The sequence below is a fragment of the Streptomyces sp. NPDC058620 genome (assembly GCF_042717135.1).
Taxonomy (GTDB): Bacteria; Actinomycetota; Actinomycetes; order Streptomycetales; family Streptomycetaceae; genus Streptomyces.
Genome location: NZ_JBHXQO010000001.1, coordinates 123,979 through 178,939, shown reverse-complemented (window position 1 = coordinate 178,939; position 54,961 = coordinate 123,979). Strand labels below are relative to the sequence as shown.

The 54,961-nt window shown below is 72.1% G+C and carries 53 protein-coding genes (1 of these 53 cut by a window edge); 22 read left to right on the top strand and 31 right to left on the bottom strand.

Annotated elements, in window-relative coordinates; all coding sequences use genetic code 11:
• A protein-coding gene (locus tag ACFWSK_RS00820; RefSeq protein ID WP_383780068.1) for an ABC-F family ATP-binding cassette domain-containing protein crosses the window boundary here: on the bottom strand, positions 1 to 1,781 show its 5' portion. 85 nt of this gene lie to the left of the window's left edge; 1,781 of the gene's 1,866 nt are visible here — the first part of the coding sequence; the start codon lies at positions 1,779 to 1,781; its stop codon lies off the left edge, out of view.
• 370 nt (positions 1,782 to 2,151) lie between these two features.
• Between ACFWSK_RS00820 and ACFWSK_RS00815 the strand changes: the two genes are divergently transcribed.
• Entirely contained in the window at positions 2,152 to 2,979 is an 828-nt protein-coding gene (locus tag ACFWSK_RS00815) for an SAM-dependent methyltransferase (RefSeq protein WP_383780065.1), read from the top strand.
• 34 nt (positions 2,980 to 3,013) lie between these two features.
• Here the strand turns inward: ACFWSK_RS00815 and ACFWSK_RS00810 are convergent, their stop codons facing one another.
• From ACFWSK_RS00810 to ACFWSK_RS00780, 7 genes are all read right to left on the bottom strand, one after another.
• Positions 3,014 to 3,247, bottom strand: coding sequence for a hypothetical protein (locus tag ACFWSK_RS00810; RefSeq protein ID WP_383780810.1), 234 nt, complete (start codon positions 3,245 to 3,247; stop codon positions 3,014 to 3,016).
• A gap of 80 nt (positions 3,248 to 3,327) precedes the next feature.
• Positions 3,328 to 4,368 (bottom strand): NAD(P)-dependent alcohol dehydrogenase, encoded by a 1,041-nt coding sequence (locus tag ACFWSK_RS00805; RefSeq protein WP_383780062.1) that lies wholly within the window; start codon positions 4,366 to 4,368, stop codon positions 3,328 to 3,330.
• Between the two features lie 64 nt (positions 4,369 to 4,432).
• A complete protein-coding gene (locus ACFWSK_RS00800) occupies positions 4,433 to 5,215 on the bottom strand; it encodes an SDR family NAD(P)-dependent oxidoreductase (RefSeq protein ID WP_383780059.1) in 783 nt (260 codons plus the stop codon).
• Entirely contained in the window at positions 5,212 to 5,883 is a 672-nt protein-coding gene (locus ACFWSK_RS00795; protein ID WP_383780057.1) for a TetR family transcriptional regulator, read from the bottom strand. The genes ACFWSK_RS00800 and ACFWSK_RS00795 overlap by 4 nt, the downstream gene beginning before the upstream one ends.
• 79 nt (positions 5,884 to 5,962) lie before the next feature.
• Complete coding sequence (locus ACFWSK_RS00790; RefSeq protein ID WP_383780055.1) at positions 5,963 to 7,174, bottom strand: PP2C family protein-serine/threonine phosphatase; 1,212 nt, start codon at positions 7,172 to 7,174, stop codon at positions 5,963 to 5,965.
• A gap of 192 nt (positions 7,175 to 7,366) precedes the next feature.
• The gene (locus ACFWSK_RS00785) at positions 7,367 to 8,146 is read right to left on the bottom strand and encodes a GNAT family N-acetyltransferase (RefSeq protein WP_383780052.1); all 780 of its coding nucleotides are present in this window, start codon (positions 8,144 to 8,146) and stop codon (positions 7,367 to 7,369) included.
• On the bottom strand, positions 8,143 to 9,063 hold the full coding sequence (locus tag ACFWSK_RS00780) for an NADP-dependent oxidoreductase (RefSeq protein ID WP_383780050.1): 921 nt from the start codon (positions 9,061 to 9,063) through the stop codon (positions 8,143 to 8,145). The genes ACFWSK_RS00785 and ACFWSK_RS00780 overlap by 4 nt, the downstream gene beginning before the upstream one ends.
• A 417-nt stretch (positions 9,064 to 9,480) precedes the next feature.
• On the opposite strand from ACFWSK_RS00780, the gene ACFWSK_RS00775 reads away from it, so the two are divergent.
• Complete coding sequence (locus tag ACFWSK_RS00775; protein WP_383780046.1) at positions 9,481 to 10,353, top strand: RNA polymerase sigma factor SigF; 873 nt, start codon at positions 9,481 to 9,483, stop codon at positions 10,351 to 10,353.
• A gap of 156 nt (positions 10,354 to 10,509) precedes the next feature.
• Entirely contained in the window at positions 10,510 to 11,766 is a 1,257-nt protein-coding gene (locus ACFWSK_RS00770; RefSeq protein WP_383780043.1) for a sulfite oxidase, read from the top strand.
• Positions 11,767 to 11,820: 54 nt separating this feature from the next.
• Here the strand turns inward: ACFWSK_RS00770 and ACFWSK_RS00765 are convergent, their stop codons facing one another.
• Both ACFWSK_RS00765 and ACFWSK_RS00760 read right to left on the bottom strand, forming a co-directional pair.
• Positions 11,821 to 12,723, bottom strand: coding sequence for an NAD(P)-dependent oxidoreductase (locus ACFWSK_RS00765; protein ID WP_383780041.1), 903 nt, complete (start codon positions 12,721 to 12,723; stop codon positions 11,821 to 11,823).
• A 55-nt stretch (positions 12,724 to 12,778) separates the two neighbouring features.
• On the bottom strand, positions 12,779 to 13,504 hold the full coding sequence (locus tag ACFWSK_RS00760; protein WP_383780038.1) for an adenosylcobinamide amidohydrolase: 726 nt from the start codon (positions 13,502 to 13,504) through the stop codon (positions 12,779 to 12,781).
• A 382-nt stretch (positions 13,505 to 13,886) separates the two neighbouring features.
• On the opposite strand from ACFWSK_RS00760, the gene ACFWSK_RS00755 reads away from it, so the two are divergent.
• Positions 13,887 to 14,891 carry a PRC and DUF2382 domain-containing protein gene (locus ACFWSK_RS00755; RefSeq protein WP_383780035.1) on the top strand — a complete coding sequence of 335 codons (1,005 nt, stop codon included), beginning with the start codon at positions 13,887 to 13,889 and terminating at the stop codon, positions 14,889 to 14,891.
• A gap of 145 nt (positions 14,892 to 15,036) precedes the next feature.
• On the opposite strand, the gene ACFWSK_RS00750 is transcribed toward ACFWSK_RS00755, so the two are convergent.
• The 6 genes from ACFWSK_RS00750 to ACFWSK_RS00725 all read right to left on the bottom strand — a co-directional run bounded on the left by ACFWSK_RS00750 (position 15,037) and on the right by ACFWSK_RS00725 (position 19,950).
• A complete protein-coding gene (locus tag ACFWSK_RS00750; protein ID WP_383780032.1) occupies positions 15,037 to 15,990 on the bottom strand; it encodes a carbohydrate kinase in 954 nt (317 codons plus the stop codon).
• Positions 15,956 to 16,264 (bottom strand): GH32 C-terminal domain-containing protein, encoded by a 309-nt coding sequence (locus ACFWSK_RS00745; protein WP_383780029.1) that lies wholly within the window; start codon positions 16,262 to 16,264, stop codon positions 15,956 to 15,958. The genes ACFWSK_RS00750 and ACFWSK_RS00745 overlap by 35 nt, the downstream gene beginning before the upstream one ends.
• Before the next feature lie 303 nt (positions 16,265 to 16,567).
• Positions 16,568 to 16,831 (bottom strand): type B 50S ribosomal protein L31, encoded by a 264-nt coding sequence (locus ACFWSK_RS00740; RefSeq protein WP_383780027.1) that lies wholly within the window; start codon positions 16,829 to 16,831, stop codon positions 16,568 to 16,570.
• Positions 16,832 to 16,973: 142 nt separating this feature from the next.
• Entirely contained in the window at positions 16,974 to 18,347 is a 1,374-nt protein-coding gene (locus tag ACFWSK_RS00735; protein WP_383780024.1) for an MFS transporter, read from the bottom strand.
• Positions 18,344 to 18,979, bottom strand: coding sequence for a helix-turn-helix domain-containing protein (locus tag ACFWSK_RS00730; RefSeq protein WP_383780021.1), 636 nt, complete (start codon positions 18,977 to 18,979; stop codon positions 18,344 to 18,346). The genes ACFWSK_RS00735 and ACFWSK_RS00730 overlap by 4 nt, the downstream gene beginning before the upstream one ends.
• Before the next feature lie 86 nt (positions 18,980 to 19,065).
• Positions 19,066 to 19,950, bottom strand: coding sequence for an ABC transporter substrate-binding protein (locus ACFWSK_RS00725; protein ID WP_383780018.1), 885 nt, complete (start codon positions 19,948 to 19,950; stop codon positions 19,066 to 19,068).
• 511 nt (positions 19,951 to 20,461) lie between these two features.
• Here ACFWSK_RS00725 and ACFWSK_RS00720 point away from each other — a divergent pair.
• Positions 20,462 to 21,328 (top strand): M12 family metallo-peptidase, encoded by an 867-nt coding sequence (locus ACFWSK_RS00720; RefSeq protein WP_383780016.1) that lies wholly within the window; start codon positions 20,462 to 20,464, stop codon positions 21,326 to 21,328.
• A gap of 61 nt (positions 21,329 to 21,389) precedes the next feature.
• Here the strand turns inward: ACFWSK_RS00720 and ACFWSK_RS00715 are convergent, their stop codons facing one another.
• On the bottom strand, positions 21,390 to 21,707 hold the full coding sequence (locus ACFWSK_RS00715; RefSeq protein WP_383780013.1) for a cupin: 318 nt from the start codon (positions 21,705 to 21,707) through the stop codon (positions 21,390 to 21,392).
• 75 nt (positions 21,708 to 21,782) lie between these two features.
• Entirely contained in the window at positions 21,783 to 22,979 is a 1,197-nt protein-coding gene (locus tag ACFWSK_RS00710; protein WP_383780011.1) for a S8 family peptidase, read from the bottom strand.
• 462 nt (positions 22,980 to 23,441) lie between these two features.
• On the opposite strand from ACFWSK_RS00710, the gene ACFWSK_RS00705 reads away from it, so the two are divergent.
• Entirely contained in the window at positions 23,442 to 24,032 is a 591-nt protein-coding gene (locus tag ACFWSK_RS00705; RefSeq protein ID WP_383780007.1) for a YdeI family protein, read from the top strand.
• Between the two features lie 44 nt (positions 24,033 to 24,076).
• On the opposite strand, the gene ACFWSK_RS00700 is transcribed toward ACFWSK_RS00705, so the two are convergent.
• Positions 24,077 to 24,493, bottom strand: coding sequence for an acyl-CoA thioesterase (locus ACFWSK_RS00700; RefSeq protein ID WP_383780774.1), 417 nt, complete (start codon positions 24,491 to 24,493; stop codon positions 24,077 to 24,079).
• Entirely contained in the window at positions 24,490 to 26,640 is a 2,151-nt protein-coding gene (locus tag ACFWSK_RS00695) for a GTP-binding protein (protein WP_383780004.1), read from the bottom strand. The genes ACFWSK_RS00700 and ACFWSK_RS00695 overlap by 4 nt, the downstream gene beginning before the upstream one ends.
• A gap of 340 nt (positions 26,641 to 26,980) precedes the next feature.
• Between ACFWSK_RS00695 and ACFWSK_RS00690 the strand changes: the two genes are divergently transcribed.
• Together ACFWSK_RS00690 and ACFWSK_RS00685 are read left to right on the top strand one after the other, a co-directional pair.
• Positions 26,981 to 27,388 (top strand): YciI family protein, encoded by a 408-nt coding sequence (locus ACFWSK_RS00690; RefSeq protein ID WP_383780001.1) that lies wholly within the window; start codon positions 26,981 to 26,983, stop codon positions 27,386 to 27,388.
• A gap of 8 nt (positions 27,389 to 27,396) precedes the next feature.
• The gene (locus ACFWSK_RS00685) at positions 27,397 to 28,542 is read left to right on the top strand and encodes an RNA polymerase sigma factor (protein WP_383780771.1); all 1,146 of its coding nucleotides are present in this window, start codon (positions 27,397 to 27,399) and stop codon (positions 28,540 to 28,542) included.
• A gap of 209 nt (positions 28,543 to 28,751) precedes the next feature.
• Here ACFWSK_RS00685 and ACFWSK_RS00680 read toward each other — a convergent pair whose 3' ends face one another.
• Positions 28,752 to 29,345, bottom strand: a complete 594-nt coding sequence (locus tag ACFWSK_RS00680) for a GNAT family N-acetyltransferase (RefSeq protein ID WP_383779999.1) — start codon at positions 29,343 to 29,345, stop codon at positions 28,752 to 28,754.
• A gap of 106 nt (positions 29,346 to 29,451) precedes the next feature.
• On the opposite strand from ACFWSK_RS00680, the gene ACFWSK_RS00675 reads away from it, so the two are divergent.
• Genes ACFWSK_RS00675 through ACFWSK_RS00665 form a run of 3 tightly spaced genes read left to right on the top strand, consistent with a single transcriptional unit; the run spans position 29,452 to position 33,543 of the window.
• The gene (locus ACFWSK_RS00675; RefSeq protein WP_383779997.1) at positions 29,452 to 31,809 is read left to right on the top strand and encodes an FHA domain-containing protein; all 2,358 of its coding nucleotides are present in this window, start codon (positions 29,452 to 29,454) and stop codon (positions 31,807 to 31,809) included.
• Positions 31,810 to 31,818: 9 nt separating this feature from the next.
• Positions 31,819 to 32,529, top strand: coding sequence for a hypothetical protein (locus ACFWSK_RS00670; protein WP_383779994.1), 711 nt, complete (start codon positions 31,819 to 31,821; stop codon positions 32,527 to 32,529).
• Positions 32,530 to 32,535: 6 nt separating this feature from the next.
• The gene (locus ACFWSK_RS00665) at positions 32,536 to 33,543 is read left to right on the top strand and encodes a serine/threonine-protein kinase (RefSeq protein ID WP_383779991.1); all 1,008 of its coding nucleotides are present in this window, start codon (positions 32,536 to 32,538) and stop codon (positions 33,541 to 33,543) included.
• On the opposite strand, the gene ACFWSK_RS00660 is transcribed toward ACFWSK_RS00665, so the two are convergent.
• Positions 33,540 to 34,817, bottom strand: a complete 1,278-nt coding sequence (locus ACFWSK_RS00660; RefSeq protein ID WP_383779988.1) for a streptophobe family protein — start codon at positions 34,815 to 34,817, stop codon at positions 33,540 to 33,542. The two genes, ACFWSK_RS00665 and ACFWSK_RS00660, sit on opposite strands and share 4 nt — an antisense overlap.
• A gap of 146 nt (positions 34,818 to 34,963) precedes the next feature.
• On the opposite strand from ACFWSK_RS00660, the gene ACFWSK_RS00655 reads away from it, so the two are divergent.
• Positions 34,964 to 36,235 (top strand): DUF6777 domain-containing protein, encoded by a 1,272-nt coding sequence (locus tag ACFWSK_RS00655; protein WP_383779986.1) that lies wholly within the window; start codon positions 34,964 to 34,966, stop codon positions 36,233 to 36,235.
• A gap of 21 nt (positions 36,236 to 36,256) precedes the next feature.
• Here ACFWSK_RS00655 and ACFWSK_RS00650 read toward each other — a convergent pair whose 3' ends face one another.
• From ACFWSK_RS00650 to ACFWSK_RS00635, 4 genes are all read right to left on the bottom strand, one after another.
• Complete coding sequence (locus ACFWSK_RS00650) at positions 36,257 to 38,137, bottom strand: rhamnogalacturonan lyase (protein WP_383779984.1); 1,881 nt, start codon at positions 38,135 to 38,137, stop codon at positions 36,257 to 36,259.
• Positions 38,138 to 38,182: 45 nt separating this feature from the next.
• On the bottom strand, positions 38,183 to 38,524 hold the full coding sequence (locus tag ACFWSK_RS00645; protein ID WP_383779982.1) for a YkvA family protein: 342 nt from the start codon (positions 38,522 to 38,524) through the stop codon (positions 38,183 to 38,185).
• Between the two features lie 82 nt (positions 38,525 to 38,606).
• Entirely contained in the window at positions 38,607 to 38,753 is a 147-nt protein-coding gene (locus ACFWSK_RS00640) for a hypothetical protein (protein ID WP_383779979.1), read from the bottom strand.
• A 78-nt stretch (positions 38,754 to 38,831) separates the two neighbouring features.
• On the bottom strand, positions 38,832 to 39,668 hold the full coding sequence (locus tag ACFWSK_RS00635; protein ID WP_383779977.1) for a helix-turn-helix transcriptional regulator: 837 nt from the start codon (positions 39,666 to 39,668) through the stop codon (positions 38,832 to 38,834).
• Between the two features lie 178 nt (positions 39,669 to 39,846).
• Between ACFWSK_RS00635 and ACFWSK_RS00630 the strand changes: the two genes are divergently transcribed.
• Complete coding sequence (locus ACFWSK_RS00630; protein WP_383780768.1) at positions 39,847 to 40,218, top strand: ATP-binding protein; 372 nt, start codon at positions 39,847 to 39,849, stop codon at positions 40,216 to 40,218.
• A 66-nt stretch (positions 40,219 to 40,284) separates the two neighbouring features.
• On the opposite strand, the gene ACFWSK_RS00625 is transcribed toward ACFWSK_RS00630, so the two are convergent.
• From ACFWSK_RS00625 to ACFWSK_RS00615, 3 genes are all read right to left on the bottom strand, one after another.
• Positions 40,285 to 40,968 carry a ribonuclease H gene (locus ACFWSK_RS00625; RefSeq protein WP_383779974.1) on the bottom strand — a complete coding sequence of 228 codons (684 nt, stop codon included), beginning with the start codon at positions 40,966 to 40,968 and terminating at the stop codon, positions 40,285 to 40,287.
• 121 nt (positions 40,969 to 41,089) lie between these two features.
• Positions 41,090 to 41,737, bottom strand: a complete 648-nt coding sequence (locus ACFWSK_RS00620) for a DUF6629 family protein (RefSeq protein WP_383779972.1) — start codon at positions 41,735 to 41,737, stop codon at positions 41,090 to 41,092.
• A gap of 183 nt (positions 41,738 to 41,920) precedes the next feature.
• Positions 41,921 to 42,418, bottom strand: a complete 498-nt coding sequence (locus ACFWSK_RS00615; protein WP_383779970.1) for a peptidylprolyl isomerase — start codon at positions 42,416 to 42,418, stop codon at positions 41,921 to 41,923.
• Between the two features lie 257 nt (positions 42,419 to 42,675).
• Here ACFWSK_RS00615 and ACFWSK_RS00610 point away from each other — a divergent pair, with 257 nt between their 5' ends.
• Positions 42,676 to 44,595, top strand: coding sequence for an ABC transporter ATP-binding protein (locus ACFWSK_RS00610; protein WP_383779968.1), 1,920 nt, complete (start codon positions 42,676 to 42,678; stop codon positions 44,593 to 44,595).
• A gap of 103 nt (positions 44,596 to 44,698) precedes the next feature.
• Entirely contained in the window at positions 44,699 to 45,709 is a 1,011-nt protein-coding gene (locus ACFWSK_RS00605; RefSeq protein WP_383779964.1) for a PHP domain-containing protein, read from the top strand.
• 33 nt (positions 45,710 to 45,742) lie between these two features.
• Here ACFWSK_RS00605 and ACFWSK_RS00600 read toward each other — a convergent pair whose 3' ends face one another.
• The gene (locus ACFWSK_RS00600) at positions 45,743 to 46,153 is read right to left on the bottom strand and encodes an organic hydroperoxide resistance protein (protein ID WP_383779962.1); all 411 of its coding nucleotides are present in this window, start codon (positions 46,151 to 46,153) and stop codon (positions 45,743 to 45,745) included.
• Between the two features lie 113 nt (positions 46,154 to 46,266).
• Here ACFWSK_RS00600 and ACFWSK_RS00595 point away from each other — a divergent pair, with 113 nt between their 5' ends.
• Positions 46,267 to 46,779, top strand: coding sequence for a MarR family winged helix-turn-helix transcriptional regulator (locus tag ACFWSK_RS00595; protein ID WP_383779960.1), 513 nt, complete (start codon positions 46,267 to 46,269; stop codon positions 46,777 to 46,779).
• A gap of 168 nt (positions 46,780 to 46,947) precedes the next feature.
• Here ACFWSK_RS00595 and ACFWSK_RS00590 read toward each other — a convergent pair whose 3' ends face one another.
• On the bottom strand, positions 46,948 to 47,643 hold the full coding sequence (locus tag ACFWSK_RS00590; RefSeq protein WP_383779958.1) for a type 1 glutamine amidotransferase domain-containing protein: 696 nt from the start codon (positions 47,641 to 47,643) through the stop codon (positions 46,948 to 46,950).
• A 466-nt stretch (positions 47,644 to 48,109) separates the two neighbouring features.
• Between ACFWSK_RS00590 and ACFWSK_RS00585 the strand changes: the two genes are divergently transcribed.
• The 6 genes from ACFWSK_RS00585 (at position 48,110) to ACFWSK_RS00560 (ending at position 54,834) form a co-directional block, all read left to right on the top strand.
• Positions 48,110 to 49,612, top strand: coding sequence for an ABC transporter substrate-binding protein (locus tag ACFWSK_RS00585; protein WP_383780766.1), 1,503 nt, complete (start codon positions 48,110 to 48,112; stop codon positions 49,610 to 49,612).
• Positions 49,609 to 51,339, top strand: coding sequence for an ABC transporter permease subunit (locus ACFWSK_RS00580; RefSeq protein WP_383779955.1), 1,731 nt, complete (start codon positions 49,609 to 49,611; stop codon positions 51,337 to 51,339). Before ACFWSK_RS00585 ends, ACFWSK_RS00580 begins: the two co-directional genes overlap by 4 nt.
• Positions 51,329 to 52,267, top strand: coding sequence for an ABC transporter ATP-binding protein (locus ACFWSK_RS00575; RefSeq protein ID WP_383779953.1), 939 nt, complete (start codon positions 51,329 to 51,331; stop codon positions 52,265 to 52,267). Before ACFWSK_RS00580 ends, ACFWSK_RS00575 begins: the two co-directional genes overlap by 11 nt.
• Entirely contained in the window at positions 52,264 to 52,941 is a 678-nt protein-coding gene (locus tag ACFWSK_RS00570) for an ATP-binding cassette domain-containing protein (RefSeq protein ID WP_383779951.1), read from the top strand. The genes ACFWSK_RS00575 and ACFWSK_RS00570 overlap by 4 nt, the downstream gene beginning before the upstream one ends.
• Positions 52,942 to 53,044: 103 nt before the next feature.
• Positions 53,045 to 53,956: an ATP-binding cassette domain-containing protein gene (locus ACFWSK_RS00565; RefSeq protein WP_383779949.1), complete on the top strand. Its 912-nt coding sequence runs from the start codon at positions 53,045 to 53,047 to the stop codon at positions 53,954 to 53,956.
• Positions 53,953 to 54,834, top strand: a complete 882-nt coding sequence (locus ACFWSK_RS00560) for an ABC transporter permease (protein ID WP_383779946.1) — start codon at positions 53,953 to 53,955, stop codon at positions 54,832 to 54,834. Before ACFWSK_RS00565 ends, ACFWSK_RS00560 begins: the two co-directional genes overlap by 4 nt.
• Positions 54,835 to 54,961: the final 127 nt, after the last annotated feature.

The window sequence follows — 54,961 nt, the reverse complement described above, 5'->3', positions numbered from 1 at the left end:
TCGCCGGTGAAGCGGCCGCGGAAGCTGCGGTCGTGCGAGACCACGACGACGGCTCCCCGGTACGCGGCGAGGGCGGCCTCCAGCTCCTCGACGAGTGTCAGCGCGATGTGGTTCGTCGGCTCGTCCAGGACCAGCAGGTCGGCGGGCCTGGTCACGAGACGGGCGAGCGCGAGCCTGCGCTGCTGCCCGACGGAGAGGTCCGCGACAGGGACGTACAGGTCCTCCGGACGGAACAGCCCGAGGGCGAGCAGGTCCTCCTCGTACTCCTCGGGCAGTCCCGGCCGGCCTGCGGCGAACGTCGAGAGAAGGGACCGGCGGGTCAGCCTGGCGGGGAGTTCCTGCGGCAGGTACCCGATCCTCGCCCTGCGCCGGACCGTACCCGCGTCCGGCGCCAGGTCCCCGGCGAGCACGCGCAGAAGCGTGGTCTTGCCGGCGCCGTTGGGGCCGGTGACCAGCAGCCGCTGCCCTGCGGCGATGTGCAGCGAGGGCAGGTGCAGGCGGTCGCCGACGGAGACGGATTCGAGCTCGGCCACCGGCTCCGGCGCGCTCCGGGTCCTGACGCTGCGGTCCGCACCCGCGTGCGTGACGGCGTGCCCGTCCGCACCCGCGTGCCCGTCCGCACCCGCGTGCCCGTCCGCACCCGCGTACGTGGCCGCGTCCGCCTCGGAACCCGTGCCCGGGTCGGTCGCGAGGGCCGGTTCGCCCGTGAAGACCAGTGGCCTCGGCGGTGCGGGCACCGGGGCGGCGAGGAGCGCGTCGAGCCTGGCCCTGGCCGCTCTGACCTGCCCGGACAGTTTGGCCTCGTGGGACCTGCGGTGCTTGCCGAAGCCCTCCCCCGGGTCCCGGCCCGATCCGGTGAGCCGCCGTCCCGCCGCGCCGACCAGTTCCTCGGTACGGGCGACCTCGGCCAGCCACTCCTGGTGTTCCTGTACCCGGCGACGACGGTCGGCGGCCTTCGCGGTGCGGTAGGCGGCCCACCCGTCCCCGTACCGGGTGACGCCGCGCAGGTCCCGGTCGACCTCCAGGATCACCGTGGTGATCCGCTCCAGGAACGCCCGGTCGTGGGTGATGACGACGAGGGTGCCCCGATGGGCGCCGAGGTGGCTTTCGAGCCAGTCGACGGCCCTGCTGTCCAGATGGTTGGTGGGCTCGTCGAGCAGGAGCAGCTCGGGGGCGGCGGCCAGAACGCACGCCAGCGCCAGCCGGGACTGCTCGCCTCCGGACAGGGTGCCGAGGGTGCGGTCGCGGCCGAGGTGGGCGAGTCCGAGTCCGTGCAGCGCCGCGTCCACCCGGGCGTCCGCCCGGTATCCGTCGCGCTGCTCGTACGCCGTCAGCAGGTCCCCGTACGCTTCGAGTTCCGCTTCCGAGGGTTCCCGGGCGGCCAGTGCGGCTTCCGTCTCACTGATCCGGCGCTCCAGCTCGCGCAGTTCGGCGAGCGCCGCATCCACGGCGTCCCGCACGGTGGCTCGAGGGCCGACCCCGAGGGTCTGGGTCAGGGTCTGGGCGAGATAGCCGACGGAGCCGGGGAACCGCACGGTGAGCGCCCCGCTGTCCGGGGTCTCCGTTCCGGCGATCAGCCTGAGCAGGGTGGATTTCCCGGAGCCGTTCTCACCGATGACACCGGCCTTCTCACCGGGGCGGACGGTGAGCGACACACGATCCAGGACGGGCCGTTCCCCGTATGTCTTGGAGACGTCCTTCAAGGTCAGCTGGGTCCGGTCACGCGTGGAGTGCTCGGCGGAAGCGGGGCGTCCGGACGCGGTGGGGTGCTTGGGTGACATGGGTTCTTTCCCTGGGGTGACAAGGCCGGAGCGGCGCATGGGGCGCGCTGCGGGCGGAGGTACCGGACGGCGGGAAGGACGTGGCACGCCTGATGAGCCAGTGGCTCATGCGGCGACGCCGGGCGTCGCGCGGCGGTGTCCTGGCCGGGAATCAGAGAAAGAAGTAGTACGAACCCATGGGGCCCATCGTATCCGCATACGGATGCGCCTACGTGTCCGCGTCCGTATCCGCGCGTTCGCGGGCCGGGTGCGCGGGGTTCTGTACGCACAGTGAACACCTCGGGCGTGCAAGGGAGTTCATCGATGGCGCGCACGCTGTGGGATTAGGTTGTGGGGAGTCACATCGCGACCGCACCGGGGAGAACAATCAGTGAGCAGCGAAGTACCGAGCGGCGGGACCGCCGAGCAGATCACGCAGCGCATCGACACCACCCGGCCGCATACGGCCAGGATCTGGAACTACTGGACGGGCGGCAAGGACAACTATCCCGTCGACCGTGAGGCCGGAGACCAGATCCGCAAGCTGCATCCCGGCATCGGCGACTACGCGCAGGCCGACCGGCTCTTCCTCGGGCGCGCGGTGCGCCACCTGACGGCCGAGGTGGGAATCCGGCAGTTCCTGGACATAGGAACGGGCCTGCCGAGCGCGGACAACACGCACGAGGTCGCTCAGCGGGTGGCGCCCGAGTCCAGGGTCGTGTACGTGGACAACGACCCTCTCGTACTCGCCCACGCCAGGGCGCTGCTGACCAGCAGCGCCGAGGGGGCGACCGACTATCTGGAAGCGGACTTGCGCGATGTCGACGCGATCCTCGACCGGGCCTCGCGGACGCTGGACCTCACCCGGCCGGTGGCGCTCATGCTCCTCGGGGTGGTGATCTTCATCGAGGACGACGAGGAGTCGTACGCGGTGGTCCGCCGCCTTCTGGACGCCCTGCCCCCCGGGAGCCACCTGGTGCTGTCGCACACCGTGACGAGCCCCTCGATGCCCGATGTGGACGCGGCGGTCGCGTTCTGGAACGAGCACGGGACGCCCAGGCTGACCCAGCGGACGCCGGAGGCCGTCGGCCGCTACTTCGACGGGCTGGAACTCCTGGAGCCGGGTGTCGTCTCGTGCTCGCGGTGGCGCCCGGACGAGGAGGCCGGGCCCGCGCCCGAGGAGGTCGCGATGTTCTGCGCGGTGGGTCGCAAGGCGTGACTCCGGTCGCTGCGGCAGCTGTGGTCCGGCGCCCTCACCGGCCACGGACCACACCTGCCGCACACCTCACTGCCGGGCGAACCGGACCAGGGCCCTGGCGGGCGCTGTTGCGCCACGGGAGCACACCGGCCCGGCCCGCACGGAGCAGGATCTGGTCGACGAAGGCGAGCACGGTCAGCCCGATCACCAGTCCGGGCATCGTCATCAGCGCGGCGAACTCCGTCGCACCATCGTCACCGGTGCCCTGACGCGGGGGAAGGACGGTCACCCACCGGCTCCGGCATCCACGCAACGGGCCGTCGCTCGGCGGCGACGGCCCGTACGGTGCGGGAGTGGGTTCCCCGGAGATCAGCCGTTGGGGAGGATGACGGCGCGGCCGTTGATCCTGCCGGCGTGCAGTCGTTCGTAGGCCAGGGGGGCCTCGTCGATGGAGTACGTCTCGACGTGCACGTCCACCGCCCCGGCGTGGGCGAGGTCGAGGACTTCGGCGAGTTCCCTGCGCGAGCCCCAGTACGGCGCCGTGACCGTCGTTCCGTACGGCAGCACGCCGAAGCCGACCGGAAGCATGCCGCCTCCGATGCCGACGATGGTGACGTCACCGTCGACCTGGGCGACCGCGCCGGCCGTCTTCACGGTGGGCGGTGCGCCGACGAAGTCGAGCACGACCTGCGCACCCGCACCGCCGGTGAGTTCGAGCACCTTGGCCGCGGCGTGCTGGTCGGACAGGACCGCTTCGTGGGCTCCGACCGTCCTGGCCAGGGCGAGCTTCTCGTCACTGACGTCGAGGGCGATGACGCGCACGGCCGTCATGGCGCGGAGCAGCTGGATCGCGACGTGGCCGAGGCCGCCGGCGCCGATGACGACGGCCGTGGCACCGGGCACCAGCTTCGCCATCGAGCGCTTGATCGCGTGGTACGGGGTCAGACCGGCATCGGTGAGCGGCACCGTCTTCACCGGGTCGAGGTCACCGATCGGCACCAGGTGGCGCGGATTGTCGACGATCATGTACTCGGCCATGGCGCCGGGAGCGCCGAGGCCGGGCGGGACGATACCGAGTTCCTTGGCCCGCAGGCAGTAGTTCTCCTTGCCCTGGGCGCAGTTCACGCACGTGCCGCAGCCCCAGGGACCGTAGACGGCGACCGGATCGCCGGCCGAGAAGCCTTCGGCTCCTTCGCCGAGGGCGGCGATGGTGCCGACTCCCTCGTGGCCCAGGGTGAGGGGCAGGGGGAAGGGGAGCTCGTCGGCGGTCCAGCTCATCACGGCGATGTCGGAGTGACAGACACCGGCCGCTGTGACCTTCAGCAGGATCTGCCCCGGGCCCGGCTCGGGGTCGGGCACGGTGACGACCTCGGGAGCGGCACCGACGGTGCGGTACTGAACGGCTTTCATGGGGTTCTCCTCAGTCTTTCCTTCATTTACTCGCCCCCCGGCCCCCGTTCGCCACCCGGAGCGGTCATGCGGCGGAGTAGCCGCCGTCCACGAGGTGGTAGCTGCCCTGGATGAAGGAGGCGCGGTCGGACAGGAGGAAGGCTGCGAGCTCGGCGACCTCCTCGGACGTGCCGAGCCGTCCGGCCGGGTGCAGCGAGATGAGGTGGTCGCGGGCCGGGCCGTCGGTGTCGCGGAGCAGCGGGGTGTCGATGAAGCCGGGGCCCACCGCGTTGACGCGGACGTTCTTGGCGGCGTATTCGAGGGCCGCCGACTTGGTGAGGCCGACGACGCCGTGCTTGGCGGCGACGTAGGCGGGCGATCCGGCGAAGCCGTTGGTGCCGAGGATCGAGGACATGTTGACGACGGCGCCGCCGCCCGCGGCGACGATGGCGGGGAGCTCGTAGCGCAGCGAGTGGAAGACGCCGTTGAGGTTGGTCGCGATGACCCGGTTCCAGTCCTCGACCGCGTACTCGCCGGTGGGTGCGGACGGGCCGCCGATGCCCGCGTTGTTCACGGCGAGGTGCAGGGCGCCGAACGTCTCGACGGCGAAGCGCACGCCGGCTTCGACGGAGGCGGGGTCGGTCACGTCCATGGCCACGGCCGCCGCCCTGGCCCCGGCGCTCTCCAGTTCCGCCACGGCCTTGCGGGCGCTGTCCTCGTCGTAGTCGGCGACGACGACGGCCGCGCCGCTCGATGCCAGCCGCCTGGCCAGCGCGAGGCCGATGCCGGAGGCGCCACCGGTGATGAGGGCCGTCCGGCCGGCGAACTCCTCGGAAGCGGCGGGGGCGTTGGGGGTGCTGGTGCTCATGATGTTTCGTTTCCTTCCGTGGTGCTGTGCGGCTCCGGCCCGGCCGGCTGCCTCGTGAGCAGTTCACCGGCGAGGGCGTCGAATGCCTGGTCGACCAGCTCGGGCAGGGCGGCCGGGCAGCCGCCCCGTACCCAGGCTGCCTGGGCCGCGAGGAGCGCTCCGGCGCCTGCGGCGACCGTGACGGCGGGGCGGATGTCCTGCCGGGAGTCGACGCCCAAGCGGTCCGCGATGATGGCGACCGACTCCTCCTGGGCGTCCACCCGGATGTGGTGGAAGGCCGCGTACAGGGTCGGTTCCTCCTCGGCGACGACCAGCAGGTCGAAGATCCGGGGGCGGCGGTGCCAGGGCTCGGCCGTGGGGTCGCCCAGCCAGTCGAGGACCGCGCGCCGGTAGGCGGTGAGCGGGGGTTCCTCGGCGGGGCGGGCGCGCAGGGCGTCGTTGATCAGGTCCCCGTCGCCTCGAAGTGAGTCGAGGACGGCGGCTTCCTTGCTCGCGAAGTACCGGCTGAAGGTGCGCCGGTCGACGTCCGCGCGGTTCGCGATCTCCTCGACCGTGACGTTCTTCAGGCCCCGGTCGAGTACGAGCTCGAACGCGGCCCGCGCCAGGGTGTCCCGGGTCCGGCGCGCCTTACGGCCGCGTCTCTCCGGTGCCTTCCGTTCCGAGTTCATAGATGCACCGTACACCCAAAAATGTCCCGACGCGACAAAAGTCTCGTCGGGACATCCGAGGCGTGCCGGGGGCGGGCGCTCAGGGGTGCGGGAAGGCCAGGGCCTGACTTTCGGATGCGCCGCTCCCCGGCAGTCCGGGCCGCTGCCCGCGACGCACGGGCACACCCCGCAGGGCGAGCACCGCTATGTCGTCGCGGCGCACGCCGCCGGTGAACGCTTCGAGATCGGTACTGAGCGCGTCCAGGACCTCGCGCGGGCCCCGGCTCGCCCATCGGGCCAGCCGGTCGTCCAGGGGATAGAAGGCGCCCGACGCGTCGCGCGCCTCGGTGACGCCGTCCGTGCACACGAGGAGCGTGGCGCCGGAGGGGACGTCGAACCACTCGGCGGCCCGCGCCTCGGAGCTGAGGTCCGCCATGCCGAGCGGTACGGAGGTCCGTCGCAGCCGGACGACCCAGGTCTCGCCGTGGTGCAGCAGCCGGGGCGCGATATGGCCGCAGTTGACGGCCTCCACCCGGCCGTCGGCATCGAAGCCGAGCACCAGGGCGGTCACGAACCGCTCGGTCTCACCGGTCTGGGCGGAGGAGGCGTTGTGCCGGACGACCGCGTCCTCCAGCGCTCCGGCGACTCCGGTGAGCGTGGGTTCGCGGATGGCCGCTTCGCGGAAGGCGCCGAGTACGGCGATGCCGGTCCCCATGGCGGCCAGACCCTTGCCCTGGACGTCACCGATGATCACGCGTGTTCCGTGCGGGGACTCGACGACCTCGTAGATGTCTCCGCCGACGAGACGGTCCTCCTCGATGGGTTCGTACAGCCCGTGGGCGAAGACCTGGTCCGTCAGGACGGGCAGGGGGCGCAGGATCTGCCGCTGAAGCGCGCCGGCCGCGGTCCGCAGCCGGGCGATCTCGACGGCGTGCCGGATGCGCGCGACACAGGAGGCCACACCGAGGCCGCAGGCCAGCACCGTGAATCCGATGCTGAGCGCGAGTCCCCAGAACGTGCCTCCCATGAGGACCCGGGAGACGACGACGACGGCCGTGATCCAGACCGCGACGGACACGGTCTGGCGGACCGAGCAGAAGACCGAGGCGAGCGCGGGCGCGACCACGAGGAGCGGGATGACCTGGAGGTCCGCACCGGTCAGGTAGTCGAGGACCACGACGAGGAAGGTGAACGCGGCCACGACGCCCGCCAGGGCACCGTTGCCGATGCGGGACGCGCCTGCGGCCGCCTCCCCGGCGTCGAGGTCCGGCAGCCGGGGTGCGTCTGGTGTCCTGTTGCGCCTGCTTCCCACGGTTGCTCCACGCCTCCCGTCGCCCACTCGGTTTCTGTGCTTCCTGTCCAGTGGACCTGGGGGCGGCACGCCCTGGCATGGGGCTTACGGCCCTCGCACCGGGGCAAAGGTCCCGGCCCGGGACGCGGAAGGACCTCCGGCCCTGGTGTTTCTGGGCCGAAGGTCCTGGGTGTGACCGATTGCTCCCGCGCTTCAGAGCCGGGCGGCCGTGCGGGTCCCTTCCTCGCGCCGGACAGGGGGCAAGGGGTGCCGCGGTACGAGCGCCGAGAGGAACGCCGTCCGGCGCCGGAGTCCGAAGCCGAGCGATTCGTAGAGCCGGACCGCGTTGGTGTTGGACGCGGCCGCGTGCAGGAACGGGATGTCGCCGCGTTCCCTGATGCCGTGGGCGACCGCCAGGACGAGACGGCCCGCGAGCCCCTGTCCCCGTACGGACTCGTCGGTGCACACACCGCTGATCTCGGTCCAGCCCGGTGGGTTCAGCCGCTCCCCCGCCATCGCCACCAGAACTCCGGACCGGCGGATGCCGAGGTAGGTGCCGAGCTCGATGGTGCGCTTGGTGAACGGGCCGGGCCGGGTGCGCTCGACCAGTTCGAGCATCTCCGGAATGTCGGCGGGGCCGAGCAGCACGGCCTCGGGGTCGGGGGCCGCGTCCACGCTCTCGTCGACGAGCTGGACGCCCTCCGCATGGAACACGATCTTCCAGTCGTCGGGCGGCGGCTCGCGGAAGGCGGCGATGGTGAGGGAGTTGCCGGGTCCTGCGAGCGCGGCGACGTCGGCCCAGTCCCCGTCCTCCGGATCGTCCGGCAGGGCCAGCCACGGGGTGATGTCGGGCGGGTAGCGCAGGATGCGGCCACGGTGTTCGGCGAAGCGGGCGTGGGGTCCGGTCAGCGACGAGCGGACCGGGTTGTCGAGCGGATGCCCGGCCGCTTCCTCGGGCCGGGCACCCGCCGCGGGGGCGTCGGCGGAGCTCATGCAGCCACCTCGATCACGATCTTGCCGCGTGCGTGTCCGCTCTCCACGGTACGCAGGGCCTGTGCGGCTTCGGCCAGGGGGAAGGTCTGCGTCACCTGGGCGCGCAGGACTCCCTCGACGGCGAGACGCGCCACCTCGTCGAGTACGGCCGCGTTGCGGGCCCGCCGCACCGCCGCTCCGCCGAGCTCGACCACCAGTTGTTTGCCGCCTGCACTGATCAGCTGTGCGCGGTCCCGGACCAGCCCTGCCGCGATCGTCAGGTCGTCACCGCCGACCAGGTCGTAGACCGCGTCGATCCCTTCGGGGGCGGCGGCCCGGACGCGGTCCGCGAGACCGGGGCCGTACGGGACGTGGATGGCGCCGAGCGATTCGACGAGGTCCTTCTTGGCGCCGCTCGCGGTGCCGATGACCCGGACGCCCAGGTGGCGGGCGAGCTGCACGGCGGCGACCCCCACACCTCCCCCGGCGCCGGTGATCAGCAGGGTCGAACCGGGGGCCGGGTCCAGCTGGTGCACCCCGTCGTACGCGGTGGCCGCGGCCACCGACAGGGCCGCCGCGTCCGTGAACGACAGTGCGTCCGGCTTGTGGGCGGTGACGGCTACGGGCATCAGGGTGTACTCGGCGTATCCGCCGGTGAGCGGGCAGCCGAAGACCGCCTGCCCTGGTGCGAATCCTTCGACGCCCGGCCCGGTCGCCACCACGGTCCCTGACGCCTCGCTGCCGAGCACGGCGGGCAGGGCCGCGGGGGCGCTGCCCGGCCGTGTGTACCCGTTTCGCAGCTTCCAGTCGACGGGATTGACCCCGGCCGCCCTGACCGCGACGAGCAGTTCGCCGGGTCCGGGTTCCGGCACAGGCAGGTCGGCGAAGGCTTCCGCCTCGGGTCCGCCGTGCCGGGTGAATACGTACGCCTTGGGCATGAGTTCCCTCGCTCCGGTTCGTCTCGTCGGCTGCCCGGTGAGCGGCCGGCGGTCCGGCAGCCGCGGGGCGACACCTGCGGTAAGTCCGTTCGCTCTGCACGTATTCCCGCGCACGCCTCGTGTGTCCGGCCTTCGGCGTACATCGAAATCAACTCAAAGAGCGTGGAATACCGGCCGGTCGGGCTCCAACCCCCTTCTGTCTGTGGCACTCTGGAGCCGATCGCCCCACCGGGCTCCCCCGTACCGGTGGGGCGGTTCTGTGATCTCCCGGGGTGTGTACGGCCCCCGTTGAGGACTCCGCGACCGGGCACAGCGATTACCGGCCAACCCCGGATCGATTCCCTCCGTTACGCATGACCGCCCGGACCGGGGGCAGGCGGATAGACCTCATGGCCAACAGCAGGGGAGTGTGACGGGATGACGGCGCACACTGCGCGAACCACCGATGCGCAGGCGACGGGGGCCACGGACGAACTGCCGTGGATCGAGGATGCCGGGAAGGTCGCGCCCAAGGACGCGCGCGAACTGTCCCGGGTCTTCTTCGACAGGCTCCAGGTCCTCGAAGAGGGCACTGCCGAGCACCAGTACGCGCGCAATACTCTCATCGAAATGAATCTGTCCCTGGTCCGCTTCGCGGCGGGCCGGTTCCGCAACCGCGGCAGCGGCGACATGGAGGACATCGTCCAGGTGGGGACGATCGGTCTGATCAAGGCCATCGACCGCTTCGACCTGTCCCGCGAGGTCGAGTTCACCTCCTTCGCCGTTCCGTACATCGTCGGCGAGATCAAGCGTTTCTTCCGCGACACCAGTTGGGCCGTTCATGTGCCGCGGCGGCTCCAGGAGTTGCGCGTCGATCTCGCCAAGTCGAAGGAGGCCCTGTCGAACGAGCTCGACCGTGAACCCACGGTCCACGAGCTCGCCGAGCATCTCGGGATCGACGAGGGCGAGGTGACCGAAGGCATCGTCGCGGCCAACGGCTACACCGCCGGCTCCCTGGACATGCCGACGGACACCACGGAGTCGTGGAAGCTCAGCGCGGGCGGACGTACCTTCGCCGATGTACTGGGTGAGCCGGACCCGGCGATGGAGAGCGTCGAGAATCTCCATGCCCTCGCCCCGTTGCTCTGCGAGCTCGACGAACGCGAGCGCCGCATCATCGACATGCGCTTCGGCCAGGAGATGACTCAGGCGCAGATAGGCGAACAGCTCGGTATCTCCCAGATGCATGTCTCCCGGCTGCTCAGCCGCATGCTGTGCAAGCTCCGCAGCGGGATGCTCACCGAGGACTGACTGAGCGCGTCCGGGGCGTCCTCTGTTACAGGGGCATGTCGACTTCATGGCCACATCGCCCTGAAGCGAAGGGAGTTGTTCACGGAGACGGGTACGGCGGGCAGTCTTGTACCGCTCGGCACGTGACCATCCCGCTTCCCGTCCCCTGGAGTGCCCATGAGTTCCGTACCGCTGTCCGAAGCCGCCTACGACCGGAAGCGGCTTCGGCAGTGGGCCCGCGGTCGTGCGAGATCCGCCGGGGTCGGCCGGCGCGAGCTGCTGAAGCTCGTGGCGGCGGCCTCGGCGGCGGGCCCCCTGGCCTCGCTCGCCTCCCCCGCCCACGCCGCGGGTTCCCTCCCGGGTGTGGTGAAGCCGCTGCCACCCGAGTTGTTCACGCTGCGCGGCACCAACGCCGAGACGAACTTCGCGGCGCTGCGTGCGACGGGGCTGCTCACCCCCACCGACCGGTTCTTCGTCCGCAACCACACGGCCACCCCTCGGATCGACGCGGCCGACTGGCGGCTCAGGATCTGGGGCGACGGTCTGACGGGCGGGCCGGTGGAGTTCTCGTACGCCGATCTGCTCGCCCTTCCGCCGGTCAGCCGCACGGCGTTCGTGGAGTGCGCGGGCAACGCCCGCAGTTTCTACGCCTCGCAGCAGAACCAGCCGGTCAGCGGCACCCCGTGGACCCTCGGCGCGATCGGCACGGCACGCTGGCGCGGGGTGCGGCTGGCGGACGTGCTGCAACGGGCGGGCATCAGCCGCGACGCCGTCGATGTGCTGCCGCGCGGGCTGGACGGCGAGGTCGTCACCGACGGTGTCGCACTGGGGCGGGTACGCAGGCCCTTGCCGGTGGAAAAGGCGCTGGACGACGTGCTGCTGGCCTATGAGATGAACGGTGAGCCGCTGCCGCCCGACCACGGATTCCCGGTCCGGCTGATCGTGCCCTCGTGGGTGGGCATCGCGAGCATCAAGTGGGTCGGCGACATCGAGGTGAGCACGGATCCCTTGCTTTCGCCGTGGAACACGAACCTGTACCGGCTGTTCGGCCCCGCGCATCCGCCGGGGGGCAGTGTTCCGCTGACGCGTCAGACCCTCAAGAGCGCCTTCGAACTCGCGCCCGGAGCCACGCTCACCGCGCACCGGCATCAGGTCCTCACGGGCCGTTCCTGGTCGGGCGGCGCGCCGGTCCGCTCGGTGGAGGTCAGTACGGACGGGGGCACCCGGTGGCGACGGGCGCGACTGCGGGACGAGCCCAGGGCCGGGAGCTGGGTGCGCTGGTCGGCCGACTGGGTGCCCGCCGAGCGGGGGCCCGCCGTGCTGCTGGCGCGGGCGACGGACCGTTCGGGACGCAGTCAGCCGGAGGTGTCGGTCCACAACACGCAGGGGTATCTCTTCGACGCGGTGGTCCGGCATCCGGTGACGGTCGTCTGAGGGGGTCGCCGTGCCCGCGCGATGCGGGCACGTCGCGATGCGGGTGCCCGGCCGCTATTGGGCCCGTCCCGCGTAGTACGTCGCGATCATGTCATCGGCGCCATGTCCGGCCGCTTCCGCGCGGGCGAAGCGCGCGGTGGACGCGGCGACCAGATCCAGCGTGACCCCCGCGGCCTCGGCTGCTTCGAGGATGAGGCGGGAGTCCTTCAGCGCCGTGGAGAGCGCGAAGCTCGGCGTGAGATCACCGGAGAGCACGGCGCCGGCCTTGCTCTGCAGATAGGGGGTGTCCAGCGGGCCGCCCTTCATGACGTCGAGGAACATCTGCGGGGCGACGCCGAGCCCGTCCGCCAGGTTGAGGCATTCGGCCACGCTGTTGACCAGGTTGATCACCCAGGTGTTGGCGACCAGCTTCAGTCGCGACGCCGCACCCGGGTCCTCGCCGACCCAGAGCGTGCGCTGCCCGATCGCGTCCAGGACGGGCAGCGCGATCGCGCGGGCGGCCGAGGGCCCGGAGACGAACACCGTGAGCATGCCGCGCTCGGCGGGCTCCTTGGTGCCGGACACCGGGGTGTCCAGATAGACGAGCCCGAGTCCGGCGGCCCGGTGCGCCAGGTCCGTGGTGATGTCGGGGCCGACGGTGGCGCTCTGCAGCCACACCTGGCCGGGGCGCAGACCGGGCGTCGCCGCGGTGAGCGTCTCGGCGACGGACCGGCCGTCGTTCAGCGCGGTGAGGATGACGTCGGCGCCGCGCACGGCTTCCGCGGCGGTGTCCGTGACGGTGGCTCCGCCGGCGGCGAGCGGCCGGGCCCTGTCCTGGGTGCGGTTCCAGGCGCGGACCTGGAGTCCGGCCCTGAGCAGGCTGCGCGCCATGCCGGAGCCCATGATCCCGGTACCGAGGACCGCGACGGTGGGCCGCCCGGGGACGGCGCCGGGCGAGGGTGCGGGAGCGGCTGTCATGCGGAGGTTCCTTCCGTCGGCCGCACCCTGGGGAAGCGCGGCGCGGCAGCAGGACTCAAGACTGCCGCAGCGCACTCTCCAGCACGGCGCTGTGCACCGCCCTGGCGAGTCGCGCGCCCCAGAGCGAGCGCGGTCCCGCGAAGGGTTCCCCGGGACGGCCGGCCGCGGGCTCCGGTGCGGCGACGCAGACGGCGTCGGTGGGGGTTCCCGAGCAGTCCAGGCCGGCGTCCAGGAGTGCCTGGACCTTCGCCTCGGTGGCCGTCGCGACGGCGTTGACCAGGGCGGCGTCGGAGAGCGCGACGGGCAGGGTCACGACGATGTTGACCGTGCCGGGCAGCGGCGGGCCTTCTACGCCCTCGGCGGGGGCGGCGGCCCATCCCCGTACGCCGAGTCCCGCGGTGACGGTCGCGGTCACGTCCGTGTCGGCCGCCGTGGTGCGGGCGGTGACGTCGGCGGCCGTCATCAGGCCGGCGCCGGGGCCGGTGAGGCCCTCGGCGGCGGCGATCCCGGCGAGATGGTGTTCCGGGTCCATGCGCGGATAGCCGCTGGGCACCTGGGCGTTGAGGATCCAGGCGCGCGGGCCGATGCCGCCGCCGAGCACGGCGCTGCTGCACACCCGCCAGCCGGGGCCGAGCCGCCAGACCAGGTGGTGGAGGTGGTGGCCGTCCTCCTGCCGGGTCAGCAGCTCGCCGCGCTGTTCCGGCAGGAGTACGCGTACGGAATGGATGGTGCACCCCCGGGAGGCACGGCGGGACGAGGTCGTCGATGGCCCGACGATCATAGGTGCGCCCCGCCGCCCGCCGGGGTCCCTGGTAGGGCGGGTGGCCGGAACCGGGTCAGAGGTCGTGGCGGGCCTTTCGGCTCCCTGCCGTTCGGCCGGGCCCCGTCCGGCCGGTTCCACGGCGGGCGGCCTCCGGGCGTCCGGGCGGTCCCCCGGGGGCGCCCCCCCCGGGCCACCCCCGCCGTCACCCGATTGGCCTAACGCGGAAACGGCCCCCGAAGCGGCCGGGCGCGGGGCTGAGCCCACGTGCCGAGCCCCTGGCGCCTTACCCCCGGCGGCCGGGAAGTTGCAGCGTCCATCCGGGTGAGGCGCGATGGAAGTCGGACGCGCCTTCCCTGCTGGACCCACCCACAGGACGCGCCCGGGCGAGGAGGAATCGGCCATGGGAGCCGCAGACGGTTTCACGGATTCCGCAGAGCTTGACGGTCTGAACGTCTACGACAGCGAGGGCGAGAAGGTCGGAAGCGTGGGGCGGGTGTACGTCGACGACGTCACGGGCAAGCCCGACTGGATCACGGTCAAGACCGGCATGTTCGGTATGAAGGAGAGCTTCGTACCGCTCGCCGGCGCTCGCCGTGTCGCCTCCGACCTGCACATCTCTCATCCGAAGGAAAAGGTCAAGGACGCCCCGCGGGTCGACGCGGACGCGCACCTGTCCGTGTCGGAGGAAGAGGAGCTCTACCGGCACTACGGCCTCACGAAGAGGTCGACCACCAAGCCCGCCGGAACGGCGGGCACGGGTACCGGCACAGGCCCCGGTGCACCGACCGCGGCCGGCACGGGCACGATGGGCGCTGCGGGAGCGGCCGGCGCCGCCGGCACCCCCCGTCCGGGCACCGGTAAGGCGACGACCGCCGGTACGGCCGGCATGGCGGGAACCGGTACCGGCGCGGGCAGGCACCGCGACACGTCGGCGACGACAGGACGTCCACTAGTAGGCGCCGGAACCGAGCGGTCCGCGGCCGATCGCGGCCACAAGGACGAAATGATCCGCTCGGAGGAGCAGCTGCACGTCGGGACGGAGGAGTACGAGAGCGGGAAGGCGCGTCTGCACAAGTACGTGGTGACCGAGAACGTCACCCGCACCGTGCCCGTCTCCCATGAAGAGGTCCGTGTCGTACGCGAGCCTCTCCTGCCGAACGAGAAGTCGGCCGGCCGTTCCGACATCGGCGAACAGGACGTCGAGGTCACCCTTCACGCGGAACGGGCGACCGTCCGCAAGGAGGCCGTCCCGGTCGAACGCGTCCGCCTCGAAACCAACAAGGTCACCGAGCAGAAGGAAGTCTCCGCCGAGGTCCGTAAGGAGAAGATCGACTACGCGGAGGGGAAGGACATGGGCAGCGGCAAGGACACGGGCGGCGAGTTCGGCCAGGGACGCCGCCGCTGACCCCCTGTACGCGACGGACCGACGTACACCGCAGGACAGGGGGCGGACCCGTGCCGTACGGGCCCGCCCCTTCCTCGCGTCCCGGGTCGCAACCCGGGACCCGGCGCTGCCCCGCGCGCGGCGAGCGCGACGACGACGGGCGCCGTCAGACGACGGGACGTCCTCCTCGGAACCGGTCGAGTGCCGCCTTCAGTTCCGCCTCGTCCGGCGGGTTGGCCCCGGCCCGTGCCACGGTCACGGCGGCCGAGGCCGCCGCGTGGCGCAGCACCTCGGTCACCGTGTCCGCGTCGACGGCGCGCAGCCGCTCGCGGCCGTCCGCGCCGAGCAGCCCGCGCGAGGCGAGGGCGTGCAGCGTGCCCGACATGAACGCGTCGCCCGCGCCTACGGTGTCTACGACCCGGGTGGGCAGCGCGCCGATGGTGACCCGTCCACCGGGAAGCACGGCGAACGCTCCGTCGGCTCCCCGGGTGACCAGGACCAGGGCGGGTCCGGTGGCCTGCCAGCGGGCGGCGATCTGCTCCGGCTCCTCCCCCGGATACAGCCACGCCAGGTCCTCGTCGCTCGCCTTGACGACATCGCTGAGCGCGACACAGCGTTCGACGCGGCGTACGGCCGTGGCGTGGTCCCCCATCAGTTCCGGGCGCACGTTGGGGTCGTAGCTGACGGTCGACGCCGTCCGTGACGACTCGACGGCGTCCAGTACGGTGGCCGCGCCCGGCTCCATCACCGCGGCGATCGACCCGGTGTGGACGTGCTGGTGCGTCGGCCCCGAGCCGGCCGCTGCCAGGGTCCAGGTGATCTCGAAGGTGTACGTGGCCCGGCCGCCGTCGTCCAGGGTCACGGCGGCGGACGGGGTGGGCGCGGTGGAGTGGTCGGTGCACACCCGCACCCCGCCGGCTGTGAGATGGTCCCTGATCAGCCGCCCGTCGCCGTCGGGGCCCAGTTGCGTGAGCAGGGTGGCCTCGCCCCCGAGCCGGGCGAGCCCGTACGCGACGTTGGCCGGGCTGCCGCCGGGGTGGACCTGGTCGGCCGCACCGGGGAGCCGGACGATGTCGGCGACGCATTCACCGATGACCAGTACGTCGAGTCTGTCGAGCATGGGGTGGGTCTCCCTGGAGTGCGGTGACGGAGGTGTCCTGGTAGGCGGTGCGGCCTCCGAACACATTGAGCCCGATCCTGCCGCGTACGAAGCGGGTGTCCGTCGTGTCGATGAGCGGCCGGTCGTCGACGAACACCCCGATCCGGTTGCCGGGTGCCCTGATCCGCAGGGGCAGACTCGTTCCGGCAGGCAGGAGCAGGGGCACTGGGAAGAGGTGGCTGCTGATGGTGACGCGTCCGTCTCCGCCGAACACCTCGACGGAGGAGGAGTCCATGAGCAGGCGTATGCGCAGACGTCGAATGCGATGCAGGCGCGGGCGGTGCGAGATCGCGGCCGGTTGCCAGGCCAAAGAGGCGTACCCGGCCGGGGTTGGGGTCAAGGCTCGCGGCTGACCGGACACGGGTGAGGAATCCCGTCGGACTGATTCGCGGTCAGACCGACGAGCGTTCGATCAGCGGGCGGTCGACCGTCACTTACGAGCGGTTGGCCGGCTGTATCAAGGGAAGTGACAGCCAGAATCTCCCGGCGCTCGGGACGAGGGCCGGGAGACTCGGGTGCGCAGGGTGGCGGAGCGGGTTCAGGAGGCGTCCTGGCCGCCCTCCTCCCCGTACCGTCGCTCGAATTTGGCGACCTGCCCCTCGGTGTCGACGACCCGGGCCTTGCCGGTGAAGAAGGGGTGGCTCTCGGCGGAGATCTCCACGTCGATCACGGGATAGCTGTTGCCGTCGTCCCAGTCGATGGTCTGCTCGCTCGACGCGGTGGACCTGGTCAGGAAGGCGTAACCGGCCGACCGGTCGCGGAAGACCACGGGGCGGTACGAGGGGTGCTTGTCCTGCTGCATGCCTGCTCCTGGGAACGTACGGTTTCGGCTCCGGCCAGCCTCGCGAACAGGAGCGGACCGCGCGATCGCACGCGTCCGTACGGGGGGTGCGGGGGGGTGCGGGGGGATGCGGGGGATGCGGGGCGCCCGGTCCCTCTGGTGGTCAGAGCGGGTCCAGGGCGGCGGCCTCCACCGCCGGGCGGCTCTCCCGCGGCTCATCGGCGGGCGCCGGGCGGCGGGTCCACAGCAGGGCCCCGGCCAGCAGTGCGGCGGCGCCGAGCAGCCACGGCAGCGGGCCGGCTGGCAGCGCGCCGACGGCCAGCCCGGCCGCGGCGCCCACCAGTTGCAGGGAGAGCGACTGCACGGAGAGGGCCGTGGCCCGGCCCGAGGCCCCGACCCGCCGGTGCAGCAACTCGTTCTCACTGGGCCCCGCCGCTCCGAGCCCCAGGTACACCAGCCCGTATCCGACGACGGCCAGGGCCACGGGGACCACGCCGGACGAGGTCACGGTGGCGCCGAGCAGCAGAAGACCGGTCGCGCCCGCCGCGAGCCCCGCCAGGACGGCGCGCTCGCCGCTGCCGGCGAGCCGGGCGACGAGCGGCGCGAGATGACTGCCCAGCGCGGAGCAGACGAACCCGGCCGAGGCGAGTCCGGCGAAGAGCACGGCACCGGACTCGGCGGCGCCGGTCAGTTCGGCGGCCCGTCCGGGGGTGAGCAGTTCGATCGCGGCCAGCGCGGTGCCCGCCGCACCCGCGCTCAGCAGGATTCTGCGGATCAGTGCGTCGCGGGTGCCGAGCCGCAGTCCGTCCGCGACCGTGACCGGGACGCCGCGCAGCACACCGCGCAGGGTGGCCGGCGCTCTCGGCGGTTCGGGCAGGGCCACCAGGACGTAGAGCACGAACACGATCTCGACGACCGCGCCCAGGAGCACCGGAACGGAGAGCGGCAGGACGAGGCCGGAGGTGGACGTGCGCAGTCCGTCGGCGAGGCCGGGGACGAGCCCGAGCAGCCAGGGCAGAGCGCCACCGAGGAGCGTCCCCGCGGCGAGCGCGGCCGAGGAGGCGGCGCTCGCGCGGGCCAGGCCCGTACGGAGGGCGGCGTCGGGCCCGGAGTTCGCCTGAACCGTGTCGACGTACCAGGATTCGGCCGGTCCGCTGGACAGGGCGCGGGCGGCGCCCATCAGGACCATGCCGACGGTGAGCACCCAGGCGGCCGTGCCGATGCCGAGGAGGGTGAGGGCCGCCAGGTTGAGGAGCCCGGCGCTGGCCAGCACGGTGCGGCGGCCGATGACGTCGGAGAGGCCGCCGGTGGGGAGTTCGAGAGCGGCGGCGGTGAGGGAGTGGGCGGCCAGGAATCCCGCCACGGCGGCGAGGGTCATGCCCCGCTCGGTGAAGAGCAGCACCAGCGGGGCGATGGTCAGGCCGAGGGGCAGCCAGAAGAGGAACGACACGGTCACGAAGCGGCGCCGCGCGGTCCGTTCGTCGGGTATCGGCGCCGTACGAGGTCTCCGGGAAGGCCCGGAGCTCTTGGCGGTCACGAGGCGCCTTCCGGGTGCGTGTCCCGCGCCCCGGCAACAGCGGCGGGACCACCGTCGGCCAGGGGAAGCCCCGCGGTGACCAGGACGACCTGTTCGGCCCTCGGGTCGGACGCGTCGCGCGCCGTCAGTTCGGCGAGCTTGGTGTCGAGGGCGGTCCACAGCTCACGGAGGGACTCCGGTGTCAGCCGGGGCAGCAGGTCGCTCACGTTCGACGGTTCCTGCCACTCCGTCCCCAGCCGTCCGGCCTCCATGTCCGCCTCGTGCTGGGCGAGCGCGCTCTGCAGGTGCTCGATCTGCCGGCGGCGCAGCGTCCCGAGCGCGGCCCGGCTGCCGGGCGTGGCGTGCATGGCCTCGTTGCTCCACGAGGTGAGGGTGTGCACGGACTTCCAGCGGCGCTCCCGGCTGTCGCGGTGCTCCGCCTCGACCACGAAGGCGTACTTGGCCAGCACCCGCAGGTGGTAGCTGGTGGAGGCGGAGGTCTCCCCCGTCCGGGCCGCCAGCTCGCTCGCGGTGGCCGGGCCGTGCTGCCGCAGCAGCCCGAGCAGCCGGATGCGCAGGGGGTGGGTGAGGGCCTTCAGTGCCGCCGCGTCCCGTTCGGGATCGAGTACGCGGTGCTGCTCGTCGCTGTCCATGGCGGCAGCCTAGAGCGAGCCACCCTCTTTCCCAAAGTATTTTTGCAAAATTTGTTCGGGAGATCTGGAGGCCCTCCGCGCCCGTCTCAGCGCCCGCCCCCCACCGCCTCCAGGGCGTCCGCCACGAGAGTCAGGAAGCGGGCGTGGGCCCGTGGGCTGCAAGGCGGCTCGGGGTTCCACGGCACGACGCGCGCCGTCCCCCACAGCGCCGGTCCGCCCGGTGCCGCCGCGAAGGCGTCGAACGGGGTGGCGTGTGCCCTGACGTCCGCGAGGACGAGATGGGGCCGCAGCTCCGCCGCGTGCGCCCGGCCGACGGTGGACCAACTGGCGCCGGGCCCCTCGGCGGGCTCCACCAGGTTCACCCCCAGTTCGGCAAGCACCCGCAGCTCGGGCCACATCCCGGGGCGGGCGAGGTGGACCTCGTCCCGGCCGGCCGGCGAGAGTGCGAGCACCCGGGGCCGGTCCTGCACGGCGGCGACCGCCCGCAGCCGCTCTCCTGCCGCAGCCGACTCCCTGTCGTCGGCCGGGGCCGGCTCACCTCCGAGTGAGCGGGCCAGGTCGGCGAACCGGTCACCGATCGCGGCGAAGCCGCGTGCCCGGCCCACGTCGATCACGACGACCGGGACCCGCTCCTCCAGATGCTTGGCGGTCTCGGGAGCGAGCCCGTAGACCTGTCCGCCGCCGTAGGAAACGGCGACGACCAGGTCCGGCGCGCCACGCAGCAGGGTCTCGATGTCCAGGGCGCCCCCCGCACCGACGTAGTCGACCGAGTCCAGAGGCAGGGCGCCCGCCTTCGCCCGGTCGGGTGCGGGACCGTCGTGGCCGGAGCCGAAGATCCCCTCGGGCCTCACCCCGTAGTCCCACAGGGTGGCTCCGGCCTGGAGGTACGCGAGTATCCGGACCGGACGCCGCGCGGCTGTAGACACCTGCCCCCGGTCGTCGGAAAATCGCCATGCGCTCTGTTCCGTCACATCATCCGCCCCTCCGCACCGGCTCCCCGGCCCTCGCCGGGCTCGCACCTCTGTACCTGCCCAGCCGGTTGCCGCCACACCCCCGGATCGGCGGCCCGTACGGAGCGGGGCCCAACGAGCTCACTCCGCAGGGGGTGGACGCGGCAGCGATTTCGGCCACGCGGGTTAACTCCTGTGACACAGAGGCCAGTTGAGGCGTCGCTGCCAGTGGGGGAAGACGTCGGCGACGGCCGGGAACGGGTCCGGGTCGACGGCCGGCGGGCCGTGCCGGACCGTCTGCGCATCCAGTGGTCGCCACAGGGGCCAACTCGGTGGTGACGGCGGCCGGTTGGCGGCAAGCGGCCAGGATGAGGGATACCTCGCCCCCCGGTCGGCGGTCGGGGTGAATTTCACTCGTTCCACACCCTCGCGCCAGCACACCCTCCTCACCACCTGTTAGACATGCACTACCCATGGTGATCAACTCGCATCGCCACCGCCCTCTCCCGCTGCGCCGAGAAGGAATCCCCACATGCGCTCGACCGCCCTCCGGATCGCGTTGGCCGCGACCGTCGGAGCCTCGCTCTGCGCCGTATCCCCCCAGAGCCCCCCGGTGAGCCGTGGCTTCGCGGGCCCCGCCCCCGCTCTCGGCCCCGCCCTCGCCCGCTGTCCCGTCGTCGAGGTGATGGTGGTCTACACGCCCAAGGCCGCCACCGAGGTCGGCGGGCGCCATCGCGTCTACGCCTCCGCGCAGCAGATCGCCATCCGGATGAACCGCTCGCTCAAGCGGAGCGGGGTGTGCGGGTCCATCCGGATCACCCACGCCTACACGGCGACCCAGTACGAGGGTTCGGAGGACTTCGCCTCTGCGCACCAACGGCTCAAGGACAGGGACGATCCGACGCTGGGCGGGCCCGCACACCAGCTGCGGGAACGGTTCGCCGCCGATCTCGTCGCCCTCATGGTGAACCGGCGGGAAAAGGGCGGTGGCATCGCGGACTACACGTCCACGCTCAGCGAGACCTCCAGCGAAATGGCGTATTCGGTCGCTGATGTCGAGGGAATCGCACTGGACTCGGTCAGCCACGAGATCGGGCACAACCTGGGCCTCGCCCATGACCGCACGACGATAGCGACCGATCCGGCCGGCGGGATGAGGGCGAGCGAGGACCGGCCGTACAACACGGGCTGGATCACCCCGGACCGCAAGTACCACACGATCATGGCGTACGGGTCCTCGTGCGGCGACTGCACGGGTGTCGGGCAGTTCTCCAACCCGGACAGGAAGTGGCGCGGGCAGCCCCTGGGCGACGCGCACAACGACAGTGCCCGCGCGCTGAGCGAGACCATGCCCGTGGTCGCCCGCTACCGCGCCTCCCCCGGCCCGTTCGGCCGCTGAGGGACGTGCTCACAGTCAGGATCACGCCGGCCTGACGGCGGCACTCCGACGCGGAGCGGGATCAGTCGTTCACCGCGGTCAGCAGCACGACCGCGTCCTCCAGGGCGAGCAGCCCGTGCCGCTCCTGGGGGATCGGGTGCAGAGACCCTGCGGCGAGTTCCACGTCGCCGGAGGGTGCGGTGAGGCGCACGGCGCCGCGCAGCACCTGGAGGGATGCGGCGGGCGGAGCATTGTGTTCGTCGAGGGCCGACCCGCCCGTGAGGGCGATGACCGTCTGCCGGAGGGTGTCCTCGCGCAGCAGGAGGTGGGCGCTGCGGCCGTGCGGGGAGGTACGGGCCAGGGCCAGGTGCTCGACGGCGAGGGCGTTCAGATCGTCCATATTTCCACTCTGCCACGAGGCCGGGCCGCGCGTTCGGCTGCGCGGCCCGGCCGGTGCGTCCCGGGCCGGGACCGGTCAGAGCCCGGCGGTGTAGAGGAGCCGGTCGGGCGATCCCGGGCTCAGGCCGGAGAGCGCACCCGCCGTGGCCTCGTCGCCGAGCCGGTCGGCGATCTCCCGCGGTGACGCGTCTGGGCTCTTCTCCATGTGGAGGACGGCGACGCCCGCGACGTGCGGGGCGGCCATGGAGGTGCCGTCGAGCGGCTGGTGACCGCCGCCGGGCCGGGCGGAGACGATGGCCGCGCCCGGGGCGTGAAGCTCGACGCACTCGCCCCAGTTACTGAAGTCCGTCTGCCGGTCAGAGGCGTCCGATGCCGCCACGGTGACCACACGGTCCGCACCGGCCGGGGAGACGTCGCAGGCGTCCTCGTTGTCGTTGCCGGCTGCGACGACCGGGAGGATGCCGCGGTCCCACAGCGCGCCGACCGCCTCGTCGACCGCGGCCGACGAGGGGCCGCCCAGCGAGGCGTTGACCACGGCGGGCTGCTGGGCGTTCCTGGCGACCCAGTCCAGCCCGGCGAGGATCCCTGCCCACGTCCCCCTGCCTTGGCAGTCCAGCACCCGCACCGTGGTGAGCGAGGCGGAGCCGGCCACGCCGACCGTCGTACCGCCGACGGTGCCGGCCACGTGGGTGCCGTGCCCGCTGCAGTCCTGGCCCTGCCGTCCGTCGCCGACGGCGTCGTACCCGAAGGTCACCCGCCCGCCGAACTCACTGTGCCCGGCGTCGATCCCGGTGTCGACGATGTAGGCCGTCACGCCCTTGCCCGTACCGGCCGGGCTGTACGCCCGGTCGAGCGGCAGCCCGCGCTGATCGATCCGGTCCTGGCCCCAACTGCCTGGCACAGCACGCGAGATGACGGACGGTGCCCCAGCGGACGGCGGACCGCTCGTGCCGGTGGTGACCTCACCGTTCTCCTCGACGGACTCGACGCCGGGGATGGCGCGTACCGTGGAGAGCTGAGCCGGACTCAGGGCTGCCGCGAAGCCGTTGAGGATGCTCCGGTAGGTGAACAGCGGGCGGACGCCGAACTCCTCCTCCATGGCGTCCGGTGCCAGTCCGGGAGCGAGCGTGACGATGTACTGACCGACGACGGCACGGTCCGACTGCCGTACGGGTACGGCAGTCGGACCGGTGTCGGCGGTGGCGGGGGTGGAGCCGGTCAGGGGAATGACCAGCAGCAGAGCGGCTGGTGCCCAGCGGGCTCGCAGGCGCATGAGTTCTCCTTGGGGTGGGAGTGGGGGGGTGGACGGCGACCGCCTCTGTGTGTTCGCCTTCCGCCCCGCCCCGGCCCAGGCGTGGGCCGGGACGGGGCGGGTCAGGGCACGGCAGAGGGACATCCAGGGGCGCGCCCGCTCCGGGACCGGGAACAGACCTCCCACGCATCCCCCGTCACCCTGCGGAACATGTCACCCACACTCCGCAATCAGCCGATCAGAGGGTGGTCACCGCCGGATCGACGGCCCGCAGGACCACCTCACGGTCACGGGCGGCGTGGGGGCCTCAATGTTCGACGAACGCTTCGGGCTCGCCCCGAGGAAACCGGCGGAAACCGGTCCCGATGCAGGGCTGCCGGGCGCACGGCAGCAGCCCGGGCGCGCCCATCAGGACAGAAACAGTCCTGATGGGCGCCTACCGTGTCGCATGACGGCGACATCCAGGCTCTCCCGGAGGCGGCCATGCAGACAGAAGCGGCGGAGACGACGGCCCCGGAGACGCTGTTCTTCGCGCGGGCCGCAGATCTGGAGTCCTGGCTCGACGGCCACCACGGAACCCGGACCGCGCTGTGGATCAAGATCGCGAAGAAGGCGTCGGGCGTCGCATCGGTGACCGCGGCCGAGGTGATCGAGAACGCGATCTGCTACGGCTGGATCGACGGACAGCGCAAGTCGTACGACGGGACGTACTACCTCCAGAAGATCACGCCCCGCCGGCCCCGGAGCACCTGGTCCCTGGTCAACGTCCGCAAGGTCGAGGCCCTGACGGCGGACGGACGGATGCGCGAGCCGGGCCTCGCCGAGGTACGGGCGGCCCGGGCGGACGGGCGGTGGGCCGCGGCGTACCCCTCGCAGAGCGAGGCCGTCGTGCCCGCCGACCTCGAAGCGGCGCTGGCCGGCAGCGCGGAGGCCGCCCGCCACTTCGAGCAGCTCGGCAAGTCGGCCCGGTACCTGGTGATCCTGCGTCTTGCGACGGCGCGGACACCGGCCGTCCGGTCCGCCAGGCTCCGGAGGATGACGGAGCGCCTGGCGGCGGGCGAGCCGATTCGCTGACCGGGCGGACGGCCAACGGGCCGCCGCTTCAGGCGCCGAGCAGTTCAGGCGCCAAGCAGTTCCGGGTTCTCGGCCAGCGACGCGAGGTGGCCCGCCGGGTCCGCGATCAGCCTGCGAGCGGTCAGATCGAGCATGCCTCCCACACCGGTGACCTCCGCGGCGACCGTGCCGTCCTCCTTGATGATCTGCTGCGCGATCCGGAAGGACTTCCCGGCCCCGTAGATGAACGCGCAGGTCACCCGCACCTTGTCGCCGCCGCGCAGCTCACTGGCGTACTTCACCGTCACTTCCAGTGCCACCGGGCCGACGCCGCTGGCCAGCAGCTTCTCCTGCGGCAGACCCGCGGCCCGCAGCAGCTCCCACCGCGCGTGCTCCGCGTACTGGAGGTAGACGGCCTGGTTCAGGTGCCCCTGGGTGTCGAGTTCGTAGCCACGCACTGTCACGTCAACAAAGAAGGTCATGAACGCGGCAACGCGCACGGACACTCCGTCATTCCAGAACGCCGCGCCGGGGAAGACCGGGACCGCCGGCCCCTGTCTGAAGTAGCGGACAGCGCAGGTGGATCGGGGGCGTGCCCGGCCGGGCCCGCCCCCCCCCCGCACGCCCCAGCCGCCCCCCCGCGCGATGTGCGCAGCAGGTACTCCTTTCGGTGCAGCGGATCGTTGTCCGTACGCGGCCGCTCCGGGGCGGGGCCGACGACCGGGCGGTACTGCGCGAACGCGGACTCCAGCACGCCCTCGCCGCGTGTCAGCCCGGGCAGCAGTTGCTGGAGTTCGTGCACCCGGGCGGCGGGGATCTCCCCCTCCAGGACGCAGGTCGTCCCGCTCATGTCGGGTGTGCCAGGCACGGCACGCAGCCTGGCGAGCACGGGCATCAGGGTGCCGAAGGTGTCGGAGGGGAGCTCGATACGGAAGTGGTGCAGCGGCTCGTACACCGTGGTGCCCGCACGTCGTAGTGCGCTCATCAGCACGAGCGGTGTCAGATTGCGGAAATCACCTGCGGTGCTCGACATCGTCTTGTCGAATACCGCGTGGGAATGGCTCTGCCGCGGCCAGTAACCGGAGTGCGTCATGGTGACGGTGCAGTCCGTGACCCGCCAGCCGTGAATTCCCTGATCCAGTGTGGTCAGTACGGTTTCCTCCACGGCCCGCATGAAGGAGTACGGCATGGAACCGAGCTCCACCTCTCGCCGGAACTCCACTCCGCTGCCGGTCGGTGCGGGGTCCACACGGAGGCCGACGGTGGCCAGGAAGGGGTTGGGGTCCTTGTCGATGATCTCGAACGCCGCGCCGGAACCGACGGGCCGTTCCAGACAGATGGTCGTGGTCTCGCGGAAGGTGACGTCGACACCGAAGTCGTCCGCCAGGGTGGCCTGGATGACCTCCTTCTGCACTTCGCCGTAGAGCGATACGGACACTTCCTGCCGGACGTCGTCCTGCCGCAGCCCGATCAGCGGGTCCTGTTCGGCGAGCCTGCCGAGCGCGAGGAGCAGCGCGCCCCGGTCCGTGTCGCGACCGGGCACGACGACGGTCTCCAGGGTCGGCGGAGCGAAGTGGTGACGCACCGGCTTCGCGGCCGCTTCGCCGATCGTGTCACCGATGCGGATGTCGCCGAGCCCATGGAGCGTGCCGATGCGGCCGGCACCGACCGAGGTGCTGCGGACCTCGGCGCCACCGTCGAAGACTCCGATCGCGGAGACCTTGCCCACGCTCTCCCGGCCGTCCGCGCCACGGAACGTGAGCACGTCCCGCGTGCGCACCGTTCCGGAGACCATGCGGACGTATGCGGCCTTCTCCCCCGCCGGGCCTCGGTCGATCTTGAACACGGTGCCCGACGCGGGGGCCTGTGCGTCCCCTTGGGCCGTGGGCAGCAGTTCGGTGATGCCCGCGATCAGTTCGGCGACGCCCGCGCCGGTGGCGGCGGAGCCGAAGAACACCGGGTGGACGAGCGCCTGTCCGGTCTGGGCGGCCAGTGCGTCGCGGAGCCTGCGGTACGAGACGGTCTCCGGGGCGTTGACGTACGCGGCGAGCAGGGCGTCGTCGCGGCTCGTCAGCAGGTCGACGAGATCGGTGGTGAACGCGGTGTCATCGGCCGCGAAGGGCGCGCTGCGGGCGTCGCGGGTCCCCAGACCCTCGGCGCCGCCCATGGCGACGATGCCGGGGGCCAGCCGCTCCGCGATGCTCCCCAGGAGGGTTCCGTACCGCGCCCCTGCGCGGTCGATCTTGTTGACGAAGACCAGGGTGGGGATGCGCAGCCGACGCAGGGTCCGCATGAGGACGCGGCTCTGTGCCTGGACGCCTTCCACGGCGGAGATGACGAGGACCGCACCGTCGAGCACGCCGAGGACGCGTTCCACCTCGGCGATGAAGTCGGGGTGCCCCGGTGTGTCGATCAGGTTGACCGCGATGTCATCGACCACGAAGGAGACGACGGCGGACTTGATCGTGATGCCGCGCTGCCGTTCCAGCGCCAGCGAATCGGTCTGCGTACTTCCGTCGTCGACGCTGCCGATCTCGTCGATGACTCCGGCGGCGTGCAGAAGCCGCTCGGTCAGGCTCGTCTTACCGGCGTCGACGTGCGCCAGAATTCCCAGATTCAAAGTATGCACGGAGCTTCAGGTCCTTGGGAGAGGGGTCAATTCCTGTCTGGGCGGACTCAGAAGCTCGGCGCACAATCATCTCCGGGTAGATACGTGTGATGCCGGGATTACAGCAGCGGGCCGGTGCGGCGGGCAACCGGATTTACGGCACTTCGTGGACCGGCCCGTTTCCCCCGGCCCCCTCCCGCCCCCGCGCCACGCCGTAAACCGGACACCGCGAGACGGCTGGACCGGGCTCGTCCACACGAGCCGGAAAAGATCGGGCGGGGATGTCGAGAACCCGTGTCCGGCTCCGTCCCAGCAGTGAAGGCGGCCAGGATGGGCCGCACCAGCACCGAGGAGAACCATCATGGCCAAGTACCTGCTGCTCAAGCACTACCGCGGCGCCCCGGCCGCGGTCAACGACGTACCCATGGACCGGTGGACGCCGCAGGAGATCTCGGCCCACGTGCAGTACATGCAGGACTTCGCGGCCCGGCTCGAAGGGACCGGCGAGTTCGTCGACGGTCAGGCGCTCGCCCCCGAGGGAACGTTCGTCCGCTACGACGGCGAGGGCCGCCCGCCGGTCACCGACGGGCCGTTCGCCGAGACCAAGGACCTCATCGCCGGCTGGATGGTGATCGACGTCGACAGTTACGAGCGCGCCGTCGAGCTGGCCGGGGAACTCTCGGCCGCGCCCGGGGCGGGCGGAAAGCCGATCCACGAGTGGCTCGAGGTGCGCCCGTTCCTGGCCGCGCCGCCCACCATCACGGAGTGAGCTCTCACGTGGACGAGGTCCTGCTCCGGAGCCTCACGCCGAGCGTGCTCGGCATCCTCGTCCGCCGCGGAGCCGACTTCGCGGCGGCCGAGGACGCTGTGCAGGACGCGCTGGTCGAGGCGGTCCGTGTCTGGCCGGCCGGCCGGCCACGGGACCCGAAGGGCTGGCTGGTCACCGTGGCCTGGCGCCGGTTCCTCGACGCGACCCGCTCGGACGCCGCCCGTCGGCGGCGCGAGGACGTGGTCGACGAGGAGCCGGCGCCCGGGCCCGCGCCCGCGGTGGACGACACGCTCCAGCTCTACTTCCTGTGCGCCCACCCGTCGCTGACGCCGTCGTCGGCGGTCGCGCTCACGCTGCGCGCCGTCGGCGGGCTGACCACCCGCCAGATCGCCCGGGCCTACCTGGTGCCCGAGGCGACCATGGCCCAGCGCATCAGCCGGGCGAAGCGCACCGTCTCCGGGGTGCGTTTCGACCACCCCGGCGATGTCGCCACCGCGCTGCGCGTCCTCTACCTGGTCTTCAACGAGGGCTACTCCGGCGACGTCGACCTCGCCGCCGAGGCGATCCGGCTCACCCGGCAGCTCGCGGCCGCGATCGACCATCCCGAGGTGGCGGGGCTGCTCGCCCTGATGCTGCTCCACCACGCCCGGCGCGCCACCCGGACCGCTCCGGACGGCAGTCTGGTGCCGCTGGCCGCGCAGGACCGCGGCCGGTGGGACACCGAGTCGATCGCCGAGGGCGTGCGGATCCTGCAGGCCGCCCTCGCCCGCGACCGGCTGGGCGAGTTCCAGGCCCAGGCCGCCATCGCGGCGCTCCACGCCGACGCGCCCACTGCCGAGGAGACCGACTGGGTGCAGATCGTGGAGTGGTACGACGAGCTCACGCGCCTGACCGACAGCCCGGTCGTCCGGCTCAATCGCGCGGTGGCCGTCGGCGAGGCCGACGGCCCGCGCGCCGGCCTGGCGGCGCTCGCCGCGCTGGACGGCTCACTGCCCCGCCACACCGCGGTGGCGGCGTACCTCCACGAGCGCGACGGCGACCTCGCGACGGCGGCACGGATGTACGCCGAGGCGGCCCGGAAGGCACCCGACCTCGCCGAGCGCGACCACCTGACGCGCCAGGCCGCCCGGCTCAACGCCCGCCGGACGGGCTGACGGGCCGCGCCGGGAAGCACCGGGCGCGGCCCGTGGAGGTGCTGCGGGTGGCGAGCGATGCTGAGTAGTACTCATGGCCGCACCCCGGCACTTGCGGTGACGGCCGGAGTGCTGGCGGTCACGGCCGCGACGGGTGGTGCGACCGGCTACTGGTTCGCCGGCGGCGCCGGGTGAAGTCCCGGCGGGCGCGCGGTGCCCGCCGCGGCAGATCAGAGCCGGGCGCCGAGGCGCTTCTTGGCCTCGGGCCATTCGTCGGCGAGCAGCGAGAAGTAGACGGTGTCGCGCCAGGTGCCGTCGTGGCGCATCCGGTGGCGGCGCAGCACCCCTTCGCGCTGTGCGCCGAGGCGGGCGATGGCCTCCTGCGAACGGTGGTTCAGGTGATCGGTCTTCAACTGCACGCGCCCCATGCCCAGTTCCTCGAAGGCGTACGTCATGAGCAGAAGCTTCGTCTCGGAGTTGACCGCGGAACGCCAGAACGCGCGGCCGTACCAGGTCCAGCCGATCTCCAGCCGTTCGTCGGACGCGCTGATGTCCAGGAACGAGGTCCAGCCGACCGCCCGGCCGCTCGCGCGGTGAATGACGGCGTACGGAACGTACGTACCCCGCTCCGCCTCGCCGAGCAGAGCACGCATCGTCCCGCGGAGCTCGTCCCGCGACTGCGGTGTCGGGTCACCCAGCCAGCGCCATACCTCGTCGTCGCGGCCACCGGCCGCGAAGAGGTCGTCGGCGTGATCCATCGTCAACGGCACGAGGGTCACATGCCGACCGGTCAGCGTTACGGGCGCGGGTATCTGAGCAGGCATGACGTCACCCTAGCCCACTTCGAACTAGCACTGACGTGATTACGCACTAGTGCAATGACCGCTCGATCGCGCGCGCAACCGGGGTGTCCTGGCTAGACTTTCGAGCATGGGACAGCGGCCTGTGGCGGCGACTGCGCCCGAGCTCGTCCTGGAGACCGATCAAGGTTCGACAGTGATGAGGCCGGGCCGGGATTACCACGTCGGTCGCGACCCGTTGAGCGACATCGTCATCGACGACATCCGGGTCTCCTGGCACCACGCGGTGCTGCGGCCCGAGGCGGACCACTGGCTGCTGGAGGACGAGCACAGCACCAACGGCACGTACACCGAGGGCCATCGCATCCATGAGGCGGACGTCGGGGCCGGCAGCGTGATCCGCTTCGGCAGCGCCTCCGACGGGCCGCGTGCCCTGCTCGTGGGTTCCGAGCCGCCGGAAGCCGTGGCCCGGACACCGGAACGGCCGTCGGCCGTCTCGATGCCCGGAGCGACAGGCACCTTCCGGCAGCCGACCACGGTGCGCCCCCTTCCCGCGCGCACCATACGCATCGGCCGTGGGACCGACAACGACCTGGTCGTCGAGGACCTGGTCGTCTCGCGCCGGCACGCCGAGCTGCGCGCCCTCGCGGACGGTACGTACGAGATCGTCGACCTCGGAAGCCACAACGGGACCTTCCTCAACGGGACGGCGGTCGACCGCGCACCCGTCGCGGCCGGCGACATCGTGGGTATCGGTCACTCGGCTTTCTGCCTGGTCGGCGACGAACTCCAGGAGTTCGTGGACACCGGCGAGGTCTCGCTCGACGTGCAGGACCTGGCCGTCACGGTGGACCGCGGCCGCAAGACGCTCCTGGACGAGGTGGCGTTCCCCGTCGGTGAGAAGTGCCTGCTCGCGGTCGTCGGACCGAGCGGCGCCGGAAAGTCCACGCTCCTCAACGCGCTGACGGGTCTGCGCCCCGCCGACCGGGGCCGGGTCCTGTACGACGGCCGTGACCTCTACCGCGACTTCGCCGAGCTGCGCCAGCGCATCGGTCTCGTCCCGCAGGACGACATCCTGCACGCGCAGCTGACCGTACGCCGCGCCCTCGGATACGCCGCCGAGCTCCGTTTCCCGCAGGACACCGCCGCGGCGGAACGGCAGGCCCGGGTGTCCGAGGTGATGGGTGAACTGGGCCTGGAACAACGCGCCGACCAGCCGATCCACAGCCTGTCGGGAGGCCAGCGCAAGCGGGTGAGCGTGGCCCTGGAGCTGCTTACGAAGCCGTCGCTGCTCTTCCTCGACGAACCGACGTCGGGCCTCGACCCCGGCATGGACCGCTCCGTCATGCATATGCTGCGCGGCCTCGCCGACGACGGACGTACGGTCATCGTGGTCACCCACAGCGTGCTGAGCCTGGACGTCTGCGACCGGCTCCTCGTCCTCGCGCCGGGCGGGCGCATCGCCTACTACGGCCCGCCGGACGACGCACTGGCGTTCTTCGGCTTCGATCAGTGGCCGGAGGCGTTCGAAGCCTTCGAGAACGACCGGGACCGCGACTGGGCGGGCCAGTACCAGGCGTCCCCCTTCCACCAGCGGTACATCCTGAACTCCACGGCCCAGCCGCGACTGCCGGACATCCCGGCCGCGGCCACCGTCGCCCCGCCGCCGAAGACGAGGAACTGGGGGGCCCAACTGCGCACCCTGGTACGCCGGTACGCGGCCGCCCTGAGCGCCGACCGGACCTTCCTCGTCATCATGATCGCCCTCCCGTTCGTGATGGGAGCGATGGCCCGCGCCCTGGCGGGCAGCGAACTGAACCGGGAAACGGCGATGAACGCCCTTCTCATCCTCTGCGTCGGCGGCGTGCTGACAGGCGCCGCCAACGCGGTGCGGGAACTGGTGAAGGAACGGGTGATCTATCAACGGGAGCGCGCGGTAGGGCTCTCCAGATCCGCGTACCTGATGTCCAAGGTCGTGGTGCTCGGCGCCATCACGGTCCTGCAGGCGGTCGTGCTGACCCTCGTGGGTCTGGTCGGCGTCGATCTCAACGCACCGGGCGGCAAAGGTGTGCTGCTGCCCCCGCTGGTCGAGATCACCGTGGCGGTCGCCCTGCTCTCCTTCACCGCGATGATGCTCGGCCTCCTGGTGTCCGCGATCGTGCGCAAGGAGGAGGTCACCATGCCGTTGCTGGTCCTCCTCGCCATCGTCCAGGTCGTGTTCTGCGGAGCCCTGCTCAAACTCGACGGAGTGATCGGGGTCGAACAGCTGGCGTGGCTGGTGCCGTCCCGGTGGGCGCTGGGCGCGATGGCGGGCACCATCGACCTCGCCGCGATCGTTCCCGGCAAACTGACGTCCGATCCCCTGTTCGCGCACTCCGCCGGGGTGTGGCTGCTCAACATGGGGATGCTGGTGGTGCTCTCGCTCGTCTTCGGATACGTGGTCGCGAAGCTGCTGCGTCGCCATGAACCCGCCATCATGCGGAAGTAGGGGCGGCCCATGGCGACTCCGGAGTTCCGCCCGACCCATGTCGTCCACCCGGACGGAATGCCCGCCTGGGAGGCCCCCGACGTGTCCCGGCCGACCACGCCGCTCGATCCCCTGCTGCCCGTGCAGCTTCTCGACCGGCGGGGTGACTGGGGGTTCGTCGCGTGCGCCAACGGCTGGTCCGCGTGGATCGACGGCAGGCTGCTGGTCCCCGTACCGCAGGCCCCGCCGGCCGCTCACCAGCCGCTCGCCCGCACGGCGGACCCGGGGCCCCTGCTGGCCAGGGTCGACGAGGCGCTCCACCAGTACCGGCGGGCCGCGCAGGAGCTGGCGGACGGGCACCTCGACGGCGAGGGCTTCCGGCTCCGCACCCAGGGCCTGCGGGTGGGTGCGATCGTCGACGGCGAGGCGGTGTGGCTGTACGACGCGGAGCACGAGCGGTGGGTGTACTGCGACGGAAAGCAGCTCAGTACGTACGTGGCGTCGGCGGGGCCCGGACCGGGCAGGGCGGCCACCGGGGCGGGTCAGGCACGGGACGCGGGGCCCGAACCGACCCGGGTGGTCCAGGACACCGGACCGGAACCGACCCGGGTGGTCCAGGACACCGGACCGGAACCGACCCGGGTGGTCCAGGACACCGGGCCCGAACCGACCCGCGTCGTCCAGGACCCGGGTCCGGCCACGGGGCCTTCCGCGGGACCGCCGACCCGGTCGGCCCGGTGACCCGCGATGGCTCCTCCCCCGCCCCCCTCGCACGAGGCCGGTCTGCCCTCAGGAAGGGCGCACGACCTGCTGGGGAAGCAGATCGCGGGCTACCGGGTGGAGAGCGAGATCGGCCGCGGCGGCATGGCCGTCGTCTACCGTGCCAGGGATCTGCGGCTGGACCGTACGGTCGCCCTGAAGCTGCTCGCACCGGAACTGGCGCGCAACGACACCTTCCGTCAGCGCTTCACTCACGAGTCACGCGTGGCCGCCGCGATCGACCATCCGCACATCGTGCCCGTCTTCGAGGCGGGCGAGACGGACGGGGTTCTCTACATCGCGATGCGCTTCGTCGCCGGACAGGATCTGCGGGTCCTCATCGACCGCCGGGGCCCCCTGCCGCTCACCACCGCGATCCGCATCACCGCACAGGTGGCGTCCGCACTCGACGCCGCCCACGACCACGATCTGGTGCACCGCGACGTCAAGCCGGGCAACATCCTCGTCGCGGCGGGCACGGACAGCGACCATCCGGAACACGTGTACCTCACCGACTTCGGACTGACGAAGAAGTCGCTCTCGCTGACCGGGTTCACCACGGTGGGCCAGTTCGTCGGCACCCTCGACTATGTGGCCCCTGAACAGATTTCGGGGCGCCCGGTGGACGGCCGGTGCGACGTCTACAGCCTCGCCTGCGTCGTCCACGAGACTCTGACCGGTGCCCCGCCCTTCCGGCGGGACGACGACATGGCCCTGCTCTGGGCCCACCAGTACGACCCTCCGCCGCCGCTGAGCGGGGAGCGCCCCGGTCTTCCGGCCGAGGTCGACGGCGTACTGGCGAAGGCCCTCGCCAAGAGCCCCGAGGACCGTTACGACTCCTGTCTGCAGTTCGTCGCGGCTCTGCGCGCCGCGGCTGCCGGTGTCGGCCCCGACACCCACCCGCCGACCCGGATCGAGGGCAGCTCCACCCCCCGGCCCGGCCCTGTCGAACCTCCTCCGCCGCCGCCCCGCTGGGCCCTGCCGGCCTTCCCCTAGTCCGGGGAGTCACGGCCCCCGCGGCGGAGCTTCGAGGAGAGGAGACCGCCGAGGAGGCCGGTGACCGCGCCCCAGAGGAGGGCGATGCCGAGCGCCGCCCAGAGGCGCGGGCGCAAGAACACCTCGCCCCCGAGCCCGCCGCCCAGGTCACCCAGGCCCAGGAGCGAGAGGCCCAGGTGTGCGGAGACCCGGGCGACCAGACAGACGAAGAGCACCGTCAGGGTGAGCGCCACCGCCATGTGCGCGGCGTGCTGCCAGGCGCGCGTGCGGGCCGGTGAGCGGACCGCCATGAGGAGGGCCGCCGCCAGGACCCCGACCGCGGCGACCACGACCAGCCACCACGCGCGGCCGTCCTGTTCGGCGAGCGTGCGGACGTTGAGCGTCGAGATGTCCGGCGTACGGAGCACCGAGTCGAGCACCTGGGGCATCGGCAGTCCGAACGGGCCGTCCACCTTTCCCTCCCAGGAGGCTCCGAGTCCCAGGGTGAACGCGAGCCACACCAGGTTCGGCAATCCCAGGAGGATCACCGCGAACGTCTCGGCGGGGTGTCCCCGCGTCACCACGACGACGAGTCCGACGACCACGCCGAGCGCGACGTATCCGAGCAGCAGCACGACCATGGCGTGGGCCGCGGGCCGCACCGGCTCCTGGAAGCGCAATAGCCGGGCGGGCAGCGGGGCGCCGCGCGACACCAGCAGGGCGAGCACCAGGACGCCCGCCAGCCACAGCAGTCCGAAGACCAGCGTGAGCGGGATCTCGGTCCTGAATCCGACGGTGGGCGCGGCATCGAGTACGTCGTCGAGGAGGCCGCCCGTGGGGTCCTCGACCGGGAGGGCGAAGGTCTGCCTGGCCAGGAGCGAGAGCGCGAGGAGTGCCAGGAGCCAGAGCACCGCGACCCTGGCGGCCCAGCCGCCCAGCTCGCGGGTACCGGCGACGGCCCGGTGCCGCAGCGGCCGGAGGAATCCTGCGGCGACACCGAGGGCGCCGGCCAGCGTCACGGACAGCGGCAGCACCGAGAGGTCCGCGTTCGTCTCGGCGAGTGCCCCGGCATCGCCGGACACCGCGACGGAGCCGCCCGCCGCCATCACGACGACCGCCGCGCAGACGCGGGGGAAGGCACCCCCGGGGAGTTGACCGGCGCCGGCGGCCCAGAGGCCGAGTGCCGCGACGACGATCATGGCGATCATCCCGGCGAGCACCGCCACGAGGGCGTCGGCCCAGCCGTGCGAGGGACGGGTCGCACCGTTTCTGTCATTGCTTCGCGGGCTGCTCACGCTGCCACGCTATGCAGCGCCCGAGCGCTCCGCCCTCTGGTGTGGGCCGACCGCGTCCGCTTGCGGGCAGCCGGGGTACGAGGCACACAATGAGGTCTATACGCACATTATTCGGACTGGTTCCCGGCCCTGGGGAAGAAGAGCCCGTGAGTGAGCAACCGCCGTCGTCCGGCCGCCCGACAGGACCCCCCTCCGGCCCGTTGTCGGGCCCCTCGCAGTCAGGTCAGACGCCGCCGCCCGACACACCGGCCGGCCCGCCGCCGGGCCCGCCCAGCGGCGGCGAACTGGGAGCGCCCGGCTCGACGGGCGGCTCCGGCGGTGGGGGCGATTCCGGAGATGGCGGCTCGGGCGGCGGGAGCTCCGGTGGTGGCGGGCCCAGCGGCGGACAGGCGCCCGGCGGCGGTTCCGGTCCCGGGCGGGCCTGGTGGCGGTCGGCTCCCCGTGTTGCGGTGATCGCCCTGGCCCTGGTCGCGGCCGTTGTGGTCACCGCCGTGCTGACCCGCCCCGACGGGGGCACGAAGGCGGGCGGAGAGGTGTTCCTCCAGGCCGCCGGCTCCTCGGGCCAGGACCCGTTCACCGAGTCCACCGCCAAACAGCCGGAGGCGTCCGCGACACCGACCGCCGTGCCGAGCTCCACCTCCACGACCAACGCCACCCGTGTGGTGAAGGGGTCGGCCCCAGGGCTGTACGGCGGCACCCGCAAGACGGCGAGCTGCGACGTGGAGAAGCAGATCACCGCGCTCTGGGACGCACCGGACAAGAACCGGGCGTTCGCCTCGGTCCTGAACATCGAGCCTTCCGGGGTCCCCGGGTACCTGCGCTCGCTGACGCCGGTCCAGCTGCGGGTGGACACCCGGGTCACCAACCACGGTTACAAGGACGGTTCCGCCACCACGTACCAGGCGGTGCTGCAAGCGGGAACCGCCGTCCTCGTCGACGACCGCGGGGTGCCCCGGGTGCGGTGCGCCTGCGGCAATCCGCTGCTGCCGCCGGTCGCCCAGCAGGGCGCCCCGCAGCTGAAGGGGGCGGCCTGGCCCGGCTACCGGTCGGCGGACGTCGTCGTGGTGAGCCCGTCCACCACGGTGGTGAACGTGTTCGTCGTCTTCGATCCCGGGTCCGGGGACTGGTTCGCCCGCGAGCCCGGCGACACCGGGAAGGCCGACAAGAAGACCGACCCGCCGACCCCCACCACGTCACCGTCCCCGTCCCGCTCCGACTCTCCTTCCGAGCCGCAGCCGGACGCGCCGTCCTCGGATGCGCCGTCCTCCGACGACCCGCCGCCCGCCCCCTCCACGGAACCGCCGACGACGGACGCGCCTCCGTCCGAGGAGCCGCCTCCGTCCGAGGAGCCGCCGCCCTCGTCCGCACCGCAGTCCGCGCCGCCGCCGGGCGACTCGCCCGCCTCACCGGTGGCGTGAGGGGGCGAGCCGCGCCTCCCGCTACGGCGTGGTGATGACCGGGCGCGGCGCGGTCGCCATCCCGCTGCCGATGGCGAAGCTCGGGTGCGGGGGCTGGTTGTAAGCGGTGTTCTGCCAGGCCAGCGCCGTGCGGTACATGGTGTCGTGGAGCAGTGTGGTGATCCTGGTACCCGTCTCGTACGGCGTGGAGTAGATCCGCAGCGCGGTGTTCGCGGTGGTCGCCCAGACGACCTCCTCGCGCCAGTCTCCGAAGAGGTCGCCGGAGAGTGCCGGTGTGGCCTTGGTGCCGTTCGCGGAGTGCACCGAGGCCCCGGTCAGCAGCCGGGTGTCCGCCGAGGTGCCGTACTTGTCGATGCGGGTGCCGTCGAGGAGTTCCCTGGTGGTGTCGCCGTCCCACCAGGACAGGAAGTTGGTGCTGGACGGCTTGCGGCTCGTCACGACGGACCCCTGCGGGTTGCGCACTCCCGACACCGCGGACGACCAGGACTCGGCGCCGGGGCTGCCCGCCCAGATGTCCCCGGAGACACCCCGGCCGTTGTCGCCGCTCGCCGGGGTGGACCAGAGGATCTGCCCGTTCCTGGCGTCCGCCATCCACGAGGTCGGCTTCGAACTGTCCTCGTCGACCTTGAACTCCTCCAGACCCGGCCGGGACGGATCGAGGTCACCGACGTGCATGGCGTCGCCGTGCCCGTTCTTCGTGGTCCACAGCCCGCTTCCGTTGTCATCGACGGCCATGGCGCCGTACACGATCTCGTCCTTGCCGTCGGCGTCGACATCGGCGACCGACAGCTGGTGGTTGCCCTGGCCGTCGTACCCCTTGCCCGCGTTGGTCGAACTGTTCGTGTCGAAGGTCCAGCGCCGCGTGAAGGCGCCGCCCCGCCAGTCCCAGGCGGCGACGACGCTGCGCGTGTAGTAGCCGCGCGCCATGATCAGGGACGGCCTGGCACCGTCCAGGTAGGCCGTGCCCGCCAGGAAGCGGTCCACGCGGTTGCCGTACGAGTCCCCCCACGAGGACACCGTGCCGCGGGCCGGGACGTAGTCGACGGTGCCCATCGCGGCACCCGTGCGGCCGTTGAACATGGTCAGGTACTCGGGTCCGGTGAGGATGTACCCGGACGCGTTGCGGTGGTCGGCGCTCGCGCTGCCGATCACCTTGCCCGTTCCGTCGACGGTGCCGTCGGCCGTCTTCATGGCGACCTCGGCCTGGCCGTCGCCGTCGTAGTCGTACACCTGGAACTGCGCGTAGTGGGCCCCGGAGCGGATGTTGCGTCCGAGGTCGATACGGAACAGCCGGGTGCCGTCGAGGCGTATCCCGTCGATGAACGTGTTGCCCGTGTAGCCGGACTGGGAGTTGTCCTTGGCGTTGGTGGGCTGCCACTTCAGCACGAAGTCGAGGGCGCCGTCGCCGTCGAGGTCGCCGACCGACGCGTCGTTGGCCTCGTAGGTGTAGGCGACGCCGTCGGGTGTGGTCCCGCCCGCGGGCGGGGTGATCGGGACGTCCTTGTAGCCCGCGCGGAACTGGATCGCGTGCACGGAGTCGCCCTGCTCGGCGCCGTTGACGACGGCCCGCACCGTGTAGTCGGCGGTGGCGGGGGCGCCGGTGTGGAAGTAGTTCGTCGAGCCCGTGACGGGGGACGCGTTGACCTTGGTGCCCGCCCGGTAGACGTTGAAGGAGACGTTGTCCGGGTCCGTGCCGAGCCAGCGCCAGCTGACGAGGTTGCCGCTGTCGGTGTGCACGCTGACGACGCCGCGGTCCAGCTCCTCGGCCTGGCGGGCGGTGGCGGCCTGGGAGGTCTGCCCGGCGGCGACCAGCCCGGCCGCTGCGAGCAGCCCTGCCGTGAGCGCGCCGAGCAGAGCGCGGGTGCGGGTGGCGCGACGCCGGTGGAGCGGTCGGTGAGGCATGGGTTCCACGGTGGGGGCCTTCCGAGCGGGGACGGGTTCCTCCCGTCAGTGGCCGCCGGGCACCGAAAGGTTGCCGCCCCGGACCTCCTTGTGCGCGGCACGCGCTCCCGTCACCGCCGTTCCGGCCGTTCGCGCCGCGAGGTGCAGGGAGTGCAGGGCCAGCATCAGGAATCCGATGTCGTCGAGGTAGACGGGGTCAGGAAGCAGGTCGACCGGTGACACGGTGTAGATCACGGCGGCCCAGACCAGCGCCTTGTTGCGGAGCGGGATTCCCGCGTCGAGCAGCAGCTTCCTGGCCCGGAGCACCCGTACCAGGAGAACGGCGGCGACGCCCATGGTGAGCAGCACGAGCGCTGCCGCGAGGATGAGCCAGCCTTTGGTGTCCATGCCCCATCCTGTACCCGCGCGGTGCACGGATCACCGGCCGGGCCCCTTCCGGCCGCGTCGGCATGGTGCGCGGCGCGGCCGTTCAGCCCGGTGAACGGCGCAGGGCGAGCAGCGCCTGGTCGTCCTGGGGCCGGCCGCCGGTGTGGCGCCGCACGGCGGACGTCACCTCGGTCGGGGGCACCAGGTCGGGCACGACGGCGAGCACGATCACGCCGGCGGGGTTCTCCACTGGGCCTTCCTCTGCTGCACCACTCCCCCACGCCGGCCGTAACCGGCATGCGTCGCATCCCCGGAGCCGCCGGACCGGTCAGGCGACCGGCAGCGGGGTTCCCGGACGGGGTGCGGCGGCGCAGGCGGCGTCGATGCGGATGCGGTGGTTCATCACCGTGTCCGGGTCGTCGACGATGTCGACGCGGACTCCCGGGGTCTCCAGGATCGCCTGGTCCCCGATCTCGGGGGCGGACACCCGGAGCAGATGCAGGGGCGGCACACCGGTCAGGGCGTGCGGAGGATGATCGAGCGGCACCACCTGCACGGTGACGTGCGGCCGGTGCACGGCCTCGGCCAGCGCCTCCCGCTGTTCCTCCATCACCCGTCGGCCACCGACCCGGGTGTGTAATGCGGCGGCCGGGATCAGGGCCCACAGGGCGGCGCCGCGGTAGGACAGACGGCGCTGCCGCTCCCGCAGCAGCTCGACGCGGCGCTCACGCCGGGTGGCGTCACCGTCGGGGTGCAGCGCGCGGTCCAGGGCCTCGGCGTAGGCGGGGGTGCGCAGCAGTTCGGGTACGAGCGCGGGGTGCCAGGTCCGCACGAGGCCGGCCGAGGACTCCATGCCGATGACGTCCTGCTGCCAGGGCTCCATCGCGTCGCGCCACTGATGCCACCAGCCGGGCATGTTCGCGGCGCCGAGGCCCGCGATGATCGGCTCGGCGTCGGACTCCGAAACCCCGTAGCAGTCGAGGAGGAGGCGGACCTGGCGAGCGTCCAGTCCGGTCTCGGCCCGCTCGATGCGTCGTACCGTGGCCGGGTGCGCGTTCAGTGCCCGCGCCGCGTCGGTCAGGCTCAACCCCGCGCGTTCCCGCAGCAGCCGGAGCCGGACAGCGAGGACGCGATGCTCCACGGTGGGGCCGGATCGGGGTCTCATGCTCGTACTTTCCTCCAGGGCCCGACACGGAGCGCGGCACATTGTGTCGCTTGCAAAGTATGCCCTTTGCACCGAGAGTACATACATGTCGGAAATAGACACGTGCACGCCGCGAGCTCCCGAGGACGCGGGTAGCAGGCGTGCACAGAGCTGGTGGATACCCCGCGTCCCCCAAGGTGTGCCGGAGTCCCGGCGCCGGGTACAGGAGGCGATGCGTGACTGGGGGGAACCGGGCGACCGGATCGAGGCCGCGGCCCTGGTCGTGACCGAACTGGTCGCCAACGCCGTCCAGCACACCAACAGCCGCCGTATCCGGTGCCGGCTCCTCCGCTCGCACAGCGGGGTCCGCATCTGCGTATGGAACCGCGGCAGGGCCCGCATTCCGTCCCCCTCCCCACCGGGGGACCTGGCGATGGCCCCGTGCGGCGAGAGCCCTGACCCGGAGACCCTGCTGGAGGACGGCAGGGGCCTCCTGCTCGTAGACGCGCTGGCCGCCCGCTGGGGCACGAGCACAGGCGTCGCGGGCCGTCTGGTCTGGGCCGATATCTGACGGAGCCGGGCTTCCCCCCTCAGCCCCGGGGCTCCATGCCACCCACCACGGAACGGGCGCGCCGCTCTATGCGGGCGCGGTCCGGCACTCCGGGTGCCCCCAGCCGTTCGGATTCTTCGCGATCATGTCCTTCGCGGCGTACGGCTTGCCGCAGTGGCACCGTCCGGCGAACTTCGCCCGGATCGTGCCGGTGCGTGCGGCACCCTTGGTGGCCTTCGCCGACCCACTGTCGGTACGGACCTTCGCCGACCGGGCGGGAGCGGGTACCGGCAGATCGACGGCGCCGTGCGCCGTCCCCGCGGCCCGCTGGGTCACGGCGGCCTCGCTGGCGGCCTGGTCGGCGACCGCGTTGAGCGGGTCACCGCCCACCTGGTGCGCGGGAACATGGCGGAAGGTCACGCTCCGACCGCTGAGCAGGGCGTCGATACGCGTCACGAGCTCCTGGTTGGCGACGGGCTTGCCGCCCGAGGTCTTCCAGCCGTTGCGCTTCCAACCCGGCAGCCACTTCGTCACCGCGTTCAACGCGTACTGCGAATCCATGCGCACCTCGGCCGGCACGGCCGGATCGGTGGACTCCAGCAGCTCCGCCAGGGCGGTGAGCTCGGCGACGTTGTTGGTGGCGGTCCCGAGCGGCCCGGCCTCCCAGCGCTCCGGCCGCCCCTGCGCGTCGGCCACGACCCATGCCCAGGCGGCAGGCCCCGGATTCCCCTTCGACGCCCCGTCACACGCGGCGATGATGCACTCGTCCATACCCTTGATCATGCCAGCCCCGCAGCGGCTCGATTCCCCCGGGAAATCGCCTTGCCGCCGACCGTCATCCCCACGCCACGGCGAGCACACTGCTCGCAGTGGCCCGGCCCGGCTTCGGAGGTCAGCTCGTCGAGATGGACCTGCCGGCCGCACTCGCCTCCGGCGGGCCTCGGCGCACCCAGCCGAACAGGACCACCGAACAGACCGCCGCGAAGGCACACCAGGTGGAGATGAACTCCAGCCGCCACAGTGCCGCGCAGACCGCCGCGCCGACGGCGACGAGCACCCCCAGCGCCCGGAGCCACCGGTCGGCCGACAGCAGCAGTGAGCCGGCCGTGGCCAGGAGATAGCCGGTGACCAGCAGGGCCGAGTGCGGCAGGTCGAGTACGTAGCCGAGGGTGTGGCCGCGGATCTCGGCCGTCACGGGGCGGGTGAGCAGGCTGTACGAGAGGAACGCTGCGGTCAGCACGCCGGCCGCGAGTGGCACCGCCAGCCGGGTACGGGCCCGGGCCGGGGCCGCGCACAGCACTCCGGCCGGCACCCACAGGGCCAGCAGAGGGAGGGCGATCACCGCCCAGGCAATGGTGGCGGGGCCCGTACCGCCACCGGAGCGCCACACCACGGACTCGACGATCTGGTGGGTGCCGAGCAGCAGGGGGAGCGCGGCGAGCGTCAGGTCGCGGGCGCGGCGGGCGCGGGCCACACAGGCCGCGCCGATCACCACGATGGCGGTGCCGGCCACCAGATCGGCCGTCGCGCTCCAGCACATGTCGCCACCCCGGCCAGGAATCGAGCGAATCGGTCTCCGGTCGGCAACGCTACGGCTCCGTGGGCCCGGCGCCGGGGAGCCGCGAGGCGCGGCGCCGCCGCGGGGCCCCACGCACCGGAGCGCCCCGGCGGTGGATTCACCGGCGGGGCGCTCAAGGTCGAACAGGGTGACGCGGGGAACGGATCAGAGCTGACCGGACTCGGAGACCGCGATCTCGGCCTTGGTCTGGCCGCTGCGCGAGCCGTAGGACTCGATCTTGCGGACCAGGTCCATGCTGGCGTCGTCGGCGACCTCGCCGAAGACGACGTGCTTGCCGTCGAGCCACGGCGTCACCACGGTGGTGATGAAGAACTGCGAGCCGTTGCTGTTAGGGCCGGCGTTGGCCATCGACAGCAGACCCGGCTTGGTGTGCTTGAGCGTGAAGTTCTCGTCGGCGAACTTCTCGCCGTAGATGCTCTTGCCGCCGGTGCCGTTCTGGCGGGTGAAGTCGCCGCCCTGGAGCATGAAGTCCGGGATGACACGGTGGAACGGCGAGCCGGCGTAGCCGAATCCCTGTTCGCCCGTGGACAGCGCACGGAAGTTCTCAACCGTCTTGGGAGCGACGTCGTCGAAGAGGTTGAAGACGATCCGCCCGGCGGGCTTGCCGTCAATGGTGATGTCGAAGTAGGTCTTGATTGTCATGAAGCCATCCTGACACTCCCCGGCGCCTCCGGATGCACGGCACCCCCTCCGTCGACCCCTGGCACCTCGAACAGAGGTGGTCAGGGCCTCGGCGCGCGCGCCGCAGTCGGCGCGTCACGGAGGGTCTCATGGGCCGACTCGCAGGAACGGGTTGACCTCAAGCTTGCTTCAGGTCCTAGCGTTCAGTACGCACACCCCGGGGCCTCACCGGCCGACGGGTACCCGCGCGTCGCCCGACACCTTCCGGAGAGACCCTCATGAGCATGGAAATGACCGCGTGGTCGTCGCTGCACAGCGCGATGAACGCCCAGCAGGACCGGCGGCCCTTCTCCCGGGCGACGCTGCGCCGCATCGCCTCCTTCGCCCGCCCGCACCGGCGGCGGATCTACCGCTTCCTGGCGCTCAGCGTGGTCACCGCGCTCCTGGCGGTCGCCACGCCCGTGCTGGCAGGGAATGTCGTCGACGCGATCATCCAGGGCCGGGACACCGGCGTGGTCGCCCGCCTCGCGGCGCTCATCGCGCTCATCGCCGTGGCCGAGGCGGGCCTCGGACTGCTCACCCGGTGGCTGTCGGCCGGACTCGGCGAGGGACTGATCCTCGATCTGCGTACGGCGGTCTTCGACCACGTGCAGCGGATGCCGATCGCCTTCTTCACCCGGACCCGGACCGGCGCGCTCGTCAGCCGGCTCAACAACGATGTCATCGGGGCGCAGCGGGCCTTCAGCAACACGCTGTCCGGCGTCGTCTCCAACCTGGTCACCCTGCTGCTGACGCTCGCCGTCATGCTCAGCATCTCCTGGCAGATCACGCTGCTCGCCCTCGTCCTGCTGCCGGTGTTCGTCGTCCCGGCCCGCAGGATGGGCTCCAGGATGGCCGGGCTGCAGCGTGAGGCCGCGCACCACAACGCCGCCATGGGCACACAGATGACGGAGCGTTTCTCCGCCCCGGGCGCGACCCTCGTGAAGCTCTTCGGACGCCCCGCCGACGAGTCGGCGGAGTTCGCCGCCCGGGCCGACCGGGTACGTGACATCGGGGTCCGTACGGCCATGGCCCAGTCCACCTTCATCACGGCCCTGACCCTGGTGTCCGCCCTGGCGCTCGCGCTGGTCTACGGGCTCGGTGGGTACTACGCGCTGCGCGGCACGCTCGACCCGGGCGCGATCGTCGCCCTCGCGCTGCTGCTGACCCGTCTCTACGCACCCCTGACCGCACTGGCCGGAGCCCGCGTCGAGGTGATGAGTGCCCTGGTCAGCTTCGAGCGGGTCTTCGAGATCCTGGACCTGAAGCCGCTGATCGCCGAGAAGCCCGATGCCCGCCGGGTGCCGGACGGCCCGGTGTCCGTGGAGTTCGACGGGGTCTCCTTCGGCTACCCGTCCGCCGACAAGGTCTCGCTCGCCTCGCTCGAAGACGTGGCGACGCTCGACTCCCGCGAGGGCACGGAGGTCCTGCACGACGTCTCCTTCCGCGCCGAGCCCGGCCGGATGGTCGCCCTGGTCGGTTCCTCCGGAGCCGGTAAGTCCACGATCGCGCAGCTGCTCCCCCGGCTCTACGACACCGACGCCGGTTCCGTACGGCTGAACGGCGTCGACGTACGCGATCTCACCGGTGACTCGATCCGCGAAACCCTCGGCATGGTCACCCAGGACGGGCACCTGTTCCACGAATCCGTCCGCGCCAATCTGCTGCTCGCCCGGCCGGACGCCGCCGAGGACGACATCTGGGACGCCCTGCGCCGCTCCCGGCTCGATGGTCTGGTCGCCTCGCTGCCCGAGGGGCTCGACACGGTCGTCGGCGAACGCGGTTACCGGCTCTCGGGCGGGGAACGCCAGCGGCTGACCATCGCCCGGCTGCTCCTGGCCCGCCAGCGGGTGGTGATCCTCGACGAGGCGACGGCCCATCTCGACTCGACCTCCGAAGCGGCCGTGCAGGAGGCTCTGGCCGAGGCGCTGGAGGGCCGGACCGCCGTGGTGATCGCCCACCGCCTGTCGACGGTACGGGCCGCCGATCTGATCCTGGTCGTCGAGGAGGGCCGGATCGTGGAACGCGGAACCCACACCGAACTGCTCGCCGCGGGCGGCAGGTACGAGCAGCTTTACCGCACCCAGTTCGAGCGCCCCGAGTCGGAGGAGGCACGGCCCGGAGAGTCACGGCCGGAAGACGCACAGCCCGTCGGCTGAGCCGCGCCGGGTCCCGCACCAGGCTTCCGCGGCTTCGCTGTGCGGACGGGGCGGGACTCGGCGAAGCTGGTGGCAGACCCTGGGACCGTCCTCGGAGGTGCTGATGGAGCCGGTGAGCGCGCTGCGCCGGATCGCGTTCCTGCTGGAGCGGTCACAGGCGGAGACGTACCGGGTGAAGGCGTTCCGCAGGGCGGCCGACGCGATCGCGGCGATCACGGCGGACGACCTCGCGGTGCTGGTGACGCACGGGTCGCTGGAGTCGGTGAACGGCATCGGGCCGAAGACGGCCCAGGTGATCCGTGAGGCCCAGGGCGGAGAGGTTCCGCGGTATCTGGACCGGCTGGAGACGGAGGCCGCCGCCCCGCTGACGGAGGGCGGCGAAGCGCTCCGCGCCGCGCTGCGGGGCGACTGTCATATGCACTCGGACTGGTCGGACGGCGGAAGCGCGATCGAGGACATGGGCCGTGCGGCACAGGAACTGGGCCACGAGTGGGCGGTCCTGACCGACCACTCCCCACGGCTGACCGTGGCCAACGGGCTGTCGCCCGAGCGACTGCGCAGGCAACTGGCCGAGGTGGCCGAGCTCAATGAGCGGTGGGCGCCGTTCCGGCTGCTCACCGGAATCGAGTGCGACATCCTGGCGGACGGCTCGCTCGACCAGGAGCCGGAGCTGCTGGAGCAGCTGGACGTGGTCGTCGCGTCCGCCCACTCCAAACTGCGGATGGACACCGGTGCGATGACCCGCCGCCTGGTCGCGGCGGTCCGCAACCCGCATACGGACATCCTCGGGCACTGCACCGGGCGCCTGCTCTCCGGCCGTAAGCGGCCGGAGTCCGAGTTCGACGCGGACCAGGTCTTCGCTGCCTGCGCGGAGGCCGGCACGGCTGTGGAGATCAACAGCCGCCCCGAACGGCTCGACCCGCCCCGGCGCCTGCTGAGGCAGGCCGTCGAGGCGGGTGTGCTGTTCTCGGTCGACACCGACGCGCACGCCCCTGGGCAGCTCACCTGGCAGATCTACGGCTGTGCGCGCGCGGAGGAGTGCGGGGTGCCCGCGGAACGGGTCGTCACGTCGTGGAGCGCCGACGAGCTGCTGGCCTGGACCAGCGGGTCATGAGCGTCTGGTGAGGCGACGAAGCGTCAATGACGCCTACTCGATGACGAGTTCGACCTCGATGTTGCCTCGGGTGGCCTTGGAGTAGGGGCAGTAGGCGTGCGTGGCCTCGACCAGCTTGCGGCCCGTCTCGCCCTCCAGGGCTTCCGGCAGCTCGACCCGCATGACGACCGAGAGACCGAAGCCCGTGTCGTCCTTGCCGATCGAGACCTCGGCCGTCACGGAGACGTCCTTGGTGTCCACCTTCATCTCGCGGCCGACCGCTTGCATCGCACTGGCGAAACAGGCGGCGTACCCGGCGGCGAACAGCTGCTCGGGGTTGGTGCCCTTGCCGTTGCCCCCGAGTGCCGGCGGCAGCGCCAGAGCGAGGTCGATCTGACCGTCCGAGCTCACGGCCCGGCCCTCTCGGCCGTTGGCGGTGGCGGCAGCGGTGTAGAGCGCGTCCATGGAATGACCTTCTTTCCTGTCGCGGTGACCGGCCCGGTCACCCCTCCCCCAAAGAGTTGCACACAATTCAATTGTGCACAACTAAATCGGGCGCAAGGAGATACCCTGGTCCCATGACCCCTTCGCCGACCCCCGTCGCCGGTCCGCCCGACCCGCACCGCACCGCTTCCGGGCTGCCGGATGCGGAACTGCTGCGCCTGGACCACCAGGTCTGCTTCTCCCTGCACGCCGCGTCCCGCGCGTTCGGCGGGGTGTACCGGGAGGCGCTGAAGGATCTGGGCCTCACCTACCCCCAGTACCTGGCCATGCTGGTGCTGTGGGAGCACGGACCGCAGCGGGTGAAGGCGATCGGCGAGCGCCTTCACCTCGATTCCGGGACGCTGTCCCCGCTGCTGAAGAGGCTGGAGTCGGCCGGACTGGTCGTCCGCGGCCGCAGCCCGCAGGACGAACGCTCCGTGACCGTCCGTCTCACGGATGCCGGCGCGGAACTGCGCGAACGGGCCGTGGCGGTTCCGCACAGGATTCTCGACGCCACCGGGCTTTCGGTGCCGGAGGTCATCGCCCTGCAAGAAGTGCTCGGGCGGCTCACCGCGTCCCTGGACGGACCGGGCCGGGGCGCCGGCTGAACGCCGCCGCCGACGGCGGTGGCGTTCAGGGGTGGGGTCAGACGGCCTCGGCGAGCGCCGTGAGCTTCCGGTGTCCGGTGCCTGTACGTACGCGGCACGCCGGGCACTCGCGAGCGCGGGTGCCCGGCGTGGCGGGACATCTGTCGTGCACGGCGTGGAGCGCCGGGGTCAGCCCAGCTTCTTGAGCAGTTCGGCCGCGAGCGGAGCCGAGGAGGCCGGGTTCTGGCCGGTGACCAGATTGCGGTCAACGATCAGGTACGGGGCCCACGGCTCGCCCTCCTGGAAGTCCGCGCCGAACTCGACCAGGCGGTCCTGGAGCAGCCACTTCGCCTTGTCCGCGAACCCGGCCTGCGCCTCTTCCGCGTTGGTGAAGCCCGTCAGCCGGTACCCGGCGAACGGGTTCGTGCCGTCCTCCTTCCGCGCCGCGAGCAGCGCGGCCGGGCCGTGGCAGACGACGCCGAGGGGCTTGCCGGACTCCAGTGCCCGTGTCAGCAGACCGCCGGCGACCGGATCGACGGCGAGGTCCTCCATGGGGCCGTGTCCGCCGGGGCAGAAGACCGCGGCGTAGTCGTCCAGATCCACGTCGTCCAGCGGGATCGGGTGCCGGAGCTCGCTGAAGGAGCCGAGGACACCCGCGACCCGGTCGGCGCCTTCCTGGCCGCCGTTGAACTCGGGGGCCAGGCTGCGCTGGTCCACCGTCGGCACGGTGCCGCCCGGGGTGGCGACGACGACCTCGTGGCCCGCGGCCTTGAACGCCTCGTAGGGGGCCGCGGCCTCCTCGGCCCAGAAGCCCGTCGGCTGCTTCGTGCCGTCCGACAGCGTCCACTGGTCCGCGCCCGTCACTACGAACAGAATCTTCGACATCTCGCTCTTCTCCGAGGGCGGGCCCGGCCGGGCCCGGAGGGTTGGTTCCGGTCCACGCGCGCCGCAGCCCCCGGTCGCCGGCGCTTCGGACACGCCTGCGAAGTGCGGCTGCCAGTACGGCGCTATATCGACGGTAGGCCGATACCCAATACGTAACAACCAGGACATCGGCCGTTCACCGCCGGATACCCCGAACCGCCGTACGCCCCTTGCGCCCCGGGCACGGCGCCGCAGCAGGCATTCGGGGCCGGCGCCGTCGAGGAGGCGTCGAGTGCGGTCAGGCCCTGCGCGCTTCGAGTCCTGGACGGCCCGCACCGGTGCGGGCGGGCAGGAGAGCCCCCACCCCGCGCCTCGGGCACCCGCGAACAGCCACACAGAGCACGTTACTGAACATGATTGTCATAATGCTAGGGTCGGTGCGTCGGCTTCACCCACTCCTCGCATCCCGTAGGGGACACCCTTGCGCCTGCTCGAAAACTCCCGCATATCCCGTCGGGGCCTCCTGTCCACGATCGGTCTGAGTACGGCGGCGGCGCTGCTCACCGGCTGCTTCGCCGCGGCCGGCCCCTCCCCCGGCGGCGGTGACGCCCGGTTGCGCGTCGCGATGATGCAGCCGCCGCGCGCGGGTCTCTCCCCGCTGACGGACGACGCGTTCAAGCTCTCGCGCTGGTCCACCGCCGAGACCCTGACCCGTCTGGACGCCGACGGCAACGCCCGGCCTGCCCTCGCCACCGCCTGGCAACAGAGCGGCAGGGACTGGGCGTTCACCCTCCGTGAGGGCGTCACGTTCCACGACGGGACCGGCTTCACCGCGCCCTCCGTCGTGAAGTCCCTGACCGTTGCCGCCACCGCTTCACCCAAGCCGCGCATTCTCGACGGCGTCGCGCTCACCGTCCGCGCCACCGGTCCCCGCACGGTCACGGTCACCACCGCCAAGGCCGATCCGCTGGTCCCCCAGCGACTCAGCTCCCCGCAGCTCTCGATCCTCGCCGCCAAGGCGTACCGGGGCAGGACCGTCAGCCCGGTGGGCGCGGGCACGGGCCCGTTCGAGCTCGTCGCGGTGGGCGGCACCACAACGGCGACGCTCGACCGCTACGACCGCTACTGGGGCGGCCGGGCGAAGGCGGCCGGTATCGACGTGAGGTTCGTGCCCGACGGCACCGCACGGGCGGCCGCGCTGCGCAGCGGCGAGGCCGACATCGTGGAGGCCGTCCCCGTCTCGCAGGCGCGCCTCCTGGACGCGAAGCTGATCCACGAGGTGCCGATGCCGCGCACCAACACCCTGTACCTGAACACGGGGACGGGGCCTTTCAAGGACGCGCGCGTACGGGCGGCGGCTCGCGCGGCCGTCGACGCGGAGCAGATCGTGAAGAGTGTGTACGAGGGCAGGGCCGACGTCGCCGAAGGACTCCTCGGGCCGGCGCTCCCCTGGGCCGCGAAGCTGCGCGAGGAGCCCGTGCGGACGGCGGCCGGTGATCCGGGGGGCGCCGAGATCACGATCGGCACGTTCACCGACCGGGCCGAGCTGCCCGAGGTCGCCCAGATCCTCCAACAGCAGCTCCAGGCCGCGGGTTTCCGGGTGAAGCTGGAAGTACGCGAGTACGCCAACATCGAAGCAGACGCCCTCGCGGGGAAGTTCGACGCGTTCGTTCTGTCGCGGGCCACCGTCCTGGACTCCGGGGACCCGGCGGCGTACCTGTACAGCGACTTCGCGGGCGAGGGCTCCTTCAATCTCGCGCAGCTCGCCGACCCCGTCGTCGACAAGGCGCTGACCACCGCGTCGCAGACCCGGACCGGTGAGGCCAGGCGCACGGCGGTCATGGCCGCCGAGGCGGCCGTACTCGCCACGGACGCCGCCGTGCCGATGCTGCACGAGCGGGTCGTCCAGGGCGACGCGGCGGGCGTCACGGGCGCGGCCCACGACCCGCGTGAGCGCGAACTCGTCACGATCCACACGCACATCAAGTGAGGACGGCACTCACACGGGCGGCCGGGCTGGCCGCCGTACTCGCTCTCGTCGGACTGCTGCCCTGGCTGTCCGGCAAGGACCCGGCGCTCAGTCTGCTGCGGGCCAGGTCGGCGGAGCAGGAGCCGACCGCCGAGGCGCTGAACGCCATCCGCGACGATCTCGGGCTCGACGCGGGGCCGCTCGGGCTGCTGGGGCACTGGGCGGCCGGGCTGATCCGCGGCGACCTGGGTGTCTCGTGGGTGTCCGGCGCGGAGGTCCTGCCTTCGGTGACGGCCGGTCTCCAGGTGTCACTGGCGCTGATGGGCGCGTCCCTGGCCGTCGCTCTGCTGGTGGGATCGGCTCTGGCCCTGCCGGTCCTGGTACGCGGCCGGGGCACCGCCGGGGCGTTCGGCGCGATGCTCGCCGCCGTCCCCGAGTACCTGGTCGCCCTGCTGCTGCTCGTCGTCGCCGGGGTGTGGCTGGGCTGGTTCCCCACGTCCGGCTGGGCCGGGCCCGCGCACATGGTCCTCCCCGCGCTCGCGCTCGGCATTCCGGCCGGAGCGCTGCTCGGCCGGCTGGTCGCCGACGCGCTGCCGGACGCGCTCGACGAACGCTGGGTGGAGCTGTGGCGTGGCGCGGGCGTCGGCCGGTGTGCCATCACCGATGCCGCTCTGCGCCGCGTGCTGCCGCCCCTGGTCCCCCAGTTCGGCATGGCCGCGGTCGGCCTGACCGGCGGCGCGGTCGCCGTCGAAACGGTCTTCGCGGTCCCGGGACTCGGCCGCACCGCCCTCGGCGCGGCCAGGTCCCAGGATCTGCCGCTGCTTCAGGGAGCCGTCCTGGCCCTGCTGGCGCTCGGGCTCCTGGTGGGCGTGGTGTCGGCAGCCGTACGCGCGCAGCTGCTCGGTCCCGCGCTGCGCGACGCGGCTCTGACCCTGCCCGCGGCCCGTCCGGTACGGGTCTCCCCCGCCGTGCCGGTCGCTCTGGGCACCCTGCTGGCCGGAGTGACCGGCTGGGGTCTGCTGCGTGATCCGTACGTCATCGACACCACCGCCAGGCTGACGGCGCCGTCCTGGTCACACCCCCTGGGCACCGACGCCCTCGGCCGTGACGTACTGGCCCGGCTGGGGCACGGCGCCGGCTCGACGGTCGGCACGGCAGCGGCCGTCTGCCTCCTCGGACTGGTCATCGGGCTCGCTCTCGGCTTCCTGCCGAACGCCGCGACCGGCCTGGCCGATGTCGCCAACGCGCTGCCGCCGGTGATCGTCGGCATTCTGGTGGCGGCGGCGACGGGCCCCGGCGCGGGGGGCGCCGCACTCGCCGTCGCGCTGATCTCCTGGCCGCCACTGGCCGCGCACGCCGCCGCCCTCACCCAGGAGGTACGCGCCTCGTCGTTCCTGTCGGCGCAGAAGGCGATCGGGGCGAGCCCGGCCCGGATCATGGTCCGCCATGTCCTGCCGTCGGTGGCCGCCCCGGTCGCCCGGCACGCGGTCCTGCGTCTGCCCGGCATCGCGCTGGCTCTGGCCTCGCTCGGTTTCCTCGGTCTCGGCGCCCAGCCGCCGTCCCCCGACTGGGGCCTCCTGCTGGACGAGTCCGCCGACTACATCGAGCGGGCTCCTGTCGCGGCGCTCGCCCCCGCGGTCACGCTGGCGCTTCTCGCCGCGCTCGCCGTGTCCCTGTCGGCATACACACAGCGCGGCAGGACTCGCCGCACACCCGTCCGGAAGGAAGCGGTTCCCGTTGCCGTCTGATCCTCTGCTGTCGGTCCGCGATCTGAGCGTGGACTTCGGCGGCGTACCGGCCCTGAGCGGCCTCTCGTTCGATGTCGCGCCGGGTGAAGTCCTCGCCCTGGTGGGTGAGTCGGGGGCCGGGAAGTCGGTGACCGCGCGCGCCCTTCTCGGCATGAATCCGCGCGGGGCCGCGGTCTCCGGGAGCGTGCTGCTGCGCGGCGCACCCGTCACCGCGGCCGACTGGGGCCGGCGTATCGCGCTCGTCCCCCAGGACGCGTTGTCCGCGCTCTCGCCCGTCCACCCGGTCGGCGAGCAACTGGCCCTGGCCGTACGGTCCGTACAGGGCCTGTCCCGGAAGGACGCGCGGTCGCGGGCGCGGTCCGCGCTGGAGGAGGTCGGCATTCCGGCCGCGCGGGCGTCCGCCCACCCCCATGAGCTCTCGGGCGGCATGCGCCAGCGCGCCGTGATCGCGATGGCCATGGTCAACCGTCCGGAACTGGTCGTCGCCGACGAGCCGACCACTGCCCTCGATCCGGAGACCCAGGACAAGGTCCTCGCCGTCCTGCGTGAACGGTGCGCGGCGACCGGGGCGTCCCTCGTGCTGGTCACCCACGACCTCGGTGCCGTAGGAACACATGCCGGCCGTATGGCCGTCCTGTACGCGGGGCGGCAGGTCGAGTACGGCCCGGTGGACCTGATTCTCGGACGGCCGCTCGCCCCGTACACCGAAGGTCTCCTCGCGTGCCTGCCCACCGCCGGCACACCCCGCAAATCCCGGCTGCCCACCATCCCGGGGCGGCCGCCCGCACCCGGCACCGTCCCGGCGGGCTGTGCCTTCGCGCCCCGCTGCCGGTACGCCACCGGCCGCTGCCACACCGAACGGCCCGCGCCGCGCACCGTCGGCGGGCGCGAGGTTGCCTGTCATCTCGATCACCTGGAGTCCGTATGAGCCCGCTGCTCGATGTCCGCGAGCTGGTCGTGCGCTACGGAACGGTCACCGCGGTCGACGGTGTCTCCTTCCGGGTGGACGCCGGCGAGACGGTGGGGCTGATCGGTCCGTCCGGCTGCGGTAAGTCGTCCACCGCCGCCGCCGTCCTGCACCTGCGCCGGCCGCACAGCGGTGACATCCGGTTCCGGGGGACGGAACTGACCTCGCTGAGCGAGCGGGCGCTGCGCGCGGTCCGGCCGCGCATCCAGCCCGTGTTCCAGGACCCGTACGGTTCGCTCAGTCCCCGTCGGCGGATTCGCGACCAGGTCGCCGAACCGCTCCGTGCCCAGGGCCGGTGGTCGGCCGCCACCGGTCCCGGCCGGGTCGCCGAACTCCTCTCCCTGGTCGGTCTGGACGACGCACACGGCGGGCGGCTCCCCCACGAGCTGTCCGGCGGACAGTGCCAGCGCGCGGGAATCGCCCGCGCGCTGGCGAGCGATCCCGAGCTCCTGATCCTGGACGAGCCGGTGTCGGCCCTCGATCCTTCGATGCGCGCCGGCATCCTCAACCTCCTGCTCGAACTGCAGGAGACCCGGGGACTCGGCTACCTCTTCATCTGCCACGACATGGCGGCGGTACGGCACTTCAGCGACCGGGTCCTGACGATGCGCGACGGCAGGCTGACCGCGTCGTGAAGCTTCTGGGCCCGGAGGCGTAGGCCCCCGGGCCACGGGCTCCGTCCCAGGTGTGGCCCGTGTGCCGATGCCGTGCGGGCACTCCCCGCGGCACCGTGGGGTGGTGATCGAAGTCAACGAACTGACGAAGCGATACGGCGCCACCACCGCCGTCAACGGTCTGACCTTCACCGTCCGCCCCGGCCATGTCACGGGGTTCCTCGGCCCGAACGGCGCCGGCAAGTCCACCACGCTGCGGATGATCCTCGGCCTGAACGACCCCAGCAGCGGCACCGTCACCGTGGACGGTCAGCCGTTCCGCGGGCGCCGGCGCGGGCTGCGGCACGTCGGAGCGCTGCTCGACGCCCACGACGTGCACGGCGGTCGCAGCGCCCTGGCGCATCTGTCCGCGCTGGCACACAGCAACGGACTGCCCCGGCGCCGCGTGGACGAAGTCCTGGAGGAGGTCGGGCTGGCCACCGCCGCCCGGCGCCGCATCGCGGGGTTCTCGCTGGGGATGAAGCAGCGGCTGGGCGTCGCCGCCGCGCTGCTCGGTGACCCACCCGTCCTGTTGTTCGACGAGCCCCTCAACGGGCTGGACCCGGAGGGCGTGCTGTGGGTGCGCGGCCTCTTCCGCCGACTGGCCGCCGAGGGCCGTACGGTGCTGGTCTCCAGCCATCTCATGGGCGAGATGGAGCACACGGCACAGGAACTGATCGTCATCGGCCGGGGTGAACTGATCGCCGCGGAGAGCCTGTCGGCGTTCGCGGCCCGCGGCACCCGGCTGAGCGTGACCGTCCGTACGCCCGCCGCCGACCGTCTGACGTCCGTCCTCACCGGGGAGGGGGCGGCCGTCCGCCGCGAGGACGACGGCTCGTGCACGGTGACCGGCCTGAGCGCCGGCCGCATCGGTGAACTCGCCCACCACCACCGCGTCCTGCTGCACGAACTCGCCCCACGGGCCGCCTCCCTGGAAGCGGCTTTCATGGGGCTCACCGCCGACAGCGTCGAGTACGGCGCGGGAGAGAGCCGATGACCACACAGACGGTGTCCGGGCCGAAGGCGTACACGCCTGCCCTCGACGTCCCCGCCCGGTTCCGCGACCTCCTGACCGCCGAGTGGATCAAGCTGTGGTCGCTGCGCTCCACGTACTGGGTCCTCGGGACCGGTCCCCTGGCCGTGCTCGGGATCAACGTGAACTCCGCCCTGTCCAACGCCGACCGGCTGGCGCACCAGCCCGAACTGCCACCCCCTCCGCCACCCGGATTCCCCGCCAGGCCCGAGATGCTGTTCGACGCCATGTCGACCGCTTTCGTCGACCCGGCCTGGCAGCTCCTCATGGTCCTCGCCGGAACCGTCGGCGCCCTCGCGGTCTTCGGCGAGTACACCACCGGGCTGATCCGCACCACCTTCGCCGCGGTCCCGGCCCGGGCAGCGGTGATGGCGGCCAGGGCGAGCGTCCTGACCGTGGTCATGCTCGTCCTCGGCACGGTCGTCGCCGGGGCCTCGTTCGGCGTGACGCAGGCGATCCTGCGGGATCATCACGGCCTGTCCATCGGTGACCCCGGGGCCCTGCGGGCCGTCGTCGCGTCCGCGCTGCTCGCCCCGGTGTGCGCCCTCATCGGTATGGCATTCGGCGCCCTCGTACGGCACGCCGCGGGCGCCGTCGTCGCGGTCGTCGGCGTGCTCCTCCTGCTGCCGGCGCTCTTCCTGGGCGAGACCTACCGGTGGGTCAAGGAGATCGGCAACGCGATGCCGCTCACCTCGTGGCAGGCCCTCGTCCAGAATCCGGCCCGGGACTACAACCCCGACACCTACCCGGTGCCGGTCACCGAGGCGTGGATCGTGTTCGGGGCGTGGTCGCTCGTCGCGGTGGCCGTCGCCGTGGCGGTCGTCCATCGTCGTGATGTGTGAGCGGTACGGAACCGGGGGCGATGACGGCGGACCGGGGGCGGGGGGGGGCGGGGCCCCGGGGGCGCCCCCCCCCCCCCCGCGAGTAAAAAAAAAAGTAGCAGCCGACCCAATTTTTTGGGTTTTTAGA

Excerpts from the sequence above, each read along its gene's own strand:
- ACFWSK_RS00670 (WP_383779994.1), top strand. The coding sequence starts at position 31,819 with ATGGCGACTCCGGAGTTCCGCCCGACCCATGTCGTCCACCCGGACGGA.
- ACFWSK_RS00750 (WP_383780032.1), bottom strand. The coding sequence starts at position 15,990 with ATGCTCGACAGACTCGACGTACTGGTCATCGGTGAATGCGTCGCCGAC.
- ACFWSK_RS00700 (WP_383780774.1), bottom strand. The coding sequence starts at position 24,493 with ATGACCTTCTTTGTTGACGTGACAGTGCGTGGCTACGAACTCGACACC.
- ACFWSK_RS00780 (WP_383780050.1), bottom strand. The coding sequence starts at position 9,063 with ATGCCCAAGGCGTACGTATTCACCCGGCACGGCGGACCCGAGGCGGAA.
- ACFWSK_RS00760 (WP_383780038.1), bottom strand. The coding sequence starts at position 13,504 with ATGATCGTCGGGCCATCGACGACCTCGTCCCGCCGTGCCTCCCGGGGG.
- ACFWSK_RS00755 (WP_383780035.1), top strand. The coding sequence starts at position 13,887 with ATGGGAGCCGCAGACGGTTTCACGGATTCCGCAGAGCTTGACGGTCTG.
- ACFWSK_RS00625 (WP_383779974.1), bottom strand. The coding sequence starts at position 40,968 with ATGGACGAGTGCATCATCGCCGCGTGTGACGGGGCGTCGAAGGGGAAT.
- ACFWSK_RS00605 (WP_383779964.1), top strand. The coding sequence starts at position 44,699 with ATGGAGCCGGTGAGCGCGCTGCGCCGGATCGCGTTCCTGCTGGAGCGG.
- ACFWSK_RS00675 (WP_383779997.1), top strand. The coding sequence starts at position 29,452 with ATGGGACAGCGGCCTGTGGCGGCGACTGCGCCCGAGCTCGTCCTGGAG.
- ACFWSK_RS00610 (WP_383779968.1), top strand. The coding sequence starts at position 42,676 with ATGAGCATGGAAATGACCGCGTGGTCGTCGCTGCACAGCGCGATGAAC.
- ACFWSK_RS00680 (WP_383779999.1), bottom strand. The coding sequence starts at position 29,345 with ATGCCTGCTCAGATACCCGCGCCCGTAACGCTGACCGGTCGGCATGTG.
- ACFWSK_RS00665 (WP_383779991.1), top strand. The coding sequence starts at position 32,536 with ATGGCTCCTCCCCCGCCCCCCTCGCACGAGGCCGGTCTGCCCTCAGGA.
- ACFWSK_RS00775 (WP_383780046.1), top strand. The coding sequence starts at position 9,481 with ATGACGGCGCACACTGCGCGAACCACCGATGCGCAGGCGACGGGGGCC.
- ACFWSK_RS00745 (WP_383780029.1), bottom strand. The coding sequence starts at position 16,264 with ATGGACTCCTCCTCCGTCGAGGTGTTCGGCGGAGACGGACGCGTCACC.
- ACFWSK_RS00560 (WP_383779946.1), top strand. The coding sequence starts at position 53,953 with ATGACCACACAGACGGTGTCCGGGCCGAAGGCGTACACGCCTGCCCTC.
- ACFWSK_RS00740 (WP_383780027.1), bottom strand. The coding sequence starts at position 16,831 with ATGCAGCAGGACAAGCACCCCTCGTACCGCCCCGTGGTCTTCCGCGAC.
- ACFWSK_RS00650 (WP_383779984.1), bottom strand. The coding sequence starts at position 38,137 with ATGCCTCACCGACCGCTCCACCGGCGTCGCGCCACCCGCACCCGCGCT.
- ACFWSK_RS00730 (WP_383780021.1), bottom strand. The coding sequence starts at position 18,979 with ATGGACAGCGACGAGCAGCACCGCGTACTCGATCCCGAACGGGACGCG.
- ACFWSK_RS00595 (WP_383779960.1), top strand. The coding sequence starts at position 46,267 with ATGACCCCTTCGCCGACCCCCGTCGCCGGTCCGCCCGACCCGCACCGC.
- ACFWSK_RS00635 (WP_383779977.1), bottom strand. The coding sequence starts at position 39,668 with ATGAGACCCCGATCCGGCCCCACCGTGGAGCATCGCGTCCTCGCTGTC.
- ACFWSK_RS00570 (WP_383779951.1), top strand. The coding sequence starts at position 52,264 with ATGAGCCCGCTGCTCGATGTCCGCGAGCTGGTCGTGCGCTACGGAACG.
- ACFWSK_RS00705 (WP_383780007.1), top strand. The coding sequence starts at position 23,442 with ATGCAGACAGAAGCGGCGGAGACGACGGCCCCGGAGACGCTGTTCTTC.
- ACFWSK_RS00765 (WP_383780041.1), bottom strand. The coding sequence starts at position 12,723 with ATGACAGCCGCTCCCGCACCCTCGCCCGGCGCCGTCCCCGGGCGGCCC.
- ACFWSK_RS00600 (WP_383779962.1), bottom strand. The coding sequence starts at position 46,153 with ATGGACGCGCTCTACACCGCTGCCGCCACCGCCAACGGCCGAGAGGGC.
- ACFWSK_RS00805 (WP_383780062.1), bottom strand. The coding sequence starts at position 4,368 with ATGAAAGCCGTTCAGTACCGCACCGTCGGTGCCGCTCCCGAGGTCGTC.
- ACFWSK_RS00795 (WP_383780057.1), bottom strand. The coding sequence starts at position 5,883 with ATGAACTCGGAACGGAAGGCACCGGAGAGACGCGGCCGTAAGGCGCGC.
- ACFWSK_RS00720 (WP_383780016.1), top strand. The coding sequence starts at position 20,462 with ATGCGCTCGACCGCCCTCCGGATCGCGTTGGCCGCGACCGTCGGAGCC.
- ACFWSK_RS00785 (WP_383780052.1), bottom strand. The coding sequence starts at position 8,146 with ATGAGCTCCGCCGACGCCCCCGCGGCGGGTGCCCGGCCCGAGGAAGCG.
- ACFWSK_RS00590 (WP_383779958.1), bottom strand. The coding sequence starts at position 47,643 with ATGTCGAAGATTCTGTTCGTAGTGACGGGCGCGGACCAGTGGACGCTG.
- ACFWSK_RS00645 (WP_383779982.1), bottom strand. The coding sequence starts at position 38,524 with ATGGACACCAAAGGCTGGCTCATCCTCGCGGCAGCGCTCGTGCTGCTC.
- ACFWSK_RS00800 (WP_383780059.1), bottom strand. The coding sequence starts at position 5,215 with ATGAGCACCAGCACCCCCAACGCCCCCGCCGCTTCCGAGGAGTTCGCC.
- ACFWSK_RS00690 (WP_383780001.1), top strand. The coding sequence starts at position 26,981 with ATGGCCAAGTACCTGCTGCTCAAGCACTACCGCGGCGCCCCGGCCGCG.
- ACFWSK_RS00620 (WP_383779972.1), bottom strand. The coding sequence starts at position 41,737 with ATGTGCTGGAGCGCGACGGCCGATCTGGTGGCCGGCACCGCCATCGTG.
- ACFWSK_RS00715 (WP_383780013.1), bottom strand. The coding sequence starts at position 21,707 with ATGGACGATCTGAACGCCCTCGCCGTCGAGCACCTGGCCCTGGCCCGT.
- ACFWSK_RS00615 (WP_383779970.1), bottom strand. The coding sequence starts at position 42,418 with ATGACAATCAAGACCTACTTCGACATCACCATTGACGGCAAGCCCGCC.
- ACFWSK_RS00710 (WP_383780011.1), bottom strand. The coding sequence starts at position 22,979 with ATGCGCCTGCGAGCCCGCTGGGCACCAGCCGCTCTGCTGCTGGTCATT.
- ACFWSK_RS00770 (WP_383780043.1), top strand. The coding sequence starts at position 10,510 with ATGAGTTCCGTACCGCTGTCCGAAGCCGCCTACGACCGGAAGCGGCTT.